This is a genomic window from Psychrobacter sp. 1Y10 (genome assembly GCF_052259005.1).
Taxonomy (GTDB): domain Bacteria; phylum Pseudomonadota; class Gammaproteobacteria; order Pseudomonadales; family Moraxellaceae; genus Psychrobacter; species Psychrobacter saeujeotis.
Window position 1 is genome coordinate 346029 of record NZ_JBQQES010000002.1, and the last position, 57671, is coordinate 403699.

A 57671-nucleotide genomic window follows, 5' to 3' on the forward strand; every position below is an offset into this window, starting at 1 on the left:
TTGGGGATTAAGCGAGTTGATTATTGGTCTGACCATCGTCGCTGTTGGCACGTCCCTACCAGAGTTGGTGGCAAGCCTCGCTGCAGCGCGTCACGGTGAGCACGATATGGCACTTGGCAACATCATTGGCTCCAATATCTTTAATACGTTAGGAGTGGTAGGGCTAGCGGCTGTTATCGCACCGATTACAACCAACCCAATGATTTTATCTCGTGATGTATTGGTAATGGCACTGATTACCTCTCTACTCTTTATAATGTGTGCATTTGCTTTTATATCTAATCGAAGATTTGGTCGTACCTCTGGCGTTACAATGATACTACTGTTTACTGGCTATACGGTATGGCTGGTTCAAACGGCCATTGTATAACAGGTGGTATCATCATCGATGGGCTGATGATGCTGATGTCTTTTGATTATTTGCTCTGCTTGCGGTTCTTAAAGCCACGCCATAGACCTTCATGCGCTACTTTTGGCATCTTTAGGGTAATGGTGTTTGATAGCATATCTTGCACTGCTAGGCCCCGACGATTAAACAAGCAAAATACATAGTTAAATACCAAACCCAAAAAGGCACTGGTCAGCAGGACGGCACGCGAGCCTCCTATCAGACTGCCAATGATACCGAAAATTAACGGCATTAATGCCGCTGCTAAAATTCGCTTGAATGACTGCCCCCATGTTAGCAAATGCCCAGCATTATTGACCGTTTTTAATCGCCATGTTTGCATGCCCAGTGTTTGACCACCACGTCGCCAAAACACGCCATAGAAGGCTACTAGCGTCAGTATAAAAGAAGGTGTCATAACGACGTTCTGATACCATCTGGGTAGCGACTGCGCCTCTTCAGACTGCGTCCCTGTCTCCATGGTCAATAGCGTACCAATCACCGTCAGCATCGTCCCCACCAAAAACAACAATGCCAAAATCAGCATCCCATCATATAAGATAGCAACGACACGGGTCGTCGGTTTGGCAATAGTAGGCTCTTCAATATGAGGGACGGGCTGTTGAGAGGTGTTCTTTTTTGGAGACTTTGACTTAAGGACAGTCTTCGGTGTACTTTTTGACATGATACAAGCTCATAGCAAGCGAAAATAATGACACTATTGTACCGTAATTTGGGTGCTTATCGTACACTTATACCAAGCCCCAGAAGTATACATATTATAAAAATGATGATGCGTCGAAAACGTGTTGTAATATTTAAAACTTGAAGTATATAAAGATAAGACAAACAACCCTTATTACAAAAACAGCAGACATAAAAAAATCGCCAAATTGTCATAAGACAGGCGATTGATTTAGTTTTTAGCTCGAAGCTTAATAAGACAAGCTATTATGCAAATGGTGCGCCTGGAGAGATTCGAACTCCCGACCCCTTAGTTCGTAGCCAAGTGCTCTATCCAACTGAGCTACAGGCGCGTATTTTGCACATCATCCACTGTATTTTAAATAACATTTACAGTAAATTAGGTTGGCTATTATATAGATAATCCAGCTGATGTCAATATTTTTTATTCATTAAAATAAAATTTTTTTCTATTCTAATTACAAATATATCTGACATCGACTTACTGCATTACAATCTAACAATAAACCGAATAAATGGCGGTGAAGGAGGGATTCGAACCCTCGATACGCTTACACGTATGGTTCCTTAGCAGGGAACTGGTTTCAGCCACTCACCCACTTCACCGAACGATTTAAGACACTTATCGAAATATTTATTAAATATTATTTTAAGAAATATATCTTTAAACTGTAGTATCAATGCTTGTTGATACGTCTTATGTCGTGGGCGAGTATTATAACAAAGCCAAAACGAATTGCAAGCGTTACCCATCATTTTCATGACACTTTCTCATAAATTTTAAATAATACTCTTTTGAAGAATGCAATAATTTCTATTTTTCAACGACTTAGCCTTATTTCTTAATTATTCAAATTAAACGAGAGACAAGTAGCAGCCTACTGTTGTGGCTTTTTTGGCTTGAGATGGCTATAGTAATTAATAAGCGCTAAATTGCGTTAATTTTTAGCAAGCTTTAACCAACATAACAAAATAGATAAAGGAAGGCTATGCGACCAGTTGTTTTATGTTTTTCTGGATTAGATCCCTCAGGGGGTGCAGGGCTACAAGCAGATATCGAAGCGATAGGGGCAGCAGGTGGACACGCAGCTGTCGCGTGTACTGCCATCACTGTTCAAAGCTCACAGCAAGTATTCGGTTTTGAAGCCTGCGCTGCAACCTTAGTAAAAGATCAGGCAACAGTAGTTCTTAATGATTTGCCGGTTCACGTGATAAAATCAGGCATGCTTGGCACCACAGATAACATCGCTATGCTGACACGCTTATTTGCAGAGCAGACAATTAGCAGTGATACCCCCTTTGTTCTTGACCCTGTACTCGTTGCCAATAGCGGGGGCAGCTTGGGCGACGAGCAAACGCTTGTCGCAGCTTTTAGAGAGCTGCTCCCCTATGCCACACTTATCACGCCAAACACGCATGAGCTAAGGGCGTTAAGCGGAGAGCAGGACTTACATAGTGGTGCACAAAAACTATGTGCACAAGGCACACATGCCGTACTGGTCAAAACCTCACATGACTTTGACAGCGGTGATATCGAGCAATACTTATACGTTAAAAGTGACATGGTACACCAAAGTACGTTGCCGCGCCTAAACGGTGAATTTCATGGCTCTGGCTGCTCACTGGCCAGCTTTATCGCAGGACGCTTAGCTCTAGGTGATGAGCTGATTACAGCTATCAAAGCTGCTGATCGATGGATTATGCAGACATTGGTGGCAGCAGATCGTCCACATCCTGAAGACAGCAGTGCCCAACTGATACCGAATCGCTTTATAGCTTTTAAGTAAGGGTAAGCTAGAAGTAAGTTTATAAAAATAGCTTTAACTAAAAATAAAAAAGACGCCCTATGATGAGAGCGTCTTTTTTGTATTAAGTAGTCTTTAGAATATATTTTAAAATAGTACTCAATACTAAATTAAATACAGCTTAGCCTAACATCGGCATAAAGCTTGAGGCCAAACCGCCGATAAACATCTCGAGTAAAAGAAAGGCAATAAAGGCAACCATCGGTGATAAATCAAGCATGCCTAAATTTGGTGTAATGCGGCGAAACGGCGCTAAGATAGGTTCAGCTAAATTAATAATAATACCAATGATCGGGTGCTCAGATCGGGTAAATACCACAATCCAACTTACGATAATAGAACCAATGACCAAATAGCGACACATGCGCAAAAAGTCTAAAACCAAACTGGTGGTACCAGCAAAAAACAACGGCGCAGGTGCAATACCTTTATGCATCAGCGCCGCTTTGCCAGAGATATCAACGAGACGGATTAAAAACATCAATACAATGGCCGCAATACTGATACGCCCTTGCGCAACTGTCGGAAAAATACGCCCAAACGTATCTACAATGCGCGTGGCCTTATAAGCAGGCGCAATCATAGGGTTTCTCTCATCCATTCCAGCAAACTGCAGCATAAAACGGATAAATACTAGCATCATAGCGAAGGTAGTCACTAAGTCAAAAATTTGCAACAACGTGTTGTTCATAAAACGCTACTCAATGTGCCACGAATAAATATTTTTAAGATGGTGGCTTATTTGTATTAAAGGAGAATTTTACTGGGCTAAATTCTTATTTATTTTCTGTACTAAGCGCTTGACTACGGTCGTAACAAGCTTGCATGGCCTCGCCGATTTGGCGACCAATCTCATTACTTTGCATAGATTCGATAGCGGCTTGTGTGGTGCCATTCGGTGACATGACTTTACGGCGTAGCTCACTTGGACTATCATCACTCTCGATAGTCATTTTAGCTGCACCTAGTACCGTCTGCATAGCTAGAGCTGAGGCTTGCTCTTTGTCCAGACCGAGCGCCACGGCGCCATCAATCATTGATTCAATAAAATAAAACACATAGGCTGGTGCAGAACCAGAAACGGCCGTTACAGCATGCATATGTGTCTCATCATCTACCCACATAGCCAGACCTGACGCTTCCATCACCGCCGTTGCCAACTGCTTTTGCGACTCGTCAAGGTCAGCGGATGCATACAACCCAGTTGCCCCCATCTGTATTTTGGAGGGCGTATTGGGCATGGCACGTACGACATTAGGGTAGCCACCAAGCATACTAGAGAGGTCATCAGTCGATAACCCTGCTGCCACTGATATCACTAATTGGTTGTCTAAGGCATCAGCAAAAGCGCTGACAACTTTATTCATGACTTGAGGTTTTACCGCTAAGACGACGACGTCAGCATCAATGATCGCAGCCTTTGGGTCTACACTTGCATCAACCGTATTCATCTTTTGATCTGCAAACTGCTGACGTGTCTCAGCGCTAGGTGCTGATACGGTGATTAGCTCAGGTTTGACACCGCAGGCAATAAGCCCACTTATCAAAGCTTGCGCCATGTTTCCGCCACCGATAAAGCTGATTTTTTTATTGTCGAGTACTGACATTATTATTCCTCACTAACAAAACGCAAAGTATCCAAAGGTATAGTTTTCAAACGTATATCATGACATCTAAAATGACACTTAGTCTACCATACTGCCACGAGCATTAAAGAAATTTATCTGTAGTCCAATCACCTCAAAAACCGATTAACGTAACGATTTTATTGCATACTGGCTATATGCTTAAGATATTTTTGATAGCACTAGCTAAGAAACCACTATCATTTTTAACGTTTTCCAACGATTTATCAGTCCCTAGCACCCAACTTTCAAATGGCGATACTAGCAATAACGGTAACGCTTCATCTTTATGAGCGAAGACAATACTAACAACCACCAAGCTATCACGCAGCCAAACAGGCACGCCAAGTGTTTGATAGAGTTTTTTGCCCGCTTGCGGACGAGTGGCTAGCGTGGTTTGAACGCGCTGCTGCCGCCCTAATGGTGTAAACGTCAGCTCAATCTTATCTTTATCGCTTATAATATTATCGCTGATAAATCTATCATTTATAAAGTGTATCAACGTATTGAGCGCGATTTTTAATTGCCAATTGGCACCTTTGCCTGTGCGTAACGTCACCATCATGGCATGTTTTTGAGGCAAGCTTAAACAAGGTAACGTTTGGGTGTGTGCAGTAAGTGGTAGCGCTAGCCATGCAAGCCAACTACTGCTAAGACGATATAGCTGCTGACGATAACGGCGGATAGTATAAGTCTGCTTACTGCCCTGCCAGTCTAATTGGGTTTGATGGTTGTGATCATTACGTTCAGTTAAACTTAAGGCATCATCGACAAGCTGCTTGGACGGTGGCAATGGCTCATCTTGCGTGAGCCAAGTATGTATGAGTTGGCGTTGACGATAGATAGGCAATAAGTGCAGTTTATCGATATTTAGCACACGTTGCGCTGGTGGACAATTCAACGGAATAATAGCGGTCTGCTGCAAGTCTTGTGCGGCTTGATCGCTCACGATAGCCTGAGCATCCGCGAGTAGCTGCGCACTGCGAGCAATGTTATCAATAACATTCGAGTTATACGTAGCAAGTGCTGGCATGATATCGCGGCGCAGCCCACTACGCATATTATCGCCGCTGTCATTGGTAGGGTCATCGATATACGGCAGCTCTAACTGCTGAGCATAGTGACTAATGATAGAGCGGCGTACCGATAACCAAGGCCGCCACAGTATGTTGCGTTGTGCGCTTTGTGACTGCTCTCGCCACGCCTGCATACCTGACAAGCCATTCACCCCCGCCCCTTGAATCAAGCGCATGAGTACCGTCTCAGCTTGATCATCAGCATGATGGCCCAAGAGTAGCACATCGTCTTGGTTAATATGGGCACGCATCACATGATAACGTGCTAGTCGCGCTGCTTGCTCATCATGACCGTCTACTTTTGCCATTAATACCTGACACGGTAGCTGCTGAATGTGTGCCCAGCTAGCGACATGCTCTGACCAATAACTACTATCTGCTTGCAGTCCGTGATTGACATGCAACAATTGCGGCAAAAACGGCAATTTACCCAGTCGATATAACTGTACACATAGCGCGGCCAATGCCAACGAGTCTCGGCCACCACTACAAGCCAACCAAATACGCCGGCCATGTAATTGACCACCATATTCAGCCATGCTAACCAATAACGCTTCTGCTAGATTATCATCGATCGGCAATTGGTCTACTGGCTTGATAGGATACTGTAAAATGGCGCTACTAGTCATAATCAATCTTATATGAGTAAAGTTAAAAACGAAAAAACGCGCTATCAAGTAGCGCGTTTTTATTCTATCACTTTTTAGTCTATCGCTAAGAGTAACCGTCTAGGACCAAAAGCATGTCATCGAACAAGAGTAATATCAGATCAGCCTTATATTATATACCTAACAAGGCAACATGACTTCTGAATTGAAGGTCTTGAGCTTTTCATAGCGCTGCTCACAACGAGCGTCTGCATCCATGTCTTTGATCTCATTAAGCTGTTCAAGCAGTAGCGCTTTAAGAGAATTCATCACTGGCTGGGGATGAATGTGCGCGCCTTCCCCTTCTTCGATGACCGCATCAATCAGTCCCAGTTGATACAAGTTATCTGCATTCAACTTCAAAGCTTCACTGGCGTCTTTCGCTTTTTCTGCCGTTTTCCATAAGATTGAGGCACAGCCTTCAGGAGAAATAACGGAATAAATACTGTTTTGTAGCATATTTACTTTGTCACCGACCCCAATGGCCAATGCACCGCCTGAGCCGCCTTCACCAATGATAGTAACAATAATAGGGGCTTTTAAACTTGAGAATACAGCAATGCTCTCTGCTATCGCTTGCGCTTGCCCACGCTCTTCGGCACCAATACCAGGGTATGCACCTTGCGTGTCGACAAAGGTCATTACGGGAATATTAAAACGCTCCGCCATCTTTACCAAACGTATGACTTTACGATAACCCTCAGGGTTTGCCATACCAAAGTTATGAGCAATGCGCTCACGCGTACTACGACCACGATGTTGTCCAATGACCATGACTGGCATACCATCCAAACGGGCCAATCCACCTACAATTGCTTTGTCATCGGCATAGGCACGATCACCATGCAATACATCAAACTCTGTAAACAGCTGATTAACATAGTCCATAAATAATGGACGTTTGGCATGCCGTGCAAGCTGAACGCTATCCCAGACGGTACTCATAGACGTTTCCTTTCTATCGTTTTGTATAATTTATATGATACTACGTGTCATGATTTATTTGAGGCTAAATAAAGTACAGTTGTAAACTCAATAAAACTTATAGTAGCACAGTTTATATACTGTGGCATTTAACAATGCTTTTGTAATGTAAATATTTGGCTGACTGGCCTAACCAAAGCCTATTAGCTAAGCGGATGCCGTAGCTTCGATAACACTGAGCTTAATACCCCATTTTGCAAACTGCTCAATCTCTACATAAAGGTCTGAAAATAAAAATGCATAATGTTTTTTGTCGGTACTGACAGTAAGTTGCCAGCAGTTGGTATCAGTGATGACAAGGCGCATGTCGGGTAGATCATACTCACTACGGCTACGATGCGCTAAGACCGCAAGCCTTAGTAGTAAGCATAGATAAACCAAATCATCACCGCCAATGTTACACGTTTGCTCAAGCATATCGCTCTTAAGCTTGCGTCTATGGTTAAGCATCAGCTGTGCCATACGCTTTTGGTCGACTTGCGAAAACCCCGGAATGTCCGAGTATTCAAGCAAATATGCACTGTGCTTATGATAGCTGCTATGGCTAATCGCAAGACCGATCTCGTGCAAATATGCTGCCCGTCTCAATACGTCAGCATCATCATTGGTCAATTGCAAGTCATCTTTAACTTGTTTGAACAGATGGCGGCTGGTTCTAACCACTTGTCTGGCTTGTTTTTTGTCCACTGAATAGCGTTTGATTAATGCAAGCACACTACGATCACGGACATCCTCACTAGCCAAGCGTCCAAGCATGTCATACATCACCCCTTCTCGTAGCGCGCCATCAGAGTAAACGATAGTCTCAATACCAAGCACTTTCATGGTAGCACGTAGTACGGCTACGCCTGCTGGAAATACTGCCTTACGGTGCTCTTTCACCCCTTCTAACTCGATGTCATTTACATCACTGATTTTAATGAGCAGTTTTTCTAACTTCTTGACCCCTTGATAAGTGACGCGCTCTTGCTCATCTGACCAACCTTTAGATACCAGCACATTACGCACGGCTTTAATCGTACCACTAGAGCCAACCACACTACTCCAGCCTGTCTTTTGATACTGACCATTAATAGCCAGTACTTCTTTGCGGGCCGCAACGATAGCACGATTAAAATTCTCTTTGGTGATTTGTCCATCTACAAAAAACTTCTTTGTAAAGGCCACACAGCCCATCTGTAAGCTTTCGGTCAACAATGGATCGAAACCTTTTCCAATAATAAATTCAGTGGAGCCACCACCGATATCAATAACCAAGCGCTTATCACTACTGGCATTGGTGTGAGAAACACCAAGATATATCAGTCGCGCCTCTTCACGTCCAGAGATGATTTCAATTGGCTTGGGTAGTATTTCATTGGCCCGCTTTATAAAATCATTGGCATTTTTTGCTTGGCGCAGCGCATTTGTCGCAACGACACGTATGCGCGAAGGAGAGACTGAGTCAAGGCGTGCAACGAAGCGGCTAAGACATTCTAGACCTCGCTTTTCAGCAGCAGCGCTTAAGATATTATGTTCATCTAATCCTGCTGCCAGCTGTACTTTTTCGGACATAGAGACTACTTTTCGCACTTCACCATGATCAAGACGAGCAATAGCTAAATGAAAGCTGTTCGAACCGATATCGATGGCCGCCATCAGTTCATCATCAGCGAGTGGCGAATCTATAATGTCATTATTAAGCATAGGATTGAGCATAGGAAAAATCGTTATCCTGTAGGATGGTGTATAAGAATATAGTAGTAACCGCAAGTGTTGTAATAAATAATACTTGCCTTGGATACTAAGTTTTCAAGCCTTAAATTTTATCGTAATGTCGCAGACAAGTTTTGCTATTAAAGCATTTCTATTAAGGTACATTCAATAACTTGTGTTCATTATAACCCTTTGCTACATTCTAAATAAGTCATATTATTAACCAGTAACATTGATAATTTAGAATAATTATTAATAACTGTAACTTCTATCTTGGTGTCCAGTTCATTGTTGCATTGCATTATTGATCCTCCTCTATTGATGTAGTCACCAAGTATTGATAGTTCTCTGTTAGTCCAAATAATAAGCAAAGGAAGCTGCCAAAATGAATCAATCTACGCGTACTCAATCTCGGGCTACTGCCAACACAGAGATAAAAACTGCAATTGTTGGTACGGATATCACCAAAGTAGACCCTGTCTCTGAGCAAGGATTTTACGATTTTTATTTAAATGAACATCAAAACGTTATGTGCCGACGTCTGCATTTTGCTGGTAGCAGTTTTGGTCTATTAGGACTGGCAAAATCGGTCAAGACGCGCTCGCCGAAACCATTACTCAAAGGTATTGCTGCAGGATATGCCTGCGCCTGGGTTGGACATTTTTTCTTTGAAAAAAATAAGCCCGCCTCTTTTAAATTCCCACTAAAAAGCTTCGTCAGCGACTTTCGTATGTATAGTGACGTTCTACGCGGCAACTTAAGCTTAAAAGATCGTAAATTTGATAAAATCGGACGAAAGTAGTTTATTCATACTACTAACGTAAAGACTTACGCAGTATCTTACCTACCGCCGTCTTAGGTAATTCATCGATAAACTCGTATGACTGCGGGCGTTTATAACCTGTCAGACGCTCGCTTGCAAAAGCTTGTAATTCCTCTACGCTCAAGCTTGCCTCTTTTTTGACCACAAAGGCTTTTGGCACCTCGCCACTATGCTCATCAGCAATACCAATCACCGCTACTTCAAGCACTTTTGGATGCTCAGTCAACGCAGCTTCTACTTCATTAGGATAAACGTTAAACCCTGAGACTAGTATCATGTCTTTTTTGCGATCGACGAGCGTTAAAAACCCTTCTTCATCCATTATTCCGATATCACCTGATTTAAAATAGCCATCTTTAGTAAAGGTGTTGGTATTATCTTGTTGCCAATAGCCGCGCATCACTTGTGGGCCTTTTATGCCTACCTCTCCAGGCTCGCCAATCGCACATGCTGAGTCATTTTCATCAATGATTTTGATATCCATCATGGCTAATGGCAGACCAACGCTACCATTAAAACTACTAATACCAGGTGGGTTAAAAGAGATAACAGGAGAAGTCTCAGACATGCCGTACCCTTCATTAATTATCATGCCAGTGACTTGTTGCCATTGATCAGAGACCGCTTTAATAATCGCTGTACCGCCACCGATAGATAGCGCCAAGCGACTAAAATCAAGGCTGGCAAACTTTGGATGATGCAACATACCGATAAACAAGGTATTGACCGATGGAATGACATGTGGACGATGCTGTTCAATGGTCTTGACTAGACCATCGATATCGCGTGGGTTGGTGACCAATATATCCTCCCAGCCGCCATAAATACCCAGCAAGCCGCAAACGGTAAAAGAGAAGATGTGATAGAGCGGCAACGGGTTGAGTATCTTAATTTGCTCGCGACGACCCGCTTCAATCGCACTGCCAAACATCGCATAACACTGACAGACATTGGCCATGACATTATAGTGAGTCAACATAGCGCCTTTTGGCTTACCAGTCGTGCCCCCTGTATACTGTAATAATGCCAAATCTTCACGCTCGATAGTGACGTCTTTAAAGTCTTGCTCGCGCTGCGATTGTAAGATGTGCGCAAACGTTATGTGGTCCTTTGAGTCTAACGTATTAGCTGCCGCTGATTTGGTTATAGACGAGTTGTCGGCTTGCTTGGCGCTGATCTGACTTAATAACGCGATATCATTGTCAGTGGATGGAGCGTTGGGGTCGATAGAACATCTCACAACCCATTTTAGTTGCGCCCTGATGTCATCATTCAACTGCTCATAGGCTGAGGCCATACCATCTAGGATGATAAGACCACAAGCTTGAGCATCTGTCAGCTGATGGGCCAACTCATAGTGGGTATACATAGGATTGACATTGACCAGTACCGCTCCTGCCCGCAAACAGCCGAGCAAAACCACGGCATACTGCAAGATATTGGGCAGTTGGACAGCGATACGATCGCCTTTATGGATGCCTTGTGCTTGTAAAAAGGCGGCAAAGCGGCGACTAGCGATATCTAATTGCGCAAAACTCAGCGTGGCAGGACCCATACTAAAAGCCACAGAATCGCTATGCTGCTCAATCTTTGGTTGTAACAAATCTAGTAGGTTATGCTTATCTTCTAACACATTTAGATTGTTTCTTAGTTCATATCTTTCATACGCGGCTTGCCATAATGGAGGGACGGTACTACTGGGGGCATTGTTTTCAGAACTGGTATTCATCAGTTAGCATCCTTGCTTGGTTGTCACTATTAGTCTCAGAATAGCACAGTTTATTCTCTGTTTTACAAATGAGTAGAGCATGATTTTCTCTGGCTTCTACTCACTTTTTATGGTGAACGCGACTTAAAGTAAGAGCCAATCATTCACAAAGTACAATAAAAATTAGCCACAAAAAAACCAGCGCGATGGCTGGTTTTCTATTTTAAGTGCTTAAAGCTAGAACTGTCTAATTACGCTTTAGCCATTTGGGCAAATATCTCATCGGCCGCTTTGATCGAGTCTTCGATATCTGTATCGCTATGCTTAATAGACATAAAACCTGCTTCATAAGCAGACGGTGCCAAATAAATACCGCGATCTAACATACCATGGAAAAAAGTGTTAAACACGTCCATATCGCACTCTGTCACATCATCAAAGTTCTGAGGTACAGTCGTCTCATTGTCTCGAACAAAGAACATACCAAACATGCCGCCCAATTTATTGGTACGCAGATTAATACCATGCTTGTCAGCTGCCGCTTGAAAGCCATCAACGAGCTTGTCTACTTTCGCTGATAATTCATCATAGAAGCCGTCTGCCGTTAAGTCTTCAAACATCGCGATACCAGCACGCATCGCTAGCGGATTGCCTGACAACGTACCCGCTTGATAGACACCGCCAAGTGGCGCGATACAAGACATGATTTCTTTTTTGCCACCAAAAGCACCAACGGGCAAGCCTGCACCGATGATTTTACCAAAACAAGTCAAGTCAGGATCGATACCGAAGTGCGCCTGGGCGCCACCAAGGCCAACGCGAAAGCCTGTCATCACTTCATCAAAGATAAGTACTGCGTCATTAGCGGTACACTCAGCACGCAAGGTATCATGGAACTCTTGGGTTGGGATAACCATGTTCATGTTGCCAGCGATTGGTTCTAGGATAACGCAAGCAATCTCATCACCCCATTTCTCAAAGCAGTCTTTAATCGCTTGTGGATCATTATAAGGAATGGTGATGGTATGCTTAGCGAAATCTGCTGGCACGCCTTTTGAGGTTGGCTCACCAATATCCAGCATTCCTGAGCCTGCCTTCACTAGCAGACTGTCTGAATGGCCATGGTAGCAGCCTTCAAACTTGACGATTTTGTCACGCTGCGTATAACCACGCGCCAGACGAATCGCACTCATGGTCGCTTCTGTACCAGAGCTGGTCATACGAATCATCTCAACGCTGGGTACGATGTCACAAATCTTATCGGCAACCGTGGTTTCAAACGGTGTTGGTGTCCCAAAGCTTAACCCATCATCAGCGGCTTTTTTGACCGCATCGATCACTTTTGGGTGCGCATGACCCAAGATCATTGGCCCCCATGAGCCAACATAATCAATATAGGCATTGTCTTCGGTGTCGTAGATTTTGCTGCCATTAGCACGGTGCATAAAGATGGGCGTACCACCTACCCCTGCAAAAGCGCGGACGGGTGAGTTGACACCGCCTGGAATATGTTTGCGAGCTTGCGCAAATAGTTGTTCGTTTTTAGTGCTCATGGTTATTCTCTATTGTTTTATTAAAAGTAAAATCTTTCACTTAAATATTATTGAACTTGTTGGTTAAACTTATCGTCTCAAGCCTTTTTAACGACTGAGGATTTAAGCTTCATGGGGCCATAGCCATCAAGTTTACAGTCAATATCGTGGCCATCGCTCGCATCTGGCAACAAGCGAATGCTTTTTGCCTTGGTGCCTACTTTGATAACGATGGATGAGCCTTTAACTTTTAAGTCTTTGATGACGGTCACGGCATCGCCATCTTGTAGCTCGTTGCCGACAGCATCGCGAATGACCGCGTCTTGCGCCTCTGCCTCAGCCGCGTCAGTCTCAGCTGCCGTCCATTCATGAGCACACATAGGGCATACCAGTAACGCACCATCTTCGTACGTATATTCAGCATCACATTTTGGACAATTGGGTAAGCTCATTATTTCCTCGGCAGCCATCATCATGTAGGTTTATTCTAGACTTAGCCTAGACCCCAGACTAGAGATAACATTGTACCGTAACTCGCTTGCTTTAACCAATTTGTACGGTTGAAAATTGGGCACTGCGCCCAATCTAAACCTTAACCATAGCGTTTCTTATGACAGTGCTTTTTATGGTACTCTTCAACCTCATTTAATTTTGTATTCGCTTGTCTAATAGGGGATAAAAGCGCCAATTTGCTTCTTTTGTTCCTTATATCTAAGACCCAGTTATTCATAAGTAAGCTCTTATTAGAAGGATAATAACAATGACTCAATCTACCGACGTCTCGACTTTGCCGCAGTTTTCTCAATTAACTATCCAAGGTGAAGATGCTGAAAAATTCTTACAAGGACAATTAACTTGTGATGTGACCAAGCTTGGTCTTAGCTATCAGCCAACTGCCCTTAGCAACTTAAAAGGGCGGATTGAATTTGGACTTTGGATTAAAAAACAAGACGAAAAACATTATGACGTGGTGACTAGCGCTGATTGTGTAGACGCTTTACAGGCACATTTAAAGAAATTTGGAGCGTTTTCGAAGTTTGAGACCAGTGCAGCAACAGCCATTTATCCTTGTGTGCTCGCTGATGAGCCAACCTTTAGCCATAAGGATGAGCATAATACAGCAGAAGATACTCAAGCTTGGATGCAGCGAAGTATTGCTACTGGCAACTATTGGATCGTGGCGGCAACGCAGGGTGAGTTTCAGCCGCAAGAGCTGCGTCTGCATCAGCGCGGTGGTATGGACTACGACAAAGGCTGCTATTTGGGTCAAGAGGTCATCGCTCGCATTTACTTTAAAGCGGCGCCCAAGGCGTTTTTGCACTATGTTAGCGGGACAGGTGACGCGCCAGCAGCAGGGGATAAGCTTGATAAGATCCAAGTGGTCAATGCCATTGCTACCAATGATGGCTTTGAAGCGCTAGTCGTTGCACGTCCAGCCCATCTTGATGATAGCGACCTCACCCTATTGGAGTTGCCAACAGCACTTCAAGCTGATGTCGCACGTCCAAAGTAGCGTGGTCCAAACCGCAGTAAACTGCCCAACAAGCAGCTAAAACAGTCACTAAGAGATTTTACTCATGACCCATATTGCGGTACTCGGAGCAGGCGTGGTGGGCGTGACCACCGCATGGTATCTTCGCCAAGCTGGCTATGATGTGACTGTCATCGAGCGTGAATCTGCAGCGGGAATGCAGACGTCGTTTGCCAATGGCGGGCAGATATCGGTTTCGCATGCGACCCCTTGGGCCAATCCTACTACTCCAATGAAAGCGCTTAAGTGGCTATTTAAAGAAGACGCGCCACTACTGTATCGTCTGCGAGCTGACAAAGCGCAGCTTAGGTGGGCGATGCAGTTTTTGCAAGAGTGCCGTGCAGATAGAGCCGATGCCAATCTGATACAGATGGTGCGTTTGGGACTATATTCACGAGAATCTTTGCAGCAGCTACGTGCTGATATTGGTATCGATTACGAGCAGCAAAAGCGCGGTATCATGCATTTTTATACCGATCAAGCTGAGTTTGACGTTGCTATTGCGCCAACAGAGCGTATGCAAGCGCTAGGCTGTGAGCGTCATATCATTGACATTAATAATGCGGCCAGTCTGGAGCCCGCGCTCTATCCTATTGCCCATAAGCTCAAAGGCGCTACTTATACCAGCCGCGATGAATCGGGTAATGCCCATCTATTTACCCAGCGCTTAGCTGAGCGCTGCGCTAATGCTGGCATACAGTTTTTATATGACACCGAGGTACTGGCATTAAACGCTGACGCCCACTCTAGTCGCCCGCATATCCATAGCATCAATATCCGTCCTAAAGGCGAAAATGTACAAACTTTTAGTGCAGACAGCCATGTGTTGGCACTTGGTAGCTATAGTATCGCCTTGATGAAGCCACTTAATATTCATCTACCGATCTTCCCGGCTAAAGGCTACTCAGCCACTTATCAGGTCAATCCCCGCGCCCCGCATCTAGCACCCTTTGTCAGTCTCATTGATGATGAGTTTAAGCTTGTGACCTCACGCCTTGGCGATAAATTGCGCGTTGCGGGCACAGCAGAATTTAACGGCTATAATTTAGACTTAAATACTATACGCTGCCAAGCCATCACGCGCCGTGTACAGCAGTTATTCCCAAAAGGCATCATTGCTAACTCTGTGCAATATTGGACGGGGCTGCGACCGATGACCCCATCAAACGTACCCTTAATAGGACGCGCGCATAAGGGTCACGTCCGTCATGGTAGTCACAATACAAGCGCTAGTTTTGATAATTTATGGCTTAATACGGGTCACGGCACGCTTGGCTGGACGCATGCTTGTGGTTCTGCCAAAGCGATTAGTTTGTTAATACAAGGCGAGACACCGCCAGTCGATTTTGACTTTGTAGGTGTAAACGCTCAATAGAGAACACTTACACCAGCCATACATATTTACTTTTCGTATAGTTAATCTGCCATAAAATAAGCATAGTACTACTGGTAAAAATTTTGCGTAGCCTCTGTCTGCGTAGGCACATAAGCAAGGAAAATTTGTACCAGTAGCACGTTATAGTTTTTGTACTTATTTTATGCAGCACTTCCTGATTCAATATCGGAAGGTTTAATGTCAGAATCAACGCTTGAATCGGTAGTGTCCAAATCAAACACTTCAGGCTTAATTGCTTCTAACTGCACCGGTACGCCGTTGACCGCTGCGTTACCACTTAACTGATCGATTAACGTATCATCCGTCAAATCATTGACACTGACACCAGCATGCGCCTGCGCAATCTTTTGTTTGACGCCTTTACGGCCGTGACCCCAACCATGCGGGATGCTCACCACGCTTGGCATCAGCTCATCGGTGACTTCTGCGATGATAGTCACACTGCCAACGCGCGAGGTAACTTTGACGTTTTGACCGTCCTCGATACCGTATTCTTTGGCCGTTTCTGGATGCAACATGAGCGTACAGCGCGGCTTACCTTTTACCAAGCGATAGCTATTATGCAGCCACGAATTGTTACTACGTACATGGCGACGACCGATCAATAAAACCTGCTCATCATCATAATCCTGCATCATCTCCTGTACGCGCTCTAAATCTGCTTGATAAAAGTCCACATTGAGATGTATTTGCTTGTCTTTATGTTTTAACGCTTCTGGCAACATCTTTTTAAGCGGCCCTAAATCAACCCCGTGCGGATTTTTCTTCAACTTTTTTAGATTAAGACCTTTATAAGGCCCACGCTTTAAACCCTGATTGAGCACAAATTTCGGACCCAAAACCTTTACTAACAGACGCTCAACTCTGGTTGTAAGCGGCGCTTTTTTATCTAAACGCTTTGCCAGCTCTAAATAGATTTGCCAATCATGTTTGGCACTTTTTTTCTTACGGAATAGGGCTTTTGAGTATTTAGCTACGTTATGCACAGCAAAATTGTTGAAAGTGACATCATAATGGTCACGCTCTAGCGGCGATACGGGTGGCAAAATAATATCGGCATGACGACTGGTTTCTGTGACAAAATAATCGATCACAACCATAAAATCCAAGCTGGCAAAAGCCTCATCTAATTTTTCACCATTGGGCGTGCTGAGTACAGGGTTGCCAGCGACAGTCATAAATCCTTTTAACTGCCCCGCGCCCTCTACCAGCATCTCATCCGCCATCGCCACCACTGGATAATCGCCATTAAAATCAGGCAAATTACTCACGCGGCTATGGCGTTTACCAAGATAGCCTGGGCCTGAGTTATTGACCACATCGACTGCAGGATTAGGGAACATCAAGCCACCCATTTCATCTAAGCGACCTGTGACAATATTAATGACCATAATGAGATACTGACTTAATAAGCCAAACGCTTGTACCGATACGCCCATACGCCCATAGCAGACCGAACTTTCGGCTTCACAAAACTCTTTGACGAGACGTTTAATCTCACTTGCAGCAATACCAGTAATATCAGCTACGGATTCGGCGCTATAGTCTTTAGCAAAGTCTGCAAGTCGATCAATCTCTGGCGCTAAGCTCACCGCTCTATTATTTTTCGCGCGCGCTTTGTCCGCATAACCTTGTAAATAGATTTCATTGAGCATGGCGAGCAAGAGTAAAACATCGGTCGCTGGACGAATAAAATGATGCTCGCTCGCAATATTCGCTGTTTCGGTGCGTCTTGGATCAATGACCACCACTTTGCCATCACGGGCTTTAATGTCTTTGAGCTTTTGACGCATGTTCGGCGCGGTCATAATACTGCCGTTCGACGCCAGCGGATTGCCGCCGATAATGAGCATATATTGGGTACGATTGACGTCGGGCACAGGAATACGCAGCATATGCCCAAACAGATGCATACTGACGATATGGTGTGGTAGTTGGTCGATGGAAGTCGCAGAAAAACGACTGCGCGTCTTTATACTACTAAGTAAATGCTTAATGGTCAGCATGCCGCCCAGATTATGGACATTAGGATTGCCTAGATAAATACCAAGGACGTTTTTGCCATGTTTTTTCTGTACCGACTGAATGCCAGCAGCAACTTTATCTAGCGCCTCAGACCAGCCAATCTCTTTCCAACCGTGAGTAGTTCTCTCAACGGGCTGACGCAGACGATCATTGTCTTCATGCAAGTCTTGCAAGGCAGTCGCTTTTGGGCAAATATAACCTTGGGAGAATGGGTCGTCTTTATCGCCTTTAATCGATAACACTTTTTCACCATCGTGCTTGATGACGATACCGCACATCGCTTCGCATAAATTGCACGTTCTAAAGTGGGTTTGCTCATTCGTCTTGGTTTGCTCGTTACTCATGGCACGCTCCTTGTGATTTCCCTACCGTCAACTCTATACCTATAATCCACTCTATAGAAGTCAAATACGATGTCAGATTCATTCAACGTACGATTTATCGCACTTTTATACGCATTTTTTGTGTTAACGCTCTCCTGAACTGACTATATAAATTTCGTTCTATCATATTTATAGCTTCAATTATTTTTAACGCAAGAGCACACTCTAGTAGTTATTGTAGCTATTGTTATAACAATAAGATTATATCTATTTAAGCGGCAGCTCTATAAATGAATATTTAACAAAGCATATTTATTTGGCTAATATGTCTTTAATCAAATCGCATATCTCAGCTCATGCGTTTAAAAACTATTTATTGTACTTACGCAATCTAAAGAAAAATCATGAACTCTTTACATAGATAAGGGGCTTCTAACAAAGGTATGCAGACAACCATAATGAAGTAACACTCTAAACATTGCATATACAGACAATGCAATTGTTAGCACCTATATTAGATATCACCAGTTGGCTTGTTGGTATCTACCAATGACAACTGTACGACGAATAAAATATTAAATAAAGACAGATGGAATGATTGTCTCAAAAATTAATTCAACAACAGAAGGAATATAATAATGAATGAACATACTCTAAAAGGCGAATGGAACCAAATGAAAGGCGCTGTTAAGCAAAAATGGGGCGATTTGACTGATGACGATCTTACCCATATTGAAGGCAGCCGTGATAAATTGGTCGGCCGTGTACAAGAACGCTATGGTCATAGTAAAGATGACGCTGAACGCGAAGTAGACGATTGGCGCCGCGAACACAAATACTAAGATATTTTTTTACTAAAGAGTAGATAAATAGTATTTAAAGTATCTTAATCAGAAAATAAAAAACCGCATCAACGTTATGCGGTTTTTTAATGGTCAATAGCTTATGTACTGTCCAACCAATCTGCTTAATAAACTCGTTGAGAGACGTACTTAATAGACCAGAAAAATAATTTCTGATTGTAGTTCTGTTTTGCTTTTAGCCCGTTTATCTCATTGCCCAGTAAGTTAAAAAATTCCTTACTATAGCTATACTCTAGTAAAATGGAATTTTCTTAACCGTTAGACACGATAAAACCGCATAGCAATTTATTGTTATGCGGTTTTATTGTTAACTATCCATGTTACCTATCACGACTGACTGTTATACATCCTTGCATAATATTCAGTATGTTGTGATACTAGGCATCCTGCCCTTTTTACTACGACTATCACAGCATATACTGCTGCTCTCAGCAAAGGTTATATATCCTTACTCCACTTATTATTATCTTCCTGATGCTAACAAGTGAATCATTATCCTTAATGCGGTCAACTCAATCCTTGAGTCATACTCCCTAATGCCGTGTGACTATAGTGTCAAATTATTGCTTTCATGTTAAGTCGCGTAAGCGTCATTGCTTGTAAGCATATGCTTACACAGCGATTCTGCATATTCCTTATAATAGCTCGCTATACCCTGCAGTATAACCAAGATTAAATCAGTATCTCACCGATGATGCCCACTAAAAACCCGAGACAAGCGCCCAATGATGTCAAATAATGATGATCAAGTTTACTCTCAGGAATAAGATCTTGAATGAGCAGATATAAAATACCGCCACTAGCAAATATCATCAGATGGGCAGTCAAATCTGGATATGAGCTCAGTAAATAGTGACCGATGAGCGCTGAGATAATACCAAAAAAGCTTAAACCAAAAAATATCAATAAGGTTTTTTTAACACTAAAGCCACTTTGAACCAAATCACGAAAAGAGTTGAACGATTCTGGTAAGTTTTGTAGACCAATAAAGACCGCTAGTAGCGCCGCCATCTGTGGCTCGATAGAAAATACCGCTCCAAGCGCAATCGACTCAGGTACAAAATCCATCATCATCGCAAGTAAGGTCGCCTGCTGACCACCCGACCTGGCCAGACGCCGATCGATGAGCATAAACAGTATGGCTCCCATTAAAAATGATCCTATTACACCCCAGACGTCAAGCGTCTCCATTCCTTTTGGTACTAGTACCAATGCTAGCGCCGATAAAATAATACCAGCACAAAACGACATGAGCGTATGAGTGATTTCATACTTAACTGGACTGTCTTTAACATGATGATTGAACACATTGGCCAAAAGACCATCAACAAATACGGTGATACCAGCAAACCCTGAGAACAAAATAAGTTTTAGCAGCATAACTTGTTCTTTTATTATTCTAAACAGTCTTAGCGTTAGCTTGATATCACAATGTTTACAAGATTATGCTCACTAAACGCGTAGTATTCTTACGAAAGCATCAGAATTACTTACAACTTATTAACGAAAACGACATCTGCTATCAAGTTTTGGCGCCTACCATAGTGAATGTAAAAAAATATTTCAGAATATTTTTGTTGATTAGTATTAGCTTAATAGATTAGCTGAATAACAACGTTATAAATAAGGCTAAATCGGTGAATGCCAATGACTAAGAACGCTAACAACTAAAATTGTTTGGTAAATAAAATCAAAACGCCATGCAACTGACTAACTGAAAAATAGTAATAAAAAAGAAGATACCTATAATGAGTACAAAAAACCGCACTACCTTAAAAACGATGACCGCATCCCTTCTAGGTGCCGCCCTACTTAGCACCGCTCTTGGCGGTACAGCGATGGCATACGACCATGATGGCAACCGCTATGAAGGCAGATATAACCATATCTATAAAGATAAGAATTTTGGCAAGAATATTGGTAAATTGCGCGCTGATTTGCGCCGAAGTGGCTACTATGTGATGGATGTCGAACCAGTATCAGACTCGCGTATCAACGTCTATGCTAAAAAGAACAATCAGCCTTATAAGCTTAAATATACTTATCCAGGCTTAAAGCTTATCAGCTCTGACAAAAAAGAGTGGTCCATTATCTGGGATGATAGAAAACATCACGGCGACCACCATGATAAAAATGACATCGAAGAAACTATTAAAAACGAGTCACGCTACCCTAAGTTTAAACAGCGCGCTATAAAAAAGCTAAACAACATGGGCTATCAAGTCGAAGATATCGAGATCGATGAAAAAAATGGCAAAGGTGTCTTTGAGATTGAAGCTACCAATAGTGGTCAAGACTATGAAGTAATCTTAGGCTATCCTAACTTAAACGTCATTAAACTTGAGCGTGACTAACAGACGCCTTGTATGACTAAAGCTTGCGATGATTTTCATAAGCTTGGAGCATCCTTTCGATTTAGGTACCCACCCTTTGGTACCGCCGGTCAGATAAGCCACTTTGGTCTTATCTGGCCGTTTTTTATGACCATCATCATAAGACGCTATTATCATCGGTTGCGCCATTCCTAGCTACATTGCTTACGGAGATATTGTTGATGACAATTTACCTCATCAACATCTATAAAAAACATAAAAAGACCCTCAAAACCAAAGACAGTTAGCTTTAAGAGGAACTAACCTCAAAAAGTACAAATCTTGCTCGTACTAAAAGTCTAGCACCTCTATCACATCATAGGCAGGCGTCTCATATGGGTGTGCCTGCTTTAATGCATTGATCACCTCTTTGATGATTGATGTTTTAACCACCATTTCAATGCGCCACTCACTCACCTGCTCTAACGTATCCTGTGCGCCAATGTGCGGATTGCTGCCAGCAGTCGGCATAAACTGCCCCATCCCTTGCACTTGCCAGCAGCACTGCTCATAATTACCAATAGTACCAGCACCGGCGGCAAATAGCGCCGCTTTAACTGATTCCAAAGCACTATCTGGAATAAAAACCGTTAGTTTATACATTTGTTAATCTCCGAGTGTTGATGTAGATAATACAAAGCGCTAGCATGCCTTACTTTTTTGATAATGACGGATGATCTGTCCACACGTAGCGCAGTAGCCAGTCTTTGGCCTCACCAGCATAATCAATACCAATACGAGGACGTAATGTTAATGGCGGCTGACAACCATCATCCTCAATCCAAACGCCAGACTCAAAGGCAATAGGCGCGCCGTACAAATCGCGATCAATTTGTAAGCGCTTAGTCAGCTTACCTGGCCCTGCTAACTGTTTGATATGGTTCAGCTGTTTGTCTTTACTGAGCGCTTGCTCCTCAATTAAGCGATCACTGTCCTCACATAAAAACCCAGCGCGAATCAATACCGATTCAGGTGACTCAGCAGATCCACTGATGAGATTGAGCATATGATGCACGCCATACGTCAGATAAACGTAAAATACGCCCCCTTGCTCATACATAATCTTAGTACGTGAGGTACGAGTACCTGCATGCGAATGACAAGCAGGATCGTCTTCACCAATATAAGCTTCAGTTTCTGAAACACGCATACGCAGCGTTTTAACGTTGCCATCAGTGTCTGTCATCTGTCGACATAAAATTTTGCCAATCAAATCTGCTGCCACCACGCAGGTTGGGCGGGCGAACCAATCAGGCATTAATATGGTAGCTTTAGTCATTTGTTCTTGTGTCGTGGGCATGGAGGTGACCTTTTTATTTTTATGAATAACTTAGCATAAAAACTAAAAGGTCGTTGTGCTGGGAATGTTTGTGCTGTGTTTGCATTGACCTGGATAAAAGCTGTGCGTTAGCGAAGTTTGATGGTTGGTACTGACTGTTTGCCTTTAGCAGTTGGTTTTAAGTGGTCCATTTATGTGGCTTCTGTAGGGTATACATTGAAAACTAACTGTTTCAGCTGTATTGTATGAACTATTATCGATAAATAAGCTTTTTGGGCTAACATGAAAAAGATTATCTACCCTGTTCTTTTATCATTTGAAAAAATAATAAGATTATATTTTCAAACCCTAGTAAAGACAATGACATCTCATAGTTGTAAGGACTAATAGACGTCTGTCCGTTCTGCTCCCTATACAGCCTATACATATGATATATATACAAAAAGTGAGGTAGTAGAATGCTTATATGGATTACTCTTTATATTCTTATTTGTTTATTGTTCAGATGGCTCATATTCTCTAATGCTAGTATGGCAGAGAGACTCGGCTCTTGGGGTTGGACTCCAAACCAAAACAAACTTTATTTTTCAATTATGTGGTTGTTCTCAACCTTTATATTTTTATTCGGAATATTTAACAGCGATTTTCGTAACTCCTTTCTGTTAGAGTATTTATTTTAAACGCCATTATAATATTTGATCTAATAACGACTATTAATTATTGTCAACTATGTTGTAGATTATCAACAGTACTAATCAGTAAGCGTAAACAGTAAGCATAAAAAAACTGAGCACATGGCCCAGTTTTTATTGAACATATAGATACCTTTAATCCATCGGTACCCCAATACGGCGGGCGACCTCTTCATAGCCTTCGATCACATCACCTAAAGATTGACGGAAGCGGTCTTTATCAAGTTTTTTCTTGGTCGCTTTGTCCCAAATGCGACAACCATCTGGTGAGAATTCATCACCTAAAACGATGCGGTCATGAAAGACGCCAAACTCAAGTTTAAAGTCAACCAAAATCAAATCGCCCTTGTCAAACAAGTCTTTTAAGACCTCATTGACCTGATAACTGATTTCTTTCATTTTTGCCAGCTGATCATCGTTCGCCCAGCCTAAAGTTACGGCCAGTGATTCGTTGACCATCGGGTCGCCTAGCGCGTCATCCTTATAAAACAGCTCGAAAGTTGGCGGCGTCAATACCTGCCCCTCTTCTAACCCTAAGCGGCGTACCAGACTGCCAGCAGCATAGTTGCGCACCACGCACTCAACGGGCAACATGTCCATGCGCTTAACCAGCACTTCATCGCCAGAGAGCTGCTGTTCAAAATGCGTCTCGATGCCAGCATCGCTTAGCTTTTGCATAATAAAGGTATTAAAGCGATTATTGACTTCGCCCTTACGTGCCAATTGCTCAATACGTTTGCCATCAAGCGCTGAGGTGTCATCACGAAAGTGCAAGATTAAAAAATCATTGTCCTCGGTTTCGTAGACAGATTTGGCTTTGCCTTTATAGAGCAATTGTTGCTTTTGCATGGTAGAGCATCCTGTTCATTCAAACTTATGTAATAAAAACGTGCAACCACGGCCAAAATATTGGCTGCAATATAATACGTAAAAGACTAAATTACTAATTAGCAGGGATAGCAGTTACTGGAACCGCGCGTTCAGGCTTTGGTAGCCGATACTGCTTGCCTGATTCATTCTGTAGCTTGAGCGTGTTTGCGCCAAGATTCGGTGTTGGATACAAAGGTACAAACGGTGCTGATTCTTGGGCGACAGGCATCTCTAATGGCGCAAGCTTTTTGCTGTCTTGATATTCTAAGCTGCCATTGTCACGCTTACCAAGTAGCTCTTTGGTAGCCTGACAGCCACTTAACACTAAAGTACTGCTCAACACCACAGTCACTAGTGCGGTCAGAAGTTTTGGGGTCGTTAATGATGCTTTCATCATATCATCTCTCAGAGTTAGCAATCGACACTTCTATAGACACGGTGTTAATACTGTATTCACCGCATCCAATAATTGGCTTTTAGTCGATTTTTATAATAAGTTTGCCTGTGCTAAGGCAGTATCAATCGTGGCATGGTGCTCTTTGGCCAGCCATACTAGTGGTAAACGTATACCCGTATCTATCATACCCATCTTATGTAACGCATATTTTGCTGGAATAGGGCTCGACTCAATAAATAAATCACGATGTAAGTGCTTAACGACATCATGTAGCGCATACGCTGTATCGAAATCCCCACGTAGAGCGGCTGAGAAGGTTTCACTCATTGCTTTAGGCGCGACATTGGCAGTCACTGAAATATTACCTTTACCGCCCACCTTCATCAAGTCAAGCGCTGTGCCATCATCGCCAGATAGGACAACCATTCTATCACCGACCGCTTTGATCAATTGCTCTCCGCGCTCCACAGAGCCAGTCGCATCTTTAATCGCCACGATATTGTCGATATCCGCTAGACGCTCTACGGTTTCTTGGGCGATATCTACGACTGTACGACCTGGTACATTGTAAAGCATTTGCGGCATATCTACGGCTTCGGCAATAGCCTTATAATGCTGATACAGGCCTTCTTGAGGCGGCTTATTATAATAAGGTGCGACCAATAACGCACAGTCTGCACCAGCTTCTTTAGCATCTTGAGTAAGCTTAATCGCCTCCATGGTATTATTAGCGCCCGTCCCAGCAATGACTGGTACGCGGCCATTAACATGTTTGACGAAGTAGCAAATAACATCACTATGCTCTTGCATGGATAAAGTCGCAGATTCACCTGTAGTTCCAACTGCAACGAGACAATGAGTGCCTTGCTCAATCTGCCAGTCTATAAGCTTGGCAAGACGTTTATAATCGACCGTACCGTCAGGATGCATGGGCGTCACTAGGGCTACCATTGAGCCTTGTAGTCGGGTTTTGATATCGTCGTATGCTGTACTCATAACTGTGCCTTACTGTATTGTCTTAGCTTTGATTAAAGCTATCACATGATAGGTCGTATGCAAGGACTACTGTCCTGCTTCATATTAATGCGGTTCGCTCAACACTCAATTGTGATGAATGTTTGGCTAAATAAATATTATTAACTACTGTTATAAATGCTCGATAGTGTAGCATATTTTGATTTAGTCACTCACTAACAATTGAGCGTCAATTGGCTATTATTTGTAGAGAATAAACACTTAAATCTTTTAGTATAGAAGTATGTTTAACAACCAGTATCAATCTTGATAAAATTTTTACTTACTTTTAACGAATCGTCAATACATCAATGGTAGGACGACGGAGACGAAATGGCAACCCACGCGTACCGATGCCACTACTGACGAATACTTGAGCGCTTGCATGTTGATACAATCCGCGCGTATTATTGAAGCCTGCATAAGAAAAAATAGTAGATTTGATACTAGCACCATTATTAGCGCGTTGCGGCTTGGGTAGGTTGCTTAGTTTTTCGCCAGACTTTACAGATTTTGCCGCTGCAGCAATCAATAACGGCCTTGGCTTTAATGCTTTTGGTAAATCCGTAATACTATCAAAGCGTGACGCAAGAATAATAACTGGCAGTACCGATTCTTCAATTTCAGTACACAGCTCCGCTTTGTTAGCTACCATGGTAATGTCGCTATCAGTAGCCTCATTCTGAGTCGGTTTGGGTAACTGAGATGTTTTTGCGACGGGATTCTTACCAGATTGCTTGCCATCAACTTGTTGACTTTTGCCTTTATAAGATGACGGCATATCCTGCCAGCCGCACAGCATCGCAACCTGCGGTGTCAGATTTGAGCTTTTTGGTTGCGCACTTGGTGTGATGTTTTTAGCAAGGGAAGTAGCAATTGGCGGTAGCAACCGGCATTGCTGACCGATATAAGTGATGTCCAGTACATCAAAAGCACACGCCAAAGTATCTTCTAATAAAGGTTGACCCTGCTTGGTCGTATTCATTGATTGATAACGTAAATCCGAGATGCTCATGACGGTATAAACAGGCTTATTGATGCCTTTAAAAAGCATCAGTTGCCCAACCAAATCCGCTCCCGGATAATAAAGCCAATCGCCAGTAATCAATACCGCATCTACCGATAGCTCGTTAATTGTCGCCACAAGCTTGCGTATGTGTCGCGGTTTGCCACTATACAATCCAATACGTAAATCTGCTAATACAGCTACGGTCATGGCTGCTTTTAAGTCGATATCTACCGTCTGACGATGTATACGCAAGCGATTGGGCTGCACGATAACCGTATAAAAATACAATCCCATAGCTACTAATGCGATTAATACTAGCGATAATGGTAACTGCGCCACTACTGAAGTCACGATTTGTGTTCGATCGATGATTAACAGTAGTGCCCAGATCGGCATGGTGTAGGCGGCATAATATAATGCCAATTTTGGCCAAATGCGCATAAAGCGCTTACTGGGATTGGCATTAAAGGTTTGTAATCCTGACCACAATACCACGTACGCTAACAGTGCTGTTGCGATAAGCATACTTAGCGTATAGAGGGTGTGGTCAATCATGAATACCTAGCTGTAATATAGACGTACAAAAATAAAGAAATACTGATTCTGACTAAAATCAAAAAACCAGCCATTATAAAGGGCGACGTCGATGATAAACAAGTCTCTTTAGCGACCCTTTATGACCAGTTATTATCACTGGCCCTACTCGATACGCAGTCCAATAATCGCTGGTATTCCCTGACGCATCACTTCAATGGTCACCACCCCTTTAGTCGGTAGCGACGAGATGGCATCAGAGAAATCGCTTGCAGTGGCTATAGGCTTTTGATTCAAATTGGTGATGATATCCCCTGCCATGATACCTGAACGCGCAGCCAGTCCTGTCGGGTCAACAGCGGTAACGAGTACGCCAGTCTTATCATCGGTTGCAAGCTCCGCTTGCTCATCTGGCGTGAGGTTACGCAGACGCAGGCCTACGCGCACTTCGTTATTTTGCTGATCACGGCCCTGAGCTTGGACATCACTTGGAGCCTGACTAAGCTTACCGGATAGCGTCAACTGCTTACCGTTACGTTGTACTTGTGCGCGAAAAGCGTCATTGGGACGCGCGCGATTAATGAGGTTTAATAGGTCTGATGCTCGCATGATTTTGCTATCATTATACTGCAAAATAATATCACCTGTTTTAAGCCCCGCCTTCTGCGCAGGTGAATCTGGCGATACGCGGGTCAACAGCGCACCTTGTGGCCGTGCCAACTGATAGACCTCGGCCAAGTTACGGTCGATATCCTGCGGATAGATGCCCAGATAAGCACGCGCCACTTCACCGTTAGATTTGAGCTGCTCATAAATATCTATCGCCGCATCTATCGGGATGGAAAACGACAAACCCATATAGCCCCCTGTACCGCTAAAAATCCGTGAGTTGATACCGATGACTTCACCGCGCTGGTTAAATAGTGGCCCACCTGAGTTACCAGGATTGAGTGCCACATCTGTTTGGATAAAAGGGACACTGGTCTCGCGTGAGAAGCTGCGCGACTTAGCACTCACAATACCAGCGGATGCTGAGTAATCAAAGCCGAATGGTGAGCCAATCGCCAATACAGGCTCACCGACTTTTATAAGATTAGAGTCGCCAATAGGTAGCGCTGGAAACTGCCTACCCGATACCTTTAGTACCGCTACATCTGAGCGCTCATCACTCCCAATCAGCGTCGCATCAAGCTCTGTACGGTCATTTAAAGTGACAGTAATGTTATCTGCGCCTTCTACTACATGATGATTGGTAAGCATATAACCGTTAGAGGTCACAAAAAACGCAGTGCCATAAGCATGTTCAATTGCTGGTATCACCGCCTGTTCAGGGATACGTACGCGGTCACCAAAGAACTTGCGCAATAAGTCAGCAGTCTGGGCTTTTGCCAGCTCAGCCTCACTGACGGTCTTGGTTACATTGACCCGTGCCACGCCTGGTGTTACTTGCTGTACAAGATCGGAGAAATCAGTAGTAATGACGGCAGCTTGCGCACTAGAGACAGTCATAACACTGATAGCTAACGCGCTGACACTTGTGGTCATCGCTGTGCTTAAGATCGCTGTCAGTATTCTGCGTTGTAGTTTGCCCTGTAGCTGATGAAATTGTGATTGGCCCTTCATCTCATTACTCTCCCTTTTAGACGTTTAAACATTTTGTCTTCTATTTTCTTGATTTACTTATATAGCCTGTTTGACTCGTTTTCTCTAGACTACCCAAACCAATACGCACTATGATTGGATAAACGCCGTTTGTATTATGTAGGAGAACAGTTGTCATGGCTATGTCCCTACTGCTTTATACGTAAACAAGATACCTAAACGAGTATATAGAAAAATTCGTTTGTAAGGTGTTAACTCGTATCGTCATTCTCTACTACCACTAATTGCTTGTTGTGTTTATACCTATAACACGTTTCGCACAAGCAAAATAAAATCATGGTATGATAACAAACCAAATAAATTCAATAATAAACAAAAGTTTATAAATAATACGCAGTCATTTTCTATGAAATTATCATGTGCTAGTCTTTGTTTCTATTGGTTTGCCCTGTCTGTTTGTGCATTATAAGATGACTTGTAACTGCTTTTGAACGCTTTTTCCTATTATATAGATTTCTACTACTATTTTTGCCGATTACGTTATATGGCATAACTACCCCTGTATGATAACCAATCGTCATAAAAAAAACCGTTGTTACCGTTTGCAATAACTATTTACTATCATAAAAGTTAGGGTCTATTTTACGCTTATCAAGAGCCGCTATTAGATTGTAAGCGTCCCCCTAACGTATGTGCAGTATGACAAGCTTATAAAAGGATTAATTTATGGATACCGCCCTATTGTTATCCGGCGTGGTTGGGATCGGCATCGCGGCCCAATGGTTGGCTTGGTACTTAAAGCAACCGTCCATTTTGTTTTTGTTGCTGATCGGCATTATTGTCGGTCCAGTATTGGGTTACTTTGACCCTGATTTGGTTTTAGGCGAGCTTATGTTCCCTATTATCTCTTTAGGTGTGGCCATTATTTTGTTTGAAGGCTCGTTGACACTTGAGTTTGATGAAATCAAGCAGCATGGAACCGTGGTGCAGATGCTGGTGTCAATCGGGGTGGTCATTACCATCGCGGTAGTGGCGCTATCGACCTATTTATTGTTCGATGTCGACCCTTTGATTGCGTTATTATTTGGTGCGCTGGTTTGTGTGACTGGGCCAACGGTGATTATGCCGTTACTACGTAGTGTACGTCCAAATAAAACCATCTCTAATATCCTCAAGTGGGAAGGTATCATCATCGATCCTATCGGTGCGATTGCCGTGGTATTGGTGTATGAGTACATCATCTCAGGCGGTGAGGCCAGCAGTCTTTTGCTATTTGCTAAGATTGTGGTTTTAGCGACAGCGCTTGGTATGGCGGGCGCGTGGGTATTGGCGTTCTTAATGCGTCGTCATATGGTGCCTGAGTTTTTACGCAATGTCTTTACCCTCGCCTTTGTCTTAGTACTATTTTCGATATCGAACCATTTAGAGCACGAGTCTGGTCTTTTAACCGTGACTGTACTTGGCGTGGCACTGGCGAACTGGCCAAACTTCCCGCGCGATACGATTTTGGAATTTAACGAGTCGTTGACTGTTTTATTGATCTCCGTATTATTCATTATTCTTGCGGCTCGTGTAGAGCTGGCAAGTCTTATGAGTGTAGGTTTTGCAGGGATTATATTGCTGGCCATCGTGATGTTCATCGCGCGTCCGCTCTCTGTTTGGGCGTCTTCTATTGGCTCCAACTTAAAGACCAATGAAAAGCTGATGATTAGCTGGATTGGTCCGCGTGGTATCGTCGCCGCCGCCATCTCATCACTGTTTGCCATTCGTCTACAAGAGTATGATATTCAAGGTGTTGAGCTATTAGTACCGCTGGTCTTTATGGTCATCATTGGCACGGTTATGATCCAAGGCTTGGGCGCAAAAATGGTTGGTAATTTGCTGGGCGTGCGTGAGCCTGCTACCAACGGCATTTTGGTCGTCGGCTCAAACCCCATCGCGTTATTAGTAGCGACGTCTTTACGAGATCAGGGCTTTGATGTGATCGTAGCGCACAACAACTATACCAATATCGCCGGTGCTCGTATGAGTGGCCTACGCACTTATTTTGGTAATCCAGTCTCGGATCACGCTGACCATCATCTCGATCTGATCGGTATCGGTCATTTGTTTGCCATGAGTACAGATAAAGAGCTAAACACCTTATCTGAGATACATTATCGTCATGAATTCGGTGAACAAAAGATATTTCGTCTAAAGTTCAGCGACGAAAAAGTCAAAAATGAGCGCGATACTAAACAATCAAACTTCCATTCTCAGTGGCTGTTTGGCAAAGACGTTACTTACACCAAGCTTGCCAGCATGCTATCTAAAAAGGCACGTATCAAGATTACCAATATCACTGACAGCTATAGCTTTGAGCAATACAAAGCGGATAACAAACAATTTGTCCCTTTATATACACTCGATAAAGAAGGCAAGCTGAGTGTGATCACGGACAAATTCGATGGTGTTGTGCCCCGTGATCGTAAGCTGGTCGCTTTGGTCGTCGATGACGATATACAACCAAAACCTGTAGACGTGACTGACAAACAAGTACAAGCACGTGCCGTCGCTGATGCACATTTTGAAGCCAACTCTAAAGCGCCTGAAAAACGCAAAGAAAAAGAGATGACTGAAGAGCTGGCCGATGAATCTGAACAAGATAACGCAACAGCAACGAAAGCTGATTTAGATGACCAGAGTCAAAGCCAACCGGCACAGTCAAACGCTACATCAGCAGCAGATTCGCTGACAGAGTCAGATAACGTGACTGCCAAAGAAAAATCGATCAGCCCTGTAACCAATAGTCAAGAGAATGCCATTGCATCCTCTAAAGCCGCTAATAAAGCTACTGAGACGACAAAGCCCGCGCAAAAAGTGTCAGGCTCAGTCGCTGCATTAAAAGCCAACGCTAATGGTAGTGGCAGTGCACCCAAGAATAAAAAAGGCTCGCTCGATCCGAATCGTCTACCTGATACGGATAAAAATACTACTGCTGATAAAGAGACTGATGCTAAGACTGACACCGTCGAGATAAAAGCTGATGACAGTTCAGATAAGCAGTAAAAGCGTTTAGCTTAGTAAGAGTATTTTGTTCTAAGGCAATAGAAAAACCCCAGCTTATAATAGCTAGGGTTTTTTATATCTATTAGTTTAATAGTTGCTCGTTAACCGTTATTAATTAACAACTAAAGCATTTCGAACATCTACCAATCACGTTGAATCGTAAAGTTAAATCATAGCATCGAATAACAGCATCGTTAATTAACCTTAAACTGAGACTCGACCTCTTGCCATATACGTGCGCTAACCTCCTTGGCAGTACCTGACGCATCAATGCGACGAATACGCTCAGGATGTGCAGTAGCAAGCGTATCAAACCCTCTATACACTTGCGTAAAAAAATCCAGCGCCTGCTGCTCAAAACGATCGGCCACGCTACGTTTGCCTGCACGGCTCATACCCTCAAGCACAGGTAAATCCAGCCAAAGTGTCAGCTCAGGCAACCTTGGGACAAACTGTGCGATAAGCGTTTCTATTTTTGTCAATACTTCACTATCGCCCTGCGCACGGCCAAAGCCTTGGTAGGCGATAGTAGAGTCCGTAAAGCGATCACAGATGACCCAAGTACCGCGTTGTAATGCTGGGGCAATCACTTGCTGAATATGATCACAGCGGGCGGCAAACAATAGCAGTAGCTCAGTGTCATCGTTGATGTCGGTCGTAGGGTCTAATAAAATGGCACGCAGACGCTCAGCGAATGGACTACCGCCGGGCTCACGTGTCCGCAGATAGTCAATACCCGCTGCTTCTAAACGCGAGCAAAGCTGCTCAATAGCGGTTGTTTTACCCACCCCTTCGGTACCCTCAAAGCTAATAAAGCGCCCTCTTTCGCTCACTGTGTCTATGTCGGATGCTTCCTTATCAGTAGCCAGTTGAGTCGCTTGCGTATTTATAGGTACTGACATGGTATTGCCTTGTATTTCAAAATTGTGTTACTTATTTTTGTGCAAAATAAAAATGGTTATCGAGCGTTTAACGCTTGTAACCAAGATTCGTTGCTACTCTCTTACTCTGGCGGTATTTGAGACTTTCTTTCACGCATGACTTTTAAGTACTCTCTTACCGCTTGGTTATGCTCGTCCAAGCTATTGGTAAACTTATGACCTCCATTGCCTGTCGCCACAAAATATAAGGCTTCGCTATCAGCTGGGTGCAATGTGGCTTCGATAGAGGCAGCAGATGGCAGCGCGATAGGCGTGGGCGGCAAACCATCGATTTGATAAGTATTATACGATGTTTTTTCATCGATATCTTGACGGCGGATATTGCCATCGTAGCGACTGCCCATACCGTAAATAATGGTCGGGTCCGTCTGCATGCGCATTCCTTTATTTAATCGATTGGTAAACACAGCGGCTACCAGCTCACGCTCTTCAGGCACACTGGTTTCTTTTTCGATAATCGACGCCATAATCAATGCTTCATAAGGCGTCTTATACGGCAAATCGGCTGCACGGTTCTCCCAAGCTAGGGTCAGTGCTTGTTGCTGGCGCTTATAGAGATCTGTCAACACCTGCTTGTCACTGGCATCTTCGCCATAATAATAGGTATCAGGAGTGAACCAGCCTTCAAGATTATATCTCACAATAGGGTCGTCACTATTGATCACTGAATCAGGCATTATACCCACCAGATCCAGCGCTTCTGCGATACTGGCATTGTCACTATCGGCGGTCAGTACTTCTTTTTTGATGCCTGGGTTGTCGCGTAGATTTTGATACAAGTCTTTAGCGGTTTTGCCTTCGATGACTTGTACTTTTACCATCGCCACCTTCGCACCTTGTTGCAAGACGTGCAATGCTTCTGCTATCGTCGGATTCTCTGGCAACTGATAGATACCTGCATGCAGCGGTGCATCTACTTGCGACTTGATATAAAACTTGGCAATACTGGCAGAAAACAGCGGGATTTGCTGTTGCCACTGCGGAAGCAAGCCATAATAAGTGTCGCCCTGTTCAATCGTCACCTTTTGCTTGGGCTGCTCGATACGACCAAACAACGTTTGATAAACCATCACCAATAAAAAGGCGGCAATCAGTCCCAATACCAATAAAATCTGATAGCCACGCTGCATAAAAAACGACTGGTTGTCTTTTTTGTACTCACGCGGAGTGTTTCTTCCATTGATAAGCGAAATATCTGTCGCTGGTGCTTTGTCATCATTATCAGAGTCTGTAGATGTCTTAGCAGGATCGTTAATAGTGCCGTCTCGCTTGTCTGATGCAGGATCATTTGGACGTTCAGGAGGTATTTCAGGTGTAGGCTTGCTCATGGCAACTCGCGAGGCAGATGTTTGCTAGAATTTAGCATTGAACCGTGTGCTTTTCAATGTTATTTGCTTATCTTGTGAGATATCTTAGCGTTTGTAAAAGGTTTTATGGCTTAGTGGCTATTATTCTATCGGACATATTTAAATAAAGATTTTTTGTTATGGATTTAAACTTTAATCAACAGCTTGTCAGCGCTTATAAGTCACCTAGCCAAATCATTAGAGTATTAAGTGAAGACTGGGTCGCGAAGCAAAGCTATTGTCCCAATTGTAGCGCTCAGCCTTTAATTGAATTTGCTAACAATCAACCTGTTGCTGACTTTTACTGTGATGGTTGTAGCGAACAATTTGAGCTAAAAAGTAAAAAAGCGAAACTAAGCAACATTATCAATGATGGCGCTTATGACACTATGATTAAGCGCATTAATAGCGAGGATAATCCTAGTTTTTTCTTTCTGACTTACTCAGCAGAATTTACTGTTAATAGCTTCTTAATTATCCCTAAGCAGTTCTTTAAACCAGACATTATCATCAAGCGTAAACCGTTATCAGTTACTGCTAAGCGTGCTGGTTGGGTTGGTTGCAATATCGATTTGCGTAAAGTGCCAGAATCAGGAAAAGTGTTTTTAGTAAAGAATCAAAAAGTCATTGCGCGCGATAACGTTACTCAACAATTTCAAAAAACGCTATTCTTACGTAAGCAATCGCTAGACTCACGCGGCTGGACATTAGATATTTGGCAATGTATTGACAGACTTGATGATAAGTTTTCTCTAAAACAGGTCTATGCTTTTGCAGATGCATTACAACTCAAACATCCTGATAATAACCACGTTCACGATAAAATCCGCCAGCAATTACAAGTGCTACGGGATAAAGGCATTATTGAGTTTTTAGGTCGTGGACATTATCGGAAATTATACTAATCGTGTTTCGTTATATCACTCAGATTTAAGCTGTCCTCTTCTATTACACAAGTCCACGTAACAAAAGACGATCACTTCTTTTGAATTCGTTTGCTACGATCAGCAGCACAAATAATTAGCAAAAGTGAGAATAATTATGACAAACGAAAAAGAGTTGAAGGTTTATCAAATAGAAATTATTGAGACAATGAGCGCTCTAATAGAAGTGACTGCTGAGAATGGCGAAACTGCTATATTAAAAGCGAGCGAAAAATATAGAAATGAAGATATTGTGTTATATCCTGATGATATGCTCGATACCAAATTTATTATATTTGCAGAAGAGTAATCGACTAACCAAACTCTACTACTTCTCCCGACAACAAAGCCAAACTTTTCACTGGCATCACCCCGCGCAAAGCATTACAAAAAAATATCTGGTTTAAATTTGGCAAATCATCATCATTTAATGCGCGCACAATCACTGGCGTCTTGGTCTTAGCGAATGCATCAATAATGACTTGGCGCATCACCCCAGCGACACCGGATTGCGTCAACGGCGGTGTAAACCACTGACCTGATAATAGAGAATCATCAGGATAATTGGCTTTAGCTTTATCGCTAGAGTCAGTCGATTGGGCGTTAGACAACTGATAAAAGACATTGCTCATCGTGCCCTCCACCCAACTGCCGCTTATATCGCGTACTAATCCTTCGCCAATGCCTATCCCTTCACCAACGCCCAATTCTGCATTAGATTTTAACGATTTGGCTTTAAGACGTTGGAGCTCACCGCTCGCCAGTACATTATCCAGTCGATTAAGGCTTTTGAGTCCCGCTAACGGTGGCGGCAAGCAAGCAAGTTGTGCGGTTAGACATACGGCTGATGTAGTAGGTTGTATCAATACGCTGCGTCCCTCTGGCAGCTGAGTATGTTGCGCGGTATCGATAGACATTGCCGTTGCTTTACACCAGACTTCACAAGGACTACCTACCATATCTGCTGCAAAACCATAACCGCGCACAGCTTGTACAGCACGCGTGACGATGACTTTTATAATACCTTGCTGTAGCTGCTGAGCGTGGGCTTGCAAAGTGGCGAGTAGCGAGTCGCTATCGACAGCTAATTGCAATGCATGGGCATGAGAGAGCAGTCTTTGGTGATGATAGTCTGGCCACAATATCGAGCCATCGATGACGCCAATAGTAGTAAAAAACCCATCTCCATAAGCCAGCCCGCGATTGTCTGGGGTGATGACGCTATTATTTGCATTCGCAACCATATTATCAGACTGCGGATATAGACGCTGCCATGTAGAGGCGTAGTTAGTGATAGAAGCATGGTTAATAAACTGACTGTTATTGGATTCGCTGTTATCGAGCTTAGCCATCATAACTAGCTTTCTTCCGCTTGCTGTTCACCTGACTTATTTAACACCAGCATACAACTATAAAACTCGCATTTACCCAGCTCTATCTTTTGTCCACCAATGGTTTTATTTTTTATGATTTGTCCTCTGAGCATATCTGAGATGACTTTTCCGCCATCATCATTCATAAGCTGACGCGCAAGCTGATAGGATTTTTTCGCATGGGCTATGCTCAGCTCTTTTTCTTTATCTGAGTCAGTAGGATTGGCAAAGTACCAACCAAGCTCAAGATACTTTTCAGAGTCAATCAAGTCCAGATAAGGCGCATCTGTATCCATAAAACGGTACTTGACTGCCGGGTTACTGGCGTAGTCCAAGCTATTCTCATCAGTGGTGACGACCTTGCCAAACGTTGATTTTATTTGATCGACCTCTTGTACGCTTACAGGCTGGACTTGTTTGTCACCCCATGAAGAAACATCATATTTGACTGGCGTGCCTTGCTCAACTGTCGCACCATCCAAATCTGTCTCTGGCGTAGGATTTGCTTGTTCAGGTTTGGCCTGCTCAGCTGTACTATCAGACACTGCCTCAGAGGGGGTTTCTTGCGTTGGGGCATTACACGCGCTCAATGAGACACCAGCTGCTATCACTATACTGACCGCAAAGGTCTGTAGGCTGTTATTCCACATGGGCAATTTACTCACACTTTTTGGGTATAAATTATATTAACCAGCCGTTAATGGTGCGGCTTGCCAATAATGAAAAGAATAGTTATCTACACGGTGCATTATCAATACATATTGTTATTACTGTCATAGGCTATCGATATCATAAATGCGGTCAAGCAACGACCTATATGATAAATATTCTATGCTTCAGTTATACTTATACGACAACTTCTATAACAAGTGCGCTTGCAATAAATGCGCCATTTATTAGCTTAAGCTTGGCTCATTGTGCCGCTCTTTACTGTCATAATTATAATGCCATTATGCCAACAGTGTACCCAACTGCCCAGCGCTTGACTAGCCTTTACGTTACGGATAACAATCGTAGAAGGTGCAAATTTGTTAAAAACATTGTTATCCCCTATGATGAGTAAGCACTGTTTGATTTTCTCTCTCTTGCTGCTTATTATTTCTTTGTTATCATGAATACAATCTAAAAGACTTGCAGAGTTACTCAGATAAATTTTATGAATCCTCTGTCTGGCAAAGCGTACAATAAGCAAGACATTTTATAGCTACAGTGCACCGACTTTTATTATTTATATTGACTACAGCGCTAGTGGACCGTTTATGACCCAGCATTTTATCGTTATTGGCAATCCTATTGCTCATAGTAAATCCCCGGAGATTCATCAAGTATTTGCCGCGCAAGTGGGTATTGATATTAGCTATCAACGTCAATATTGTCCTGATGATGCCGCAAGCTTCAACGCAGTTGTTGAGGCGTTTTTTAATGGTGGCGGCGTGGGTGCCAATGTGACAGTACCTTTTAAACAACTCGCTTACGCATCTTGTCAATCTCAAGGCGGTCTGTCTGAACATGCGCGTATCGCAGGCGCGGTCAATACGTTACTATTAGTCAGTGATGATTCGTCAAAAGATAAGACGCTATATGGTGATAATACCGACGGTCAAGGTTTGGTCAATCATATGATGAGCTTAGATTGGCCGCTTACAAACGCTCGTGTCGCTATCATTGGCGCAGGCGGCGCAGCACGTGGGGTGATACTGCCACTGATTCAAGCAGGTATTGGACAACTGACCCTTGCGAATCGAACGTTGAGTAAAGCTGAAGTATTGGTCGATGAGCTTAGCGCAGCCAGTGAGACGATTAACAATCACCCCATCGCCATGTGTGCAACGACTGAGCTGACAGGGCAGTTCGACTTGATTATCAACGCTACTTCCATTGGGCTAACAGGCGAGACTTTACCACTTCAGCAAAGTTTAGACTGCCACTATGCCTACGATATGATGTATGGACGCGCACTGCCCTTTTTGCAGCATTTCGCCGCGCGCGGCGCGCAAACCTCAGACGGTTATGGGATGCTCATCGGCCAAGCTGCATTAAGCTTTGAGCGTTGGACCGCTCATAGTATCGATGTGACTCAAGCGACCACTGCGATTCAAGCAAATAAGAAGCAATAAGGGGCTCGTAACCATAAAGTGCTATTAGGGCGAAGATGAAAAACGTACTAATAGCCATTTTTCTATGCGCCGTAGCGGTACGCGTAGCTTGACTGAATGTATCGCCAGCCCTCCACTCAAGCCTACCGCGCAGCCTAGCGCAGTATCGAGCATTCGCGCCCGAATAATCTCTTGGACACTCGCCTGCGCAAGCGAGGTAACACTGCCATACTCAGCGATAAATATCGTTAACGGAGTGATCAGTATTACGGCCAGTCCGTAATGTCGATCAACCAGCGATTCAATACACAGCATCATAAGCAGTATTGCGAGCGCCACCTCCCACATTGATAGATTCCAAGACAACATCCAGCCGGCAACCATCATACCTACTAAGGTACCCAGCAGACGATGCAGCTGTTTAATCCATATCGTGCGCATTTGTATGCCTTGAATAATAATAAAACAACTGACCGCAGCCCAGTATGGATAAGGCATGTCTAGCAGCACTGCTATCGATAATGCCAAGCTAACAAAACTTGCAACGATGATACTGTCACTGATTATATCTGGCTCATAACGATACTCTGGCACAGCAGTAGAGGGGCGCGTCACTAATAAAAACAGCGTATATAAAAGTGCCATAAACATTGAAAAACCACTGCCCAACATCACAAGCCCAGTGGCTGATAATATCTTTTCAGCTGAAACAGGAATGAATAGAGCAATTGCACCCGCCATCATGACAAACAGTCCGGCAGGCGGCGGCTGACGATAATAGCGACCGAAAACAACAACGCTAAAGGCAATCAGCGCAAATACTGGTAGTTTTAGTAAGGGCACTTGCTGCGCAATCAGTCCGAGCGCAAAGCAAAGCGTCATCGCAAAGCTCCACGCCATCACCGTCACTAAACGATAAGGCAACCCGCCTACAAATGGTAAGTTTAATATAACCATGGCTCCTAAAGACGCCTTAATCCCTGCATGTAGTACCCCAAAATATGCGCCAACAAAGACTGGAAAACTGATGGCTATAGCAGCGATGATCGGCATATGCCATGGTCGGCGGCTTCGATTGACCGTGAGCAAATGATCAAGCTCTCCACGAATTAAATGCTTAATATAAGCGAGCATTTATTGTCCCTTCTGTTTTAGCGATGTGAAGAACCCATACACGTTCATAAATTATTACCCTCATACATTGTTTGTGCTTACTGTTCATAGCTTAAGTTAGACAGCCCTAACCATCGCAATCCTCTTCTATATTAAGAAACCTATTGCTATTTGATAAATTAAATTAATATCTAAACCATCAAGTCATGAAAATTAATTATGCATTGTATATTTGTCTCAAAAGAACATTTATACTAATCATATACATATGACCAGTATTCACATAGCTTGTCATTTTACTCAGTACATTGTGATTATAACGATAATAATCTAATAGCGATAACCAACCGTATTTATCCATTCTTATCTCTAATACGAATACAAGCTTATAAAAACCAGCCATCGGTCGTACTAGAGCAAACCAAATAAAGAGATCAACTATGTTAACTTACAAAGCTCCTTTACGTGATATTAAGTTTTTGATTAACGATGTATTTGACTTTCAAACGCATTATAAAGACTTAGACAATGGCGCAAATGCTGACCCTGAAACCATCGATATGATTTTACAGGGCATGGCTGATTTTTCAGAAAACGTCTTAGCCCCTCTTTATCAGCCTGCTGATGCAGAAGGTTGTCATTTTGAAAACGGCGTCGTGACAACTCCTAAAGGCTTTAAGGAAGCTTATAATCAGTTTGTTGAGGGCGGCTGGCAAGGCATTTCATACCCTGAAGAATACGGCGGTATGAACCTGCCCATGTCTATTAACCTGATTAAAGCTGAGATGATTGGTACAGCCAACTGGCCTTGGGCAATGTATCCTGGCCTCTCAACAGGTTGCATCAATACGCTAATGCAATATGGTACTGACGAGCAAAAAGAGACTTATTTACATAAATTGGTTGACGGCTCATGGGCAGGTACGATGTGCCTAACTGAGCCACAATGCGGTACAGATTTGGGACAAGTCAAATCAAAAGCAATCCCGCAAGAGGACGACAGTTATAAGATTAGCGGTACTAAAATTTTCATCTCAAGCGGTGAACACGATTTGACTGAAAACATCATTCATATCGTACTAGCACGCTTACCTGGCGCACCTGAAGGCACCCGCGGTATCTCATTATTCATCGTACCAAAATTCCTTCCTAATGATGAAGGCGAAGTTGGCGAGCGTAATGGCGTCACTTGTGGTTCTATCGAACACAAAATGGGCATCAGCTCTTCATCAACTTGTGTATTGAACTTTGATGATGCCGCCGGCTATCTGATTGGAGAGCCAAATAAAGGCCTCAAAGCGATGTTCACCTTTATGAACACTGCTCGTATTGGTACTGGTATTCAAGGGCTGGCCCATACTGAGCTGTCATTCCAAAATGCCCTACCTTATGCCAAAGAGCGTCGCTCTATGCGCGCCCTATCAGGGACCAAAGACCCTGAAAAAGTTGCGGATGCCATCATTCACCATGCTGACGTACGTCGTATGCTACTGACCCAAAAAGCCTTTGCCGAAGGCGGTCGCTCGATGATTTATCACTCAGCGCGTTATGCGGATAAAATGGCGCAAGGCGTGGCTAATGGTGATGATGATGAGTTTGAAAAATGGGACGATAAACTAGGCTTTTATACGCCAATCCTAAAAGGCTTCTTGACTGAGCTTGGTATCGAGGCGGCCAAACATGGTCAGCAAATCTACGGTGGTCACGGCTATATTAAAGAATGGGGTATGGAGCTTATCGCTCGCGATGCCCGTATCGCTACCTTGTATGAAGGCACGACTGGTGTACAGGCACTTGATCTATTAGGCCGTAAGGTTATCTTGCAGTCTAAAGGTAAAATCATCCGTGACTACACGTCAAGCATTATGAAATGGTGCGGCGAGTATGCACTCGATAAAGACATGCGTAAGTTTGTCTGGGCATTGACTAAACTATGTGCCGAGTGGAACACGCTTACGGTACGCTTGATGCTCATGGCACGTAAAGACCGTGAAGTGATCTCAGCGGCCTCAGAAGACTTCTTAATGTATTCAGGCTACATAATGATGGGCTATCACTGGGCGCGCATGGCAGCCGTCGCTTATGACAAGCTTAAAAATGGGGGTACTGAGTCACCAGAGTTTTATAAAGCCAAAGTCCAAACGGCAGAGTTTTATTTTGACAAAATCTTGCCACGTACATCAGGCCATGCTGAGAGTATGGTTGCACCAAGTGAAAGTATGACGGCAATGGATATCGAGAACTTTGCCTTTTTAGACTAATCTTAATTAGCACTTAAGCTTAATTAAGATTAAGAAAAGTAAAAAGCGCCCAACTTTTAATAGCTGGGCGCTTTTTTTATACTTAAGTAATTAAATAAGCAAGTATGATTTCAAATGACATAAAAGTTAAAAAGCTTTCAGTTAAAAAACAATGCTAGCTACCAAGCAGCTTTTTTTGATAAATAGGACTGATCTCCTCCACTTCTACGCATACTTGTAGCGCTGCTCGCCCCGACTGCTCCTCGCCTAATGTATCCTCTATCGTAGCCACCAATAGCTGTGCCAATTGCTCACGGACACTACTGTCACGACCTGGCATCAATTTTAAATGTGCATAGATAAAACCATGGGCTTGCTCATCATCCTCAACTCCAACCAAAAACGTATCGATAGGGATTATTCGCGCTTTAATATCAGTTGGCTTACCAAAATGACCACTATCCCATAATACTTTATTTAGAGATTTGAGTAACGACTCTTCGTGAGAGATACTGACATTGGGAGATGCTTGGATAGTTAAATGCGGCATGAATACGTCCTTATAATAAGTTAAAAATTTACGCATGAAGACAAGTTTAATACGTCTGATTATTTTATAGGATTTCTGAAAATAGCCATCATGTATCAGCAATATCTTCAAAAAGAGCAGTCAGCGTTTTAGCCAGTTGTAATGGCGGTAGCTCAATCTCAAGCCCGCGGCGGCCAGCACTCACATAGACAGTGGGCTGATCTTTAGCCGTTATATCAATTATCGTGATCAAACGCTTCTTTTGCCCAAGCGGGCTGACACCGCCAAGCACATAACCTGTACTACGTGCAACGCGCTTTGGATCAGCCATTTGCACTTTTTTACAGGGCAGCACTTTATTAGAAGAAAGGGCTTTGGCCATTTTTTTAAAGTTCAAGGTGGTATCGACTGGCACAAGAGCAACAGCTAACGTGCCAGCATCTGTCTCTACCACCAATGTTTTAAAAACTTGCGCAGCTTGTATACCGAGCTTGTCAGCCGCCTCTAAACCAAAAGACGTCGCACTGCTATCGTGTACATACTCATGCAGTTGATAATCAAGGTGATGCTGCTTAGCAGTCTTAATGGCAGGGGTCATAAGGCACTCTTATTAAACTTAAAATAAACACGGATAATAGGATTAAAGCGATAATCATAAATACCATACACCAGACGGTTATACCTTGTACCCATACTTTATTTATATTCTATCGCTTAATACAATCACGATATATCAAGGTTGTGTTACCTTAGACAAATTGGCATTTATAATATATTCAGCACAGATACCGACACCATATATCGCTTTAAGCGCTTTTATGGCATCATAAGCGCATTACATTTTGCAAAGTCTGACTTTTGATTATGATACCCAGTTTCCTAAAAAACAAGCTCCTAAAAAACCGAACGCCCAAAGCGCAAGCCACCTCTGAGGCTAGCAAGTCGTCAACTGCGACGACTTATACCAAGGCACCTATCAATCAGCTGTACCGAAAGATATCGGGACAGGCGCTTGATGTCGCCGTCAAAGCAAAGCTTTTGGGCGAGCTGCCAGTATTCGATACCGACGATCAAACGCTAACCTTTTATGTACTACAAGATTATTCGCGCTCCAATAGTATTTTGATCGATCTGCAAACTGGGGAACATAAGCTGCCGCCTGCACTGATGAGTGTCAAAGACAGCATACATGATGTGAATGAAAATGCTGCTATCATATTTTTGCATCATCCCAAAGCCAAGGACAATCAACTATCGCCGCGCTTTTCACGTTTGGTTGCGGCCATTCTACAACATCCAGACTTACAAATACGTCTGGTACCAGTATCGATTCTTTGGGGCCGCGCGCCTGAAAAAGAGGACTCCTTGTTCAAGCTATTGATGGCAGATAACTGGCAAGATCCAAGTATTACCAAGCAATTATTTAATATCGGTGTGATGGGTCGCGATACCTTTGTCCAGTTCCATGCGCCAAAAGACTTACGTACCATTATTTATGATAGCTTGCATGATGGACAAGCAGATGAGCTCGGAGTAGCTGATAGTGCAGATAGCCGAGACGCACGTCATACATTAGTTCCAGCAGCAGACGCTAATCGTGAGTTGGTACGCACATTACAGCAGCAGCTCAATACTTATCTTGATAATCAGCGCGCCACTATGCTCGGTCCTGACTTATCAGATAGACGTAACTTGGTAGATAAGCTGGTTTATTCGCCTGCTATCCAGCATGCTGCACAGATCGAAGCGGATGAAAAAGGCATTAGTGTCCGTGAAGCACGCGGGCTTGCTAGAAACTATGCAAATGAGATGGTTAATGATTACTCTCACCCGATCATTCGCGTCTTTGATAAATTTTTGACTTGGCTATGGACGCAGCTGTATGACGGTGTCGACGTCCATCATTTTGAGCGCGTACGCAAGCTTGCAACCGATCATGAAATCATCTATGTGCCCTGTCACCGTAGCCACGTTGATTACTTGCTTCTATCTTACGTTATCTATAAACGCGGTCTGAGCATTCCTTATGTGGCAGCGGGTGATAACTTAGATGTTCCCGTATTAGGCCCTCTATTACGCGGCGCTGTGGCTTTTTATATTCGTCGTAGCTTTCGTGGTAACGCGCTTTATACCGCAGTATTGCGTGAGTATATGCATACCCTTATCACCCGTAATACACCGATTGAATACTTTATAGAAGGCGGACGCTCACGCTCAGGACGCCTGCTACCACCGAAGATGGGCATGCTAGCAATGACAGTACATAGCCAGCTACGTCAAACCAATAAACCTGTGGTGTTTATTCCGACCTATATTGGTTATGAGCGCATTATGGAAGGTGGCACTTATATCGGCGAGCTAAAAGGCAAGCCAAAAGAGTCCGAATCCTTAATTGGGTTACTAAAAGTTGGACGCAAAATTGAGCGTATTTTTGGTAATGTACATTTAAGCTTTGGCACACCGCTGCACCTAAGCGACTTTATGCAAAAATTCGATGTGCCTGCTGATAGCTTACCCGCTGATCGTACCGATACGCCACTTGATGAAAAAGCCAGTGCCATGGTTGATAATATTGGTGTAAAGATCATGCAGCATATCAATAAAGCGGCGGTCGTCAATCCCGTATCATTACTGTCTCTAGTCTTACTATCAGCGCCAAAAGCGGCTCTTGATGAAGACATCTGCCGCGAACAAATCGCCCTATATCAAGGTATTGCGCGTCAAATACCCTACTCTGATGACACTATCGTCACAGATATGAGCCCGCAAAAAATCATCGACTATGGTATCAAGCTCAAACTTATTGAGCGTATACCGCATATTTTGGGTGATATCATTCAAGTCGCTGGCAAGCAAGCCGCGCTATTGAGCTATTTCCGTAATAACATTTTGCATGTATTTATCCTATTGTCTTTCTTAGCTGCACTGGTCGCACGCAATGGTCGCGTGAGTCGCAGCCGTCTTGATGATATCGTTACTCAGATGTATCCTTTCTTGCAAAGCGAGCTGTTTTTATACTATCCAGCGCACGGTCTGATGGATACGCTTAATCAAAAAATCGACAACCTGATCGATCATGGCCTAATTATCGACTTAGGTGATGGCATGCTCAGTGTGCCAGATGCTAATAGTAGCTGTTATCAGCAGCTAGAAGTCCTCGCCGCTCCTGTTGCCCAGAGTCTTGAGCGTTACTTTATGACCTTGGCGTTGTTGTCACAACAAGGCTCAGGAAACTTGACCACAGAAGAAGTAGTTGATCTTTGTCATCTGCTTGGTCAACGTTTATCAGTATTGTATGCTGATGATATTCCTGATTTCTTTGATCGCTCCTTGTTCTTAAGTTTTGTCACAGCACTGACTCGTCTGAACTACTTACAAGTAGATAAAGACACAGGCGTGCTAAACTTCGATCAGCGTATTGACGATATCGCTCATCATGCTAAATATGTACTAAGCCCTGACATGATGCAAATTTTGCAGCAAATCGCCAGTCTTGATGATGAAGAGATCGCCCATGCGATTACTGAGATTAGTAATAAAAAGCAGCGCAAATTTGGTCTTAAGCGTTAGGGCGTTCTCGCTTCTTTATATGCTAATAAAAAAGACCTCTAATAATTAGAGGTCTTTTTTTATTGTATAAAACTTGAGGTTTTTAAGCCGACAAGCTAGGTAGAAATCTTTTTATACTTCATACGCTTAGGACCGGCATCGTCACCCATCGTTTTTTTGCGATACGCTTCAAATTCTGTGTAGTTACCGTCATACCAAATCGGCCCTTCTTCTTCAAAGGCTAGGATATGCGTGGCGATACGGTCAAGGAACCAGCGATCATGCGAGACCACCATGACCGTACCTGGGAATACTTGAATCGCATCCTCTAGCGCACGTAGGGTCTCAATATCCAAATCGTTTGAGGGTTCATCAAGAAGCAAAACGTTGGCGCCCTGCTTCAAAGTTTTTGCCAATTGTAGACGGTTACGCTCACCACCCGATAGCTGCCCGACGTGCTTTTGCTGGTCTGAGCCTTTAAAGTTAAAGCGGCCAATATAGGCGCGACTTGGCGTCGTATAGTCACCAACGGTGATAATATCTAAGCCGTCAGACACTTCTTCCCAGACGGTTTTATTATCATCTAAATTGTCACGTACCTGACCGACATAAGCGACTTTAACGCTTTCACCCAAGTCAACCGAGCCTGTATCTGGCGTATCTCGTTCGGTAATCATATTAAATAGTGTGGTTTTGCCTGCACCATTTGGACCGATGATACCGACGATAGCACCCGCTGGGACGTTAAAGCTTAGGTTTTCATAAAGCAAACGATCACCGAATGACTTAGAGATATCATTGACTTCGATGACTTTGTTGCCCAAACGTGGACCAGGTGGAATATAAATCTCAGAGGTCTCGTTACGTTTCTGGAACTCTTGTGAGTTTAACTCTTCAAAACGCTGTACACGAGATTTGGACTTGGCCTGCTGACCTTTTTGGTTTTTACGAATCCACTCAAGCTCTTTTTTGAGTGCTTTAGCAAATGATTCTTCTTGTTTATTTTGCTGCTCAAGACGGTTATTCTTTTGCTCAAGCCACTCAGTGTAGTTGCCCTCATAAGGATAGCCATGACCACGGTCCAGCTCTAGGATCCACTGAGCAACGTTGTCCAAGAAATAACGGTCATGGGTAATGGCCACGATCGTACCGCTATAGTTCTGTAAGAACAGCTCAAGCCAAGCGACAGATTCAGCGTCCAAATGGTTGGTCGGCTCATCAAGCAATAGCATATCAGGGCGCGACAATAACAAACGACATAAGGCCACACGGCGTTTTTCACCACCTGACAGTTTGCTAACATCAGCATCCCATGGCGGCAGACGTAGTGCATCAGCCGCTTTTTCTAGCTGAGTATTCAAGTTATGCGCATCCCAAGCTTGAATGATGTCTTCCATCTTGCCTTGTTCTTCAGCAAGCTTATCAAAGTCGGCATCAGGCTCTGCGTATTCAGCATAAATTGCATCGAGACGGGCAAGCGCATCTAATGCTTCACGCATGCCATCTTCGACATTACCACGAACATCTTTGCTATCATCAAGCTGTGGCTCCTGCGGTAAGTAGCCAACCTTAGTACCCGTTTGTGCGCGTGCTTCACCGCTAAATTCAGTATCGACGCCTGCCATGATGCGTAGCAACGTCGATTTGCCAGAACCGTTGATACCGAGTACGCCGATTTTGGCACCCGGGAAAAACGATAAATTGATATTCTTTAGGATTTCGCGCTTAGGCGGAACAAGTTTTGACACGTTGTTCATCGTGTAAATATATTGAGCCATTAACACTCCGATAGACTACATAGACGAGGACTGTCATCACAGTTAGCAATGATGCTAAGTGAACTGCGCCTCAAAAATCAGGGTTATAAATTGTCTGCTATTATCGCATTGTGGCGCATGCCCTGCAAGCTAACAGCTTGTTTTCTGGTATGTTTAGTCGTTTTTAATACTTCTGCTACTCATTTCTGATAAAAGCTAAGAATAAACTTGTAGACGCTATAAAAAATAATAATAAATAAAATTAACTGCTGATAGATTTTTGTTTTATAAAACCTACAAAATTTTGCATCAATCAAACTATAAACTTAATTAACAAGGGTTATTATATTAATATAACTTAATAAAACAATAATTTGGTGAAAGTGATTTTAAGCTTAATATTTACAATTTGCGTAGCAATTCTTAGCAAACAGGTGCTTTATTTATGACGACTGGCTACCACCCTGAGCTTATTCAGCGCGTTTTTGTGGATTTTGTCAGTACGCATATACATTCTTTTTGGTCATTGACTGCACCTAAGCTACGATTATTAGCCAAGCACACATTGAGCGATGATCTGATAGCTCTACAGTTTGAAACCAACCATGCTTTTCGACAACAATCGAACAATCTCTGGCATGGCGGACAGCACTTAAGCTTAATCGTACCAATAGACGGTATTCATCATCAGCGTCAGTATTCACTGCTTGGTTTACCTCAGCAAGCATTATGGTGGCAAAGTAAAAAACCGCACACGCTTACTATCGCTATTAAACCTCAAGGTTTGGTATCAAAATACTTGACTCAGCAAGCATTGCTTGGAGATTTTTTTGCGTGCAGTGTTCCAAACGGCAGTTTTGTCCTGTCACAGACGCTAGAGGAACCGACACCGATATTGTGTATCGCTAGTGGTAGCGGTATTACGCCGATGTTAAGCTTAGTCACGCAGGCGCTCAAGGATAAACAACCAGTCACTCTGCTTCACTACAATCGCACGCCTATATTGACATCATTTTGGGCTTCACTAGCCACGACTTATCCTGCGTTTCGCTATCATCTGATTGCAACGCAAGATGTCAGCACTTATCTTGCAGACAATCGATACCTGACCAAGAATAGCCTACTTGCGCTTGGACTACCGCTCGCTCAAACGCAGATATATGCCTGCGGGTCACAGTCTTTGTTATCAAGCCTGTACCAAGCAGTAAATGATTTGACTGTTGAAAATACAGCATCGCTACTCGATAACATCACGATAGAACGCTTTGGGACGAGTGCTAATCATCACGATCAGGAAGGAAGCGAGACTGATAGCATAGCGCGAACCGTACATTTACGCGGACGACAGCGGCAGTTTACTAGCCGTACTACTTTGCTTAAAAGCGCTGAAGCGGCAGATATACGTTTGCCCTATGGTTGTCGTCAAGGCATTTGCCACCTGTGCCGCTGTCAAAAAATCAGCGGTCAGGTCAAGAACATCCAGACAGGGGTTGTCAGCGGTGAAGGTTTTGAGTCCATTCAGACTTGTATTAATGTACCTGTAACCGATGTTGTGCTCGATATTTAATATAACAAAGGACTTTTTATGCGTTTATTACCGCCTATGTTTAGTGCTCGATCCGCGCTCCCTACTACCCCTATTCAGTCTGTAGTAGATAAGCGATGGGTAGCGCAGACTCGTTACCCGACATTAAGCAGCGCGCCCCTATCAAAGGTACAAACTGAGACGATGGCTGCTGAGTTAGATGCGTTATATCAGAGTGTCATGGCATCGCTTGGTGCAGAGGATGCGCGCTATATTCAGCGCATTTATGCTGCTGTCGTTTATAGTGAAATACTAGCACGTGGTCTGCTTGCTGTTGCCGCATGTCCCTCTTCACGCCGTAAGCAATTGAGCATTTGGCTATTAGGTACTTCTTTACTAAGTTTTAGCAAGATATTAAACAACATGGAGCTTGGTCACAATGTCATGCACGGTCAGTATGATTGGATGCAGCATCCGCATCTGAACAGTCAAAAGTTCGATTGGGACATTGTCTGTCCTGCGCCGCTTTGGCAGCACTCGCACAATTACTTACACCATACCTTTACCAACATCGTTGGTCGTGACCACGATGTGGGGTATCATCTGATTCGAGTGACCGATGAGCAGCCTTGGACGCCAAGCGATAGTAATAATTTATTGATCACCATGATACTGGCATTAGGGTTTGAATGGGCAGTGGCCTTTCACGATATTCAGATCAGTGTTGATGAATATGCACATGACGCGCACTTGGTAGATGTCATGACACCCAAGTCACAAGCGCTATTTGACAAGATAAAGCGACAAATAGGCAAAGATTATCTGGTTCTGCCTATGTTTAGTGGGCTGGTATTTGGCGCGCGTAGTGCTATGACGACAGCCAGTGGCAACGTGACTGCCAATATCGTACGTAATGTTTGGACTTGGGCGGTGATATTTTGTGGTCATTTTACCGAGCAGGCACATATCTATACGCATTTAGATGACAATGAGAGTCGCGGCGACTGGTATACCAGACAGATATTAGGATCAAGCAACATCACAGGTCGCAAGTGGTTCCATATTTTGACCGGTCATTTGTCGCATCAAATTGAACATCATATTTATCCTGATATGCCAGCCAACCATTACACACGCGTGGCCCCGCAAGTACAAGAGATATGCAAAAAGTATGGCCTACCTTACAATACAGGCAGCTTTGGTGCGCAGCTTACCCAAGTCATTAAACGTATTTATCACTTTAGTAAACCAAGTAATGATAAGCGAGATTCATACTTGCAAACGCAAATGGTTATGGATAAAAATAATGAGACAAGCCAAGCAAAGACGTCCTTAACTGTTACGCAAGGTCTGAGTAAATACTTGCCACCCGTCGTGCGTCATGCTTTATTTTATTATAAATAATCTTTATTCTATGTTGAATCACATCAATAAAATATACCCAATAACTGGAGATTTATATGAGTAATCAACAACCGTTAGATATCACGCATAATGAAGATCGCAATCGCTTTGAGACTACGATAGAAGGTCAAACTGGCTATATTAGTTATCAAGAACGTGGTGATGCTTTGGTTTATGACCATACGATTGTACCGCCAGCGCTTGGTGGGCGCGGAGTGGGTTCAAAATTAGTCAAACATGCTCTAGACTATGCACGTGATCATGACAAAAAAGTCGTGCCACAATGCTCGTTTGTATCCTCTTATATTAGCAAGCATCCAGAATACAAAGACTTGGTGTAGTAGCTGTATGATACAGTATCAATATGACAGCCTAAAATACCTGTCATAGTATGTCTAAGTATTTAAATGGGCCGCCTTAATCTTACCTAACAGAACCGACTAACCCATTGCCTACCTATCTATTTAAGCTATCTAACTATATATTTATCCATGGATATATGGCAGGATGTAAAGGATAGGTGGGTTTTTTGTTCTCTATTAAGTAGCAATACGTAATACGCTTGAATATAAGTATCAAATAGTAATAGTTAAAACAAAATACCAGTTTTACCAATAAAAAAGGTGCGATTATTGATAGCATTTTAATCAATGACGACAACACTCTTATTAACCACGACATAATAATAAAGGATATCGGTATGAGTAGTTTATCCGACAAACAAGTTGATATGCAGCTAGAAGACCTTACTGGTTGGCAGCGTGATGGGAACAGTATAGTAAAAACTTACCATTTTAGTAACTTCGTCGAAGCCATGAGTTTTATGAATCAAGCAGCATTCTATGCTGAAGCACTTGAGCATCATCCTGAATGGAAAAATATTTATAACATCGTCGAGGTACGTTTGACGACTAATGATACGGGCGGTATTACCAGCCATGATATTCGCTTAGCAAAACGTATGGAACATATTATTCAACCTAAACGTCTATAAGATTGTATTGCTCAATATTTTTAATTAATACCGACTTAGTGAAAACACAAATAAAAACGTCCTCACTTGAGGACGTTTTTTTATGCTAAATAAGCAGCATTTATCAATTATGAATATGTTGTGCTGTTTACATTTTACGGCTAACAAACGCCACGATAAACAAGATAACTGCTACTGCTAAGAAAATATAGGCCAAATTAGCAGATAGTCCAGCAACGCCGCCAAACCCTAACAAACTTGCTAATAGCGCAATAACAGCAAATATAATCGCCCAACGAAACATAATCTTTCTCCTTAAACAAAAAACATCCAGAATATAAATAGAGCAAACCAACGCATATTAGTAATATGATCGGTTATCAACCTACAGACGATAAGTCCTATAAACAATCAATACTGCCAGGTTCGCTAAATTCGATTACTCTTAATGCTTATTGTTGTTAATATTATTTCTTATAAGTTGTAGTAGTAGATTAACAACCTTTTAGAGCAGATAAACGTTCAGTTTGGTAATGATCACGATATGTTATGTAACTTATGTATGCTCATTGCCCTGTTTTGGACAAAGTTGGGTTATTGGTCGTTTATCAAACCGATATATAACTGGTATGGTTCTAAGTTGACTTTGAACTCATAACGCTATCAAACGTTTATATGACGTAAAAATCTAAGCATTACTCTGCTCTCATTTATCTAAAAAATAGTAAGGAAAAAATATGAATAATGATATGGATACTCAACAACGCACATATGCTGTCGTTTTATACGGTGCAACGAGTTTTGTCGGTCAAATTACTGCGCATTATTTAGCGCAATTTTTGGCAGATACCAGCAAGCAAAGTGATGCAGATTCACAATCCGTCACTTGGGCAATCGCTGGTCGCGACCAAGAAAAATTAGAAAAACTGCAATCTGAGCTTAGCTCAGTGCAGCAGAATGGAGATACTAAAGCGAAGATCGATATCATCGTCGCTAATAGTAATGATGATGCCAGTCTGGATAAGATGACCGAACAAACACAAGTTATTATCTCAACGGTTGGTCCCTACCTCAAATATGGCGAACCTTTGATTAAATCGTGTACCAAAAATGGTACCGACTATGTCGACCTTACAGGCGAAGCCATTTTTATTAAAGATATGATGGACAAATATCAAGACGCTGCGAAGCAAAGCGGCGCACGTATTGTTAATTCGTGCGGATTTGACTCTATCCCCTCAGACCTAGGTGTCTACTACACCCAGCAAAAAGCTGAGAAGCAGTTTAATGAAGCCTGTACGGTCATCAATATGAGAGTAAAAGCGGCAAAAGGTGGCTTGTCGGGCGGTACAGTTGCTTCTATGGCCACTATATTTGAAGAAGTCGGTCAAGATAAAGGGCGCCGTAAGCAAGTTGCTAACCCCTACTTACTCAACGACGATAAAGACGCGCCTAGCGTGCGTCAAGAGAATGTCAGCCGACCTGAGTATGATGAGCAACAGGAACGTTGGTTGGCGCCTTTTGTGATGGCAAGCATTAATACGCGCATCGTTCATCGTAGTAATCAGCTCTTAGGCTACGAATATGGCCGTGATTTTAAATATGACGAAGCGATGTGGATGAAGGATGGGGTGAAAGGCAAACTAATGAGCTACGGTATGAGCGTTGGATTGTTGGGGTTTGCTACGGCAATGGTGTTTAAACCGAGTCGCGAGCTGCTCTCAAAACATATCTTACCAAAGTCAGGCTCTGGACCTTCTAAGTCTGAACAAGAAAACGGCTACTTTGATATTCGTTTTTTTGGTGAGACTGCCAACAAGGATAGTATCAATACTAAGGTCACAGGCAATAAAGACCCAGGCTATGGCAGCACCTCACGTATGCTTGCTCAATCAGCCTTATGTCTTGCTCAAGATATCGCTAAAGAGGATGTGTCAGGTGGTTTTTGGACACCCGCTTCTGCGATGGGTGATAAGCTATTAACGCGCTTAGAGACTCACGCTGGTCTTAGCTTTGAAGTCGTTGACCAATAATAACCGTAAAATATATCATGAATGATAGCCGCACTTTAATTATAGAGTGCGGCTTTTTTGTTGCTTTGAGCTTTACTATTTAGACTTCTAAACGACTGGATAAATTAACAGAGTGATAGTCGAGTCAAGATAAAAGAGGTAGCACATGACTAAACTAATATTTAGTAAATGTGTTAAATAAGTATTAAAGTCAGCAATGTTAACGAACGATAATTGTGTATTTCTTACGTAAGTATTATCACCAATTCATGGTTATGTGCCACATAACGACACATTTCGTTAATGCAATGAAACAGCGACCATCATTTATATCACGTACCCTTAATAAAGTTATCAACCTGTGAAGATTGTGTCTATAAAATTGATTAGATAAGGCTTCAATAACCAGTTCAAATAGCTAAAAAACGATAAGTTAAGAGCAAGAAAATAACGCTCAAATAACTGTTCTTTAAACTGAAATCGTAAAATAACGGTTGAATAACAACGACAACCAACAGTCATTGAGAGGAATCTATTATGAAATTGAATATATTAACGACAGCCATGTTAGCGTCAGGCCTAGCTATGTTTGCGCATTCTGCCAATGCAGCTATGGTTACTGATGAACATGGTAACGTAGGCTACGACAGCTATGAAGAATGTGTCACCGCGGTAAAAGACGGCTCTGCTACATTCTACACCCCTTATACCTATCAAAAGCCAAAACGCCGCGCTGGTGAAGCTTCTGTCAAAACAATGCGTTTGTCCGAAGTTATGATTCCTCAAAATGTGGTTAGCGGCAATAATTTGCAAACGTCAGATTATGCAGCTGGTGCTTGTGATTTGGGTGTCGGTCAATCGGATGATCGTTATGGTGTTTCGGGTGCATTGGTCGGTAAATACGTGCCTATCGCCCCTGATATGCCAGTTAATGTCTACATGAATAAAAGTGGTGACCCTATACGTTTGAGCATGCAACAGTGCGACAATCATTTTAGTGATAAGTTTCCAACTCCTGTAGTAAGCGAAGTGACATCTCTTGAAGCGCAAGTGGCTGTGGCAGAAGCGCGTACTGTAGAGCCAGTCGTCGTTGCAACTAAGCGCGTTATTCGTCCTACTAAATATAGTGTGAAAGAGGTCATCTATGCTCCAGAAGACCAGATTAAACGTATCAAAACGGCGGAAGGTACAGCAGTAGCCATCGAAGATGGTACTGAGCGTGCTACGATTGTTGGTCAAGAAGCTGACGAGCAAATCGTTGATGAAATCGAAATCAATCAGACTTTTCCAGTTACTCGTGTACCTAACAATGATACATCATCACGTGTTGTGGACCCAGATACTGCCGAATAGCTCATTGTAGAATGTATAGTTGGCTTACCATCAAAGGATAACGTGTCATATTTTATTGATATTAAATCCTAAATTATCGGTCAAAATTTATACATATTTACAGACACAGCACTTGCATATCGTCACACGAATACATCAATCTGTTAGACCTTTAATGAGTTTACTACTGAAGTACCAGCATGAGAGCTGGTACTTTGCGTGTTGAGATTATAGCTATTTTATAAATCTTTTACTTATATGTGTCATGACAACCTATAACCCAGTTGTCATGATTTTGTTCTATCTACAGTTGACGTTTTAAATATATTAAACAGTTATATTTAAGACGTTAAGTAGATGGATAACTAAAGGAATAACGATCAAGCTTAAACATATTTTTAAGCTGATTAATAAAACTTGTGACTCAAGGAATTAACTGATGCAAAATCGTACTTTATCATTAATCATCGGCGCAGCTTTAGTAATGCCAAGTATTGCCATGGCTGCTCCTATGGATCAGGGCAATATTACACCAGCAGATATGCGCGATACTCCTGCACCTAATACTTTACAAGCTGAGATTGAAGGCCCAGATGGTGAGTTATTGGCCACTCAACCGGGTGAAGTAGAAAGTGATGTAAATATTGCTGAAACGAACCCTGATGAGATGAACGACCCAAACATGATGGGTAACCCTGATGAGATGAATGACCCAAACATGATGGGCAATCCTGATGAGATGAACGATCCAGACATGATGGGCAATCCTGATGAGATGAACGATTCAAACATGATGGGCAACCCTGATGAGATGACCAATCTCGACTCTGAGCAAGCTGCCCCGCAAGCCCTAAACCAACAACATAGCAATAATGAATATCAGCCATTGATTGCAGGTGAAGTGCTTAACGATGACCCTAACAGCGCAAACGCAACAGTTACGCTGCAAGAGAAAACTAAAGATAACCGTGGTGAATTACTAGCAACTCAGCCTGCTGAAGTTGAATTTAGCGAAAATCGCCGTGTTATGCCACGTTAATGTTGTTTAACTAACGATAATTCAGCGATGGCTTGTTAAAGATATATCACTACTGGAAACATATGTTGTGTGCATAAAAAAGGCAGCCGTTAGGCTGCCTTTTTATGTCTCTTTATCAATTACTTGCTATTATTTCTTAGTTTTTGTTACACCCGCTTCTTGTAGCAGTGCACCAAGTGTACCCATTTTGCTAGGCGCTTCAGCTTTATCAGCTCTAGGCGCTTTACTGCGGTTATTAGCGCTGTCTTTGTCTTGACGGTTGCCACGTGGTTTTGATGGGCGTTTATCGGCGGCTGGGCGGTTGCTACGTGGGCGGCTGGCTTTGTCATCATTACCAGTGCTTGAAGTAGGCTTTGCTACTGAACGCGCTGGCTTTTCAGACTCAGGCTTCATACTAAAACCAATGCGGCCACGTTTTTCATCAATAGAAATGACGCGCACCGAAACGATGTCACCTGGTTTAACGCGGTTCATCGGATCTGCAACGAAGTCATTGGCCATCTGTGAGATATGTACTAAGCCGTCTTGATGTACGCCAACATCAACGAAACAACCAAAAGCGGTCACGTTGGTCACGACGCCTTCAAGCTGCATGCCTTCTTCTAAGTCCTTAATGCTATTGACGTCTTCACGGAAACTAGCAGTTTTGAACTCAGGACGTGGATCGCGTGCTGGTTTTGCCAGCTCTTCAATAATCGCTTTTACACTGATATTGTCATCATTTGCCGCGAGCGCATTGGTATCGATAGTATTTAGCACACCATCATTACCGAGCACCTCTGATAATACCTTGTCTGTTTGCGCCAATAAGCTGTCGACCAGCTCATAGCTTTCTGGATGCACGCCAGTGGCGTCAAGTGGATTGCTACCGTCATGGATACGTAAGAAGCCTGCTGCCTGCTCAAAGGTCTTAGCACCTAAGCGCGGTACGTTTTTGAGCGCCTCACGGCTATCAAATGCGCCATGCTCTTTACGATAAGTGACGATTTGCTGCGCGACATTGCGGTTCAGACCAGCGATATGAGCCAAGATGGCAGGGCTCGCCGTATTTACATCAACACCAACCGCGTTCACGCTGTCTTGGGTAACTTTATCAAGGCTATCAGCTAACTGGCTTTGGTTCACATCATGCTGATATTGACCAACACCAATCGCTTTTGGGTCAACCTTGACCAGCTCTGAGAGTGGATCTTGCAAGCGGCGAGCGATAGATACCGCGCCGCGTACAGAGACATCTAGGTTGGCAAGCTCATCACTAGCAAGCTCACTGGCAGAATAGACAGATGCGCCAGACTCATTAACGATAACAGCTTTGGCTTTTAGAGCATCATTCGCAGCCAATATCTCTTTAACCATCGCATCTGTTTCGCGGCTAGCAGTACCATTGCCAATAGCCACTAGATCAACGTTATAAGTACTTAATAACTCATCAATGACTTTTTTGGCTTCATCCATCTTATTGTCAGGAGCAAATGGATAGACAGTCGCCACCACAGGCTTGTCTTCGCTATCTAGCATGACGTGGCCTTGGGCATCGACAATCGCCATTTTGACGCCATGACGAATACCAGGATCG

General features: G+C 43.1%; 48 protein-coding genes and 2 tRNA genes (2 of these 50 cut by a window edge). 20 read left to right on the forward strand and 30 right to left on the reverse strand.

What is annotated here, in order from left to right; translation table 11 throughout:
* Positions 1 to 370: the 3' end of a calcium/sodium antiporter gene (locus ACTXGH_RS04470; protein WP_439297119.1), read on the forward strand. Its footprint begins 671 nt before the window's first position; the window shows 370 of its 1041 coding nt (coding positions 672-1041); the start codon falls outside the window, past its left edge; its stop codon occupies positions 368 to 370.
* Between the two features lie 46 nt (positions 371 to 416).
* On the opposite strand, the gene ACTXGH_RS04475 is transcribed toward ACTXGH_RS04470, so the two are convergent.
* From ACTXGH_RS04475 to ACTXGH_RS04485, 3 genes are all read right to left on the reverse strand, one after another.
* A complete protein-coding gene (locus ACTXGH_RS04475) occupies positions 417 to 1073 on the reverse strand; it encodes an RDD family protein (protein WP_439297118.1) in 657 nt (218 codons plus the stop codon).
* Positions 1074 to 1348: 275 nt separating this feature from the next.
* Positions 1349 to 1425, reverse strand: a tRNA-Arg gene (locus tag ACTXGH_RS04480).
* 184 nt (positions 1426 to 1609) lie between these two features.
* A tRNA-Ser gene (locus ACTXGH_RS04485) sits at positions 1610 to 1699 on the reverse strand.
* 383 nt (positions 1700 to 2082) lie between these two features.
* Between ACTXGH_RS04485 and ACTXGH_RS04490 the strand changes: the two genes are divergently transcribed.
* The gene (locus tag ACTXGH_RS04490) at positions 2083 to 2880 is read left to right on the forward strand and encodes a hydroxymethylpyrimidine/phosphomethylpyrimidine kinase (protein ID WP_439297117.1); all 798 of its coding nucleotides are present in this window, start codon (positions 2083 to 2085) and stop codon (positions 2878 to 2880) included.
* 139 nt (positions 2881 to 3019) lie between these two features.
* Here ACTXGH_RS04490 and ACTXGH_RS04495 read toward each other — a convergent pair whose 3' ends face one another.
* The 5 genes from ACTXGH_RS04495 to ppx form a co-directional block, all read right to left on the reverse strand.
* Entirely contained in the window at positions 3020 to 3589 is a 570-nt protein-coding gene (locus ACTXGH_RS04495) for a YggT family protein (protein ID WP_439262306.1), read from the reverse strand.
* An 85-nt stretch (positions 3590 to 3674) separates the two neighbouring features.
* Positions 3675 to 4505 (reverse strand): pyrroline-5-carboxylate reductase, encoded by an 831-nt coding sequence (gene proC / locus ACTXGH_RS04500; RefSeq protein ID WP_439297116.1) that lies wholly within the window; start codon positions 4503 to 4505, stop codon positions 3675 to 3677.
* Positions 4506 to 4677: 172 nt separating this feature from the next.
* Complete coding sequence (gene tilS / locus ACTXGH_RS04505) at positions 4678 to 6228, reverse strand: tRNA lysidine(34) synthetase TilS (RefSeq protein ID WP_439297115.1); 1551 nt, start codon at positions 6226 to 6228, stop codon at positions 4678 to 4680.
* 159 nt (positions 6229 to 6387) lie between these two features.
* The gene (locus tag ACTXGH_RS04510) at positions 6388 to 7191 is read right to left on the reverse strand and encodes an acetyl-CoA carboxylase carboxyltransferase subunit alpha (RefSeq protein ID WP_439262310.1); all 804 of its coding nucleotides are present in this window, start codon (positions 7189 to 7191) and stop codon (positions 6388 to 6390) included.
* Between the two features lie 186 nt (positions 7192 to 7377).
* Positions 7378 to 8928, reverse strand: a complete 1551-nt coding sequence (gene ppx / locus ACTXGH_RS04515) for an exopolyphosphatase (protein WP_439297114.1) — start codon at positions 8926 to 8928, stop codon at positions 7378 to 7380.
* A gap of 382 nt (positions 8929 to 9310) precedes the next feature.
* Here ppx and ACTXGH_RS04520 point away from each other — a divergent pair, with 382 nt between their 5' ends.
* Complete coding sequence (locus tag ACTXGH_RS04520; RefSeq protein WP_439297113.1) at positions 9311 to 9727, forward strand: Mpo1-like protein; 417 nt, start codon at positions 9311 to 9313, stop codon at positions 9725 to 9727.
* Positions 9728 to 9740: 13 nt separating this feature from the next.
* On the opposite strand, the gene ACTXGH_RS04525 is transcribed toward ACTXGH_RS04520, so the two are convergent.
* From ACTXGH_RS04525 to ACTXGH_RS04535, 3 genes are all read right to left on the reverse strand, one after another.
* The gene (locus tag ACTXGH_RS04525; protein ID WP_439297112.1) at positions 9741 to 11477 is read right to left on the reverse strand and encodes an AMP-binding protein; all 1737 of its coding nucleotides are present in this window, start codon (positions 11475 to 11477) and stop codon (positions 9741 to 9743) included.
* Between the two features lie 230 nt (positions 11478 to 11707).
* Complete coding sequence (gene hemL / locus ACTXGH_RS04530; RefSeq protein ID WP_439262318.1) at positions 11708 to 13009, reverse strand: glutamate-1-semialdehyde 2,1-aminomutase; 1302 nt, start codon at positions 13007 to 13009, stop codon at positions 11708 to 11710.
* Positions 13010 to 13086: 77 nt separating this feature from the next.
* Complete coding sequence (locus ACTXGH_RS04535) at positions 13087 to 13440, reverse strand: zinc ribbon domain-containing protein YjdM (RefSeq protein ID WP_299186065.1); 354 nt, start codon at positions 13438 to 13440, stop codon at positions 13087 to 13089.
* A 308-nt stretch (positions 13441 to 13748) separates the two neighbouring features.
* Here ACTXGH_RS04535 and ygfZ point away from each other — a divergent pair, with 308 nt between their 5' ends.
* A complete protein-coding gene (gene ygfZ / locus ACTXGH_RS04540) occupies positions 13749 to 14501 on the forward strand; it encodes a CAF17-like 4Fe-4S cluster assembly/insertion protein YgfZ (protein WP_439262320.1) in 753 nt (250 codons plus the stop codon).
* Between the two features lie 64 nt (positions 14502 to 14565).
* A complete protein-coding gene (locus ACTXGH_RS04545) occupies positions 14566 to 15894 on the forward strand; it encodes a D-amino acid dehydrogenase (protein WP_439297111.1) in 1329 nt (442 codons plus the stop codon).
* Positions 15895 to 16055: 161 nt separating this feature from the next.
* Here ACTXGH_RS04545 and ACTXGH_RS04550 read toward each other — a convergent pair whose 3' ends face one another.
* Positions 16056 to 18284: a molybdopterin oxidoreductase family protein gene (locus ACTXGH_RS04550; protein WP_439297110.1), complete on the reverse strand. Its 2229-nt coding sequence runs from the start codon at positions 18282 to 18284 to the stop codon at positions 16056 to 16058.
* Positions 18285 to 18901: 617 nt separating this feature from the next.
* On the opposite strand from ACTXGH_RS04550, the gene ACTXGH_RS04555 reads away from it, so the two are divergent.
* Positions 18902 to 19105: a CsbD family protein gene (locus ACTXGH_RS04555; protein WP_299218560.1), complete on the forward strand. Its 204-nt coding sequence runs from the start codon at positions 18902 to 18904 to the stop codon at positions 19103 to 19105.
* 693 nt (positions 19106 to 19798) lie between these two features.
* On the opposite strand, the gene ACTXGH_RS04560 is transcribed toward ACTXGH_RS04555, so the two are convergent.
* Positions 19799 to 20506 (reverse strand): ZIP family metal transporter, encoded by a 708-nt coding sequence (locus ACTXGH_RS04560; protein WP_439297109.1) that lies wholly within the window; start codon positions 20504 to 20506, stop codon positions 19799 to 19801.
* Between the two features lie 368 nt (positions 20507 to 20874).
* Between ACTXGH_RS04560 and ACTXGH_RS04565 the strand changes: the two genes are divergently transcribed.
* Entirely contained in the window at positions 20875 to 21480 is a 606-nt protein-coding gene (locus ACTXGH_RS04565; RefSeq protein WP_439297108.1) for a hypothetical protein, read from the forward strand.
* Between the two features lie 309 nt (positions 21481 to 21789).
* Here ACTXGH_RS04565 and ACTXGH_RS04570 read toward each other — a convergent pair whose 3' ends face one another.
* The 7 genes from ACTXGH_RS04570 to ACTXGH_RS04600 all read right to left on the reverse strand — a co-directional run bounded on the left by ACTXGH_RS04570 (position 21790) and on the right by ACTXGH_RS04600 (position 28838).
* Positions 21790 to 22101 carry a YqfO family protein gene (locus tag ACTXGH_RS04570; RefSeq protein WP_439262330.1) on the reverse strand — a complete coding sequence of 104 codons (312 nt, stop codon included), beginning with the start codon at positions 22099 to 22101 and terminating at the stop codon, positions 21790 to 21792.
* 49 nt (positions 22102 to 22150) lie between these two features.
* Positions 22151 to 22798 carry a DNA-3-methyladenine glycosylase gene (locus ACTXGH_RS04575; protein ID WP_439297107.1) on the reverse strand — a complete coding sequence of 216 codons (648 nt, stop codon included), beginning with the start codon at positions 22796 to 22798 and terminating at the stop codon, positions 22151 to 22153.
* Between the two features lie 806 nt (positions 22799 to 23604).
* Positions 23605 to 24318, reverse strand: a complete 714-nt coding sequence (gene purC, locus ACTXGH_RS04580; protein ID WP_439297106.1) for a phosphoribosylaminoimidazolesuccinocarboxamide synthase — start codon at positions 24316 to 24318, stop codon at positions 23605 to 23607.
* Between the two features lie 94 nt (positions 24319 to 24412).
* Positions 24413 to 24736, reverse strand: a complete 324-nt coding sequence (locus ACTXGH_RS04585) for a hypothetical protein (protein ID WP_439297105.1) — start codon at positions 24734 to 24736, stop codon at positions 24413 to 24415.
* Positions 24737 to 24826: 90 nt separating this feature from the next.
* Positions 24827 to 25732 (reverse strand): 4-hydroxy-tetrahydrodipicolinate synthase, encoded by a 906-nt coding sequence (gene dapA / locus ACTXGH_RS04590; RefSeq protein ID WP_439297104.1) that lies wholly within the window; start codon positions 25730 to 25732, stop codon positions 24827 to 24829.
* A 307-nt stretch (positions 25733 to 26039) separates the two neighbouring features.
* Positions 26040 to 27314, reverse strand: coding sequence for a hypothetical protein (locus tag ACTXGH_RS04595; protein ID WP_439297103.1), 1275 nt, complete (start codon positions 27312 to 27314; stop codon positions 26040 to 26042).
* Positions 27315 to 27458: 144 nt separating this feature from the next.
* Positions 27459 to 28838, reverse strand: coding sequence for a Do family serine endopeptidase (locus ACTXGH_RS04600; RefSeq protein WP_439262608.1), 1380 nt, complete (start codon positions 28836 to 28838; stop codon positions 27459 to 27461).
* A 783-nt stretch (positions 28839 to 29621) separates the two neighbouring features.
* On the opposite strand from ACTXGH_RS04600, the gene ACTXGH_RS04605 reads away from it, so the two are divergent.
* Positions 29622 to 31943, forward strand: a complete 2322-nt coding sequence (locus ACTXGH_RS04605) for a cation:proton antiporter (RefSeq protein ID WP_439297155.1) — start codon at positions 29622 to 29624, stop codon at positions 31941 to 31943.
* Between the two features lie 194 nt (positions 31944 to 32137).
* On the opposite strand, the gene tmk is transcribed toward ACTXGH_RS04605, so the two are convergent.
* Both tmk and mltG read right to left on the reverse strand, forming a co-directional pair.
* A complete protein-coding gene (tmk, locus tag ACTXGH_RS04610) occupies positions 32138 to 32845 on the reverse strand; it encodes a dTMP kinase (protein ID WP_439297154.1) in 708 nt (235 codons plus the stop codon).
* Between the two features lie 101 nt (positions 32846 to 32946).
* On the reverse strand, positions 32947 to 34212 hold the full coding sequence (mltG, locus tag ACTXGH_RS04615; protein WP_439297153.1) for an endolytic transglycosylase MltG: 1266 nt from the start codon (positions 34210 to 34212) through the stop codon (positions 32947 to 32949).
* Between the two features lie 158 nt (positions 34213 to 34370).
* On the opposite strand from mltG, the gene ACTXGH_RS04620 reads away from it, so the two are divergent.
* Together ACTXGH_RS04620 and ACTXGH_RS04625 are read left to right on the forward strand one after the other, a co-directional pair.
* Entirely contained in the window at positions 34371 to 35135 is a 765-nt protein-coding gene (locus tag ACTXGH_RS04620) for a DpnI domain-containing protein (RefSeq protein WP_439297152.1), read from the forward strand.
* A 136-nt stretch (positions 35136 to 35271) separates the two neighbouring features.
* Entirely contained in the window at positions 35272 to 35463 is a 192-nt protein-coding gene (locus ACTXGH_RS04625) for a DpnD/PcfM family protein (RefSeq protein ID WP_439297151.1), read from the forward strand.
* Positions 35464 to 35467: 4 nt separating this feature from the next.
* Here ACTXGH_RS04625 and ACTXGH_RS04630 read toward each other — a convergent pair whose 3' ends face one another.
* Together ACTXGH_RS04630 and ACTXGH_RS04635 are read right to left on the reverse strand one after the other, a co-directional pair.
* Entirely contained in the window at positions 35468 to 36508 is a 1041-nt protein-coding gene (locus tag ACTXGH_RS04630; protein ID WP_439297150.1) for an aminotransferase class IV, read from the reverse strand.
* Between the two features lie 2 nt (positions 36509 to 36510).
* Positions 36511 to 37176, reverse strand: coding sequence for a hypothetical protein (locus tag ACTXGH_RS04635; protein WP_439297149.1), 666 nt, complete (start codon positions 37174 to 37176; stop codon positions 36511 to 36513).
* A 609-nt stretch (positions 37177 to 37785) separates the two neighbouring features.
* On the opposite strand from ACTXGH_RS04635, the gene aroE reads away from it, so the two are divergent.
* On the forward strand, positions 37786 to 38643 hold the full coding sequence (gene aroE / locus ACTXGH_RS04640) for a shikimate dehydrogenase (RefSeq protein WP_439262360.1): 858 nt from the start codon (positions 37786 to 37788) through the stop codon (positions 38641 to 38643).
* A 24-nt stretch (positions 38644 to 38667) separates the two neighbouring features.
* Here aroE and ACTXGH_RS04645 read toward each other — a convergent pair whose 3' ends face one another.
* A complete protein-coding gene (locus tag ACTXGH_RS04645) occupies positions 38668 to 39756 on the reverse strand; it encodes an FUSC family protein (RefSeq protein WP_439297148.1) in 1089 nt (362 codons plus the stop codon).
* A 419-nt stretch (positions 39757 to 40175) separates the two neighbouring features.
* Between ACTXGH_RS04645 and ACTXGH_RS04650 the strand changes: the two genes are divergently transcribed.
* A complete protein-coding gene (locus tag ACTXGH_RS04650; protein WP_439297147.1) occupies positions 40176 to 41996 on the forward strand; it encodes an acyl-CoA dehydrogenase C-terminal domain-containing protein in 1821 nt (606 codons plus the stop codon).
* Positions 41997 to 42150: 154 nt separating this feature from the next.
* Here the strand turns inward: ACTXGH_RS04650 and ACTXGH_RS04655 are convergent, their stop codons facing one another.
* Positions 42151 to 42525, reverse strand: a complete 375-nt coding sequence (locus tag ACTXGH_RS04655; protein ID WP_439297146.1) for a 5-carboxymethyl-2-hydroxymuconate Delta-isomerase — start codon at positions 42523 to 42525, stop codon at positions 42151 to 42153.
* An 88-nt stretch (positions 42526 to 42613) separates the two neighbouring features.
* Positions 42614 to 43102 carry a Cys-tRNA(Pro) deacylase gene (ybaK, locus tag ACTXGH_RS04660; protein WP_439297145.1) on the reverse strand — a complete coding sequence of 163 codons (489 nt, stop codon included), beginning with the start codon at positions 43100 to 43102 and terminating at the stop codon, positions 42614 to 42616.
* A 266-nt stretch (positions 43103 to 43368) separates the two neighbouring features.
* Here ybaK and plsB point away from each other — a divergent pair, with 266 nt between their 5' ends.
* A complete protein-coding gene (gene plsB / locus ACTXGH_RS04665) occupies positions 43369 to 46074 on the forward strand; it encodes a glycerol-3-phosphate 1-O-acyltransferase PlsB (protein ID WP_439297156.1) in 2706 nt (901 codons plus the stop codon).
* 95 nt (positions 46075 to 46169) lie between these two features.
* Here the strand turns inward: plsB and ettA are convergent, their stop codons facing one another.
* The gene (gene ettA, locus ACTXGH_RS04670) at positions 46170 to 47831 is read right to left on the reverse strand and encodes an energy-dependent translational throttle protein EttA (RefSeq protein ID WP_299218593.1); all 1662 of its coding nucleotides are present in this window, start codon (positions 47829 to 47831) and stop codon (positions 46170 to 46172) included.
* A gap of 424 nt (positions 47832 to 48255) precedes the next feature.
* Between ettA and ACTXGH_RS04675 the strand changes: the two genes are divergently transcribed.
* The 4 genes from ACTXGH_RS04675 (at position 48256) to ACTXGH_RS04690 (ending at position 51733) form a co-directional block, all read left to right on the forward strand.
* Complete coding sequence (locus tag ACTXGH_RS04675) at positions 48256 to 49377, forward strand: flavin reductase family protein (RefSeq protein ID WP_439297144.1); 1122 nt, start codon at positions 48256 to 48258, stop codon at positions 49375 to 49377.
* Between the two features lie 18 nt (positions 49378 to 49395).
* Positions 49396 to 50739, forward strand: a complete 1344-nt coding sequence (locus ACTXGH_RS04680) for a fatty acid desaturase family protein (RefSeq protein WP_443561721.1) — start codon at positions 49396 to 49398, stop codon at positions 50737 to 50739.
* Positions 50740 to 50795: 56 nt separating this feature from the next.
* Positions 50796 to 51080 carry a GNAT family N-acetyltransferase gene (locus ACTXGH_RS04685; protein WP_439262375.1) on the forward strand — a complete coding sequence of 95 codons (285 nt, stop codon included), beginning with the start codon at positions 50796 to 50798 and terminating at the stop codon, positions 51078 to 51080.
* 359 nt (positions 51081 to 51439) lie between these two features.
* Positions 51440 to 51733, forward strand: a complete 294-nt coding sequence (locus ACTXGH_RS04690) for a 4a-hydroxytetrahydrobiopterin dehydratase (RefSeq protein ID WP_299218597.1) — start codon at positions 51440 to 51442, stop codon at positions 51731 to 51733.
* A 127-nt stretch (positions 51734 to 51860) separates the two neighbouring features.
* Here ACTXGH_RS04690 and ACTXGH_RS04695 read toward each other — a convergent pair whose 3' ends face one another.
* A complete protein-coding gene (locus ACTXGH_RS04695; RefSeq protein WP_021814049.1) occupies positions 51861 to 52016 on the reverse strand; it encodes a DUF1328 domain-containing protein in 156 nt (51 codons plus the stop codon).
* Positions 52017 to 52449: 433 nt separating this feature from the next.
* Between ACTXGH_RS04695 and ACTXGH_RS04700 the strand changes: the two genes are divergently transcribed.
* The 3 genes from ACTXGH_RS04700 to ACTXGH_RS04710 all read left to right on the forward strand — a co-directional run bounded on the left by ACTXGH_RS04700 (position 52450) and on the right by ACTXGH_RS04710 (position 56095).
* The gene (locus ACTXGH_RS04700; RefSeq protein WP_439296073.1) at positions 52450 to 53745 is read left to right on the forward strand and encodes a saccharopine dehydrogenase family protein; all 1296 of its coding nucleotides are present in this window, start codon (positions 52450 to 52452) and stop codon (positions 53743 to 53745) included.
* 516 nt (positions 53746 to 54261) lie between these two features.
* Positions 54262 to 55077, forward strand: a complete 816-nt coding sequence (locus ACTXGH_RS04705; protein WP_439296074.1) for a hypothetical protein — start codon at positions 54262 to 54264, stop codon at positions 55075 to 55077.
* 418 nt (positions 55078 to 55495) lie between these two features.
* The gene (locus tag ACTXGH_RS04710) at positions 55496 to 56095 is read left to right on the forward strand and encodes a hypothetical protein (protein ID WP_439296075.1); all 600 of its coding nucleotides are present in this window, start codon (positions 55496 to 55498) and stop codon (positions 56093 to 56095) included.
* A 129-nt stretch (positions 56096 to 56224) separates the two neighbouring features.
* Here ACTXGH_RS04710 and ACTXGH_RS04715 read toward each other — a convergent pair whose 3' ends face one another.
* Positions 56225 to 57671: the 3' portion of a Tex family protein gene (locus tag ACTXGH_RS04715; RefSeq protein WP_439296076.1), read on the reverse strand. Its footprint extends 1070 nt past the window's final position; 1447 of the gene's 2517 nt are visible here — the last part of the coding sequence; the start codon falls outside the window, past its right edge; it ends in the stop codon at positions 56225 to 56227.

What these genes read in the sequence shown, in the direction of transcription:
- ACTXGH_RS04475 (WP_439297118.1), bottom strand. Translation starts at nt 1,073, where the DNA reads ATGTCAAAAAGTACACCGAAGACTGTCCTTAAGTCAAAGTCTCCAAAA.
- ACTXGH_RS04490 (WP_439297117.1), top strand. Translation starts at nt 2,083, where the DNA reads ATGCGACCAGTTGTTTTATGTTTTTCTGGATTAGATCCCTCAGGGGGT.
- ACTXGH_RS04495 (WP_439262306.1), bottom strand. Translation starts at nt 3,589, where the DNA reads ATGAACAACACGTTGTTGCAAATTTTTGACTTAGTGACTACCTTCGCT.
- proC (WP_439297116.1), bottom strand. Translation starts at nt 4,505, where the DNA reads ATGTCAGTACTCGACAATAAAAAAATCAGCTTTATCGGTGGCGGAAAC.
- tilS (WP_439297115.1), bottom strand. Translation starts at nt 6,228, where the DNA reads ATGACTAGTAGCGCCATTTTACAGTATCCTATCAAGCCAGTAGACCAA.
- ACTXGH_RS04510 (WP_439262310.1), bottom strand. Translation starts at nt 7,191, where the DNA reads ATGAGTACCGTCTGGGATAGCGTTCAGCTTGCACGGCATGCCAAACGT.
- ppx (WP_439297114.1), bottom strand. Translation starts at nt 8,928, where the DNA reads ATGCTCAATCCTATGCTTAATAATGACATTATAGATTCGCCACTCGCT.
- ACTXGH_RS04520 (WP_439297113.1), top strand. Translation starts at nt 9,311, where the DNA reads ATGAATCAATCTACGCGTACTCAATCTCGGGCTACTGCCAACACAGAG.
- ACTXGH_RS04525 (WP_439297112.1), bottom strand. Translation starts at nt 11,477, where the DNA reads ATGAATACCAGTTCTGAAAACAATGCCCCCAGTAGTACCGTCCCTCCA.
- hemL (WP_439262318.1), bottom strand. Translation starts at nt 13,009, where the DNA reads ATGAGCACTAAAAACGAACAACTATTTGCGCAAGCTCGCAAACATATT.
- ACTXGH_RS04535 (WP_299186065.1), bottom strand. Translation starts at nt 13,440, where the DNA reads ATGAGCTTACCCAATTGTCCAAAATGTGATGCTGAATATACGTACGAA.
- ygfZ (WP_439262320.1), top strand. Translation starts at nt 13,749, where the DNA reads ATGACTCAATCTACCGACGTCTCGACTTTGCCGCAGTTTTCTCAATTA.
- ACTXGH_RS04545 (WP_439297111.1), top strand. Translation starts at nt 14,566, where the DNA reads ATGACCCATATTGCGGTACTCGGAGCAGGCGTGGTGGGCGTGACCACC.
- ACTXGH_RS04550 (WP_439297110.1), bottom strand. Translation starts at nt 18,284, where the DNA reads ATGAGTAACGAGCAAACCAAGACGAATGAGCAAACCCACTTTAGAACG.
- ACTXGH_RS04555 (WP_299218560.1), top strand. Translation starts at nt 18,902, where the DNA reads ATGAATGAACATACTCTAAAAGGCGAATGGAACCAAATGAAAGGCGCT.
- ACTXGH_RS04560 (WP_439297109.1), bottom strand. Translation starts at nt 20,506, where the DNA reads ATGCTGCTAAAACTTATTTTGTTCTCAGGGTTTGCTGGTATCACCGTA.
- ACTXGH_RS04565 (WP_439297108.1), top strand. Translation starts at nt 20,875, where the DNA reads ATGAGTACAAAAAACCGCACTACCTTAAAAACGATGACCGCATCCCTT.
- ACTXGH_RS04570 (WP_439262330.1), bottom strand. Translation starts at nt 22,101, where the DNA reads ATGTATAAACTAACGGTTTTTATTCCAGATAGTGCTTTGGAATCAGTT.
- ACTXGH_RS04575 (WP_439297107.1), bottom strand. Translation starts at nt 22,798, where the DNA reads ATGCCCACGACACAAGAACAAATGACTAAAGCTACCATATTAATGCCT.
- purC (WP_439297106.1), bottom strand. Translation starts at nt 24,318, where the DNA reads ATGCAAAAGCAACAATTGCTCTATAAAGGCAAAGCCAAATCTGTCTAC.
- ACTXGH_RS04585 (WP_439297105.1), bottom strand. Translation starts at nt 24,736, where the DNA reads ATGATGAAAGCATCATTAACGACCCCAAAACTTCTGACCGCACTAGTG.
- dapA (WP_439297104.1), bottom strand. Translation starts at nt 25,732, where the DNA reads ATGAGTACAGCATACGACGATATCAAAACCCGACTACAAGGCTCAATG.
- ACTXGH_RS04595 (WP_439297103.1), bottom strand. Translation starts at nt 27,314, where the DNA reads ATGATTGACCACACCCTCTATACGCTAAGTATGCTTATCGCAACAGCA.
- ACTXGH_RS04600 (WP_439262608.1), bottom strand. Translation starts at nt 28,838, where the DNA reads ATGACCACAAGTGTCAGCGCGTTAGCTATCAGTGTTATGACTGTCTCT.
- ACTXGH_RS04605 (WP_439297155.1), top strand. Translation starts at nt 29,622, where the DNA reads ATGGATACCGCCCTATTGTTATCCGGCGTGGTTGGGATCGGCATCGCG.
- tmk (WP_439297154.1), bottom strand. Translation starts at nt 32,845, where the DNA reads ATGTCAGTACCTATAAATACGCAAGCGACTCAACTGGCTACTGATAAG.
- mltG (WP_439297153.1), bottom strand. Translation starts at nt 34,212, where the DNA reads ATGAGCAAGCCTACACCTGAAATACCTCCTGAACGTCCAAATGATCCT.
- ACTXGH_RS04620 (WP_439297152.1), top strand. Translation starts at nt 34,371, where the DNA reads ATGGATTTAAACTTTAATCAACAGCTTGTCAGCGCTTATAAGTCACCT.
- ACTXGH_RS04625 (WP_439297151.1), top strand. Translation starts at nt 35,272, where the DNA reads ATGACAAACGAAAAAGAGTTGAAGGTTTATCAAATAGAAATTATTGAG.
- ACTXGH_RS04630 (WP_439297150.1), bottom strand. Translation starts at nt 36,508, where the DNA reads ATGATGGCTAAGCTCGATAACAGCGAATCCAATAACAGTCAGTTTATT.
- ACTXGH_RS04635 (WP_439297149.1), bottom strand. Translation starts at nt 37,176, where the DNA reads ATGTGGAATAACAGCCTACAGACCTTTGCGGTCAGTATAGTGATAGCA.
- aroE (WP_439262360.1), top strand. Translation starts at nt 37,786, where the DNA reads ATGACCCAGCATTTTATCGTTATTGGCAATCCTATTGCTCATAGTAAA.
- ACTXGH_RS04645 (WP_439297148.1), bottom strand. Translation starts at nt 39,756, where the DNA reads ATGCTCGCTTATATTAAGCATTTAATTCGTGGAGAGCTTGATCATTTG.
- ACTXGH_RS04650 (WP_439297147.1), top strand. Translation starts at nt 40,176, where the DNA reads ATGTTAACTTACAAAGCTCCTTTACGTGATATTAAGTTTTTGATTAAC.
- ACTXGH_RS04655 (WP_439297146.1), bottom strand. Translation starts at nt 42,525, where the DNA reads ATGCCGCATTTAACTATCCAAGCATCTCCCAATGTCAGTATCTCTCAC.
- ybaK (WP_439297145.1), bottom strand. Translation starts at nt 43,102, where the DNA reads ATGACCCCTGCCATTAAGACTGCTAAGCAGCATCACCTTGATTATCAA.
- plsB (WP_439297156.1), top strand. Translation starts at nt 43,369, where the DNA reads ATGATACCCAGTTTCCTAAAAAACAAGCTCCTAAAAAACCGAACGCCC.
- ettA (WP_299218593.1), bottom strand. Translation starts at nt 47,831, where the DNA reads ATGGCTCAATATATTTACACGATGAACAACGTGTCAAAACTTGTTCCG.
- ACTXGH_RS04675 (WP_439297144.1), top strand. Translation starts at nt 48,256, where the DNA reads ATGACGACTGGCTACCACCCTGAGCTTATTCAGCGCGTTTTTGTGGAT.
- ACTXGH_RS04680 (WP_443561721.1), top strand. Translation starts at nt 49,396, where the DNA reads ATGCGTTTATTACCGCCTATGTTTAGTGCTCGATCCGCGCTCCCTACT.
- ACTXGH_RS04685 (WP_439262375.1), top strand. Translation starts at nt 50,796, where the DNA reads ATGAGTAATCAACAACCGTTAGATATCACGCATAATGAAGATCGCAAT.
- ACTXGH_RS04690 (WP_299218597.1), top strand. Translation starts at nt 51,440, where the DNA reads ATGAGTAGTTTATCCGACAAACAAGTTGATATGCAGCTAGAAGACCTT.
- ACTXGH_RS04695 (WP_021814049.1), bottom strand. Translation starts at nt 52,016, where the DNA reads ATGTTTCGTTGGGCGATTATATTTGCTGTTATTGCGCTATTAGCAAGT.
- ACTXGH_RS04700 (WP_439296073.1), top strand. Translation starts at nt 52,450, where the DNA reads ATGAATAATGATATGGATACTCAACAACGCACATATGCTGTCGTTTTA.
- ACTXGH_RS04705 (WP_439296074.1), top strand. Translation starts at nt 54,262, where the DNA reads ATGAAATTGAATATATTAACGACAGCCATGTTAGCGTCAGGCCTAGCT.
- ACTXGH_RS04710 (WP_439296075.1), top strand. Translation starts at nt 55,496, where the DNA reads ATGCAAAATCGTACTTTATCATTAATCATCGGCGCAGCTTTAGTAATG.